This window comes from Natronincola peptidivorans, from assembly GCF_900111615.1.
Taxonomy (GTDB): Bacteria; Bacillota; Clostridia; order Peptostreptococcales; family Natronincolaceae; genus Natronincola_A; species Natronincola_A peptidivorans.
Genome location: NZ_FOHU01000005.1, coordinates 32963 through 90633 on the forward strand (window position 1 = coordinate 32963; position 57671 = coordinate 90633).

Sequence of the window (57671 nt, forward strand, 5' to 3'; positions counted from 1 at the left end):
TGGTGCTACTGGACCTCAGGGACCTGCCGGACCTGTTGGTGCTACTGGACCTCAAGGACCTGTTGGACCTACTGGTGCTACCGGACCTCAGGGATTGTCAGAGTATGCATATATCTATAATACTACTCCTCAAACCGTACTTGTAGAAGCTGATATCGTCTTTAGCGATAATGGTGTCATCACTGGAAACATTACCCACGTCCCAGGAACTGCTGCAATAATCCTAGGCAGTGCTGGTGATTATGCCGTATGGTTTTATGCCTCTGCTTTAGAACCCGCTCAGTTTACGTTGTTCCAGAATGGCGCTCCTGTACCTGGTGCCACCTATGGTACTGAAGCTGGCACTTCATCAAATCCAGGTTGGGTAATTATTAGTGCTCAAGCAGGTGATGTATTAACAGTGCGGAACCACACTACTGAAACGCCTGTTATTCTCCAAACATTTGCAGGTGGAGTTCAAGTTAATACTAATGCTTCTGTTTTAATCCAAAAAATAGATAGCTAAGTATAATCATAATTCCTCTAGGTATAACCCCAACAGCAGGGTAATGGAGAACCATTACCCTGCTGTATTTAATCTATAGCTAGTAATACTATAAGGCAAATATGGGGTTTTATTAACTAAAAGCTAGAATTCATTTTGTGGTTATTTATATATCCAATAAAAATTTTTGAGGTGGTCACATGATTACTATTAGTTTGTGTATGATTGTTAAGAATGAGGAGAATGTAATAGCTAGGTGTCTTGATTCAATTGAGAACTTTGTTGATGAAATAATTATAGTAGATACAGGTTCCACTGATACCACAAAAGAAATTGCTAAAGGTTATACTGATAAAATATTTGACTTTAAATGGATAAATGATTTTTCAGTTGCTAGAAATTATTCCTATTCAAAAGCTACAATGGATTATATTCTATGGTTGGATGCTGATGATGTTATCCTTGAAGAAGATAGAAGGAAGTTTAAAGAATTGAAGCAGACTTTGGATCCGACAGTAGACATTGTAATGATGAAGTATAATGTAGGCCTTGACCAATATAATAAGCCTACCTTGTCCTATTATAGAGAACGTCTGTCAAGAAGAATAAACAACTATAGATGGCATGAACCAGTGCATGAATATCTAGAGTTAAATGGAAAAATAGTAAATTCTGATATATGTATAACACATAAAAATGAAGGCACTTCTAGCTATGACAGGAATTTATCTATCTATGAACAAATCATTTCTCGAGGGAAAAAATTAAGTGTCAGGGGTCTCTATTATTATGCACGAGAATTATATTATCATCAAAGATATGATGATGCTATAGAATATTTTACTAAATTTCTAGATACAGAAATGGGATGGGTAGAGGATAATATATACGCCTGCTATCATCTATCAGTATGTTATGAATATAAAAATGATAGAACTAATATGCTTAATGCTCTATTAAGAAGCTTTAAATATGACAATCCAAGGGCAGAAATCTGTTGCCAGTTTGGTCAGTATTATATGGAAGCTTCCAATTATGAAAGTGCTATTGTATGGTATACGTTAGCCACACAGCTTAAGAAACCTACGGATAACTGGGGATTCATATTGCATGATTACTGGGGTTTTATACCAAGCATTCAGCTTTGTGTTTGCTACGCTAGAGTGGGAAACATGCAAAAAGCCATTGAATATAATGATAAAGCAGCTGAACTTAAACCAAATGACCCATATGTCGTCCATAATAGAAGATATTTTGAGGCTTGTTTAGCTATATAGCCTCTTAGGCCTTCATGGTAATCTTTATTGATATCTCGTCTCTATTTTATCCTTCGGTGTATTACTAAGACTCCTGTTTCCAAAAGCAGGAGTCTTAGTAATACACCCTCGAAGAAATTCGGCTACAATTCGATGGAATAAATTTTATTATCTATCTTGTTAAATATATATATCCCCCTCACCTACAATTTCCTACATCAGTATTGTTTCATTGATAAGAATACATCCCACCTCTTTCAACATTTGTTTATAATACTCTTTTGTGCTGAGAATTAATTACAAAAACTTGCTAATTCATTTACTCGAGGAATCATGCTTTTTCTTAAATCTATATGTTATAATATTATGGGAATATACAATATGTATTTTATTTGATAAACTATCAAAAATCAATTTCAATATTCTGTTGACCTATGGATGACTTTTTATAAAGGGCTGTATTAAATACTACTGTTGATTTTTAGCTAGATAATTACAAAACAGTCGTTGGAGACTTTGTTATTCTGAAGGATGTTGGTTTGTAAACTTCCTTTAAGGATACTAGAGAAAATATGCTATAGGAGGCAGAAAGAGTTACTATGAAAAGTTTTAATAAAAGAGAGCTTATCTTAAAGGGCAATATGAAAAAAACAATTTTACTCCTATCGGCTCCTATTATGTTTAACAATTTTGTACAAACAATCTATAATGTAGTAGATACCTACTGGGTTAGTAAGCTTGGGGCTAGTGAAGTAGCCGCCATGACTTTGATTTTCCCAGTGGTTTTTTTGATTATTTCATTAGGAATTGGTATGAATGTAGCAGGTACTGCTATGGTTTCTCAATATGTAGGAGGAAATCAATGGGAGGAAGCCAGTAAAATATCAGGGCAGCTTTTGTCTCTTTCCTTTATCATCTCAATTTTATTCAGCATTTTAGGCTTTGTTTCTGTTCCCTATGTAGTATCCTTTATGGGAGCAACAGGAGATGTTTTTACTCATAGTTATGATTATTTACGGGTAATCTACTGGGACATGCCTTTGGTCTTTATTTTTTTCGTATATACTGCTATAAAGCAAGGACAAGGAGATACCTTTACTCCTATGATTATTAACGTAGGAGGTGTACTGCTTAATATTGTATTAGATCCTATTTTTATTTTCACTCTAAACCTTGGCATACGTGGAGCCGCCTATGCAACTATATTATCTAGGGGTGTTTTTATCCTTTATGCTATCTATACACTTTTCAATAAAAAAAGCAATATTTACTTAAACAAAAATAGATTGGTGATAAAAAAAGATGCTTTACTAAAAATCATTAAAATTGGTCTTCCTGCTTCTGTAGGTCAATCAGTATCGGCCTTTGGGTTTATCATACTCAATATTTTCGTTATCTCCTATGGAGAAACTACACTTGCAGCTTTTGGTATTGGTAACAAGGTTACCTCCTTAGTAACTATGCCAGCATTAGGAATAGGTAGTGCTATTGCAACAATTATTGGTCAAAATATCGGAGCAAACCAAATGGATAGGGTGAAGGAAGCGCTTAAAACCAGTATATCTATGACCTGTGCTTTACTAATGGTTGGTGGATTTATTATGTTTTTGTCTTCCTATAACATCATGAGGTTCTTTATTCATGATCCAGAAGTAATCCTTCAAGGTGCTGCCTACTGTAGATTAATCTCGATTTCACTTCCTTTTCTAGGAATATTTCAAGTCTTGGTAGGAACTTTTCAAGGTTCTGGGCGAACAATATATGCTATGTTTATGGATATAGGAAGATTGTGGCTTCTTAGAATACCTATGATTGTCCTTTTTAAACATTATACTGATTGGGGTTCTAATAGTGTCTGGTATGCTATGATTCTAAGTAATATTTTCATATGTGGACTTGGTTACATCATGTATAGCAAAGGAAGCTGGCAAGGCAAAGCGATTCACCAAGAGGAAACTTGTATATAACCGAAACCCCTAATAAGGGAATGGTTGATATAATAACTGCAATTATTGTAATCATGATATCATATATAAAGCCAGCTATGATCCTTTTATCCTCAAAATAATGAAACGTTTGAAAAACACTTTGTACTGCTTCGTTCCAGGCTAGAGCTGCTACTAGGGCAACTGATGCAGTAAACATATTGTATGAGATGATTTCCAGTAAAATTAGAAACCATTTTAAATGTCTAATAAAAAAATTGCTATTTTAACGTCTGGTCTTCGTTATGAGTATTTGTATCGAGGTTATTCTATTCAATATTATCATTGGCATTCTTTGTATTTTGTTCAATCTGTTCTATTAGCATCTTATTTTCTTCTTCTAACTTATTTGTTGTTTTTATCAAAGTTCTTATCTTCATATTTGATTTTATTTGTCTGATAGTTCCTAGGAATAAAACCTAGGGGAACATGTATAACTCTTCGATTTTCATAAACGGACCTCCTAAACCACTGGTTCCAAGCTACTTCTTTTCTATTAACACAACTGCCTCCACATGGCTCGAGTTGATGGCATTGATGTCATAGGCTGATTTTATCCCCTTGCGTTTAAGGGAACATATCTACTACTTTTTTTGCACTATGAGTAGGCGGAAACATATCCACAGCCAATATCGCCAATAAAAAGATATCTTCCCGTATAAATGATATCTTTTATTTGAACCCATTAGTAAAATCTATCCCAAAAGGGATCATACTTAACGACCTTCATGTTTTTTATTTTTATACTGTCTAATTAAGTTTACTGCCATTAGAAAAGCAATATATATCGGAATCACAACTAACAATATTACATAAAAATCCCGTGTCGCAGTATATGATGAAGTTGTAAATCCTTTAATAATCAAATGACCTAATAGGTAGGATACCGGTAAAAAGAAAACTTTCATTGTAAAATTAAGCACTTTTTTATTACGATACAATATAAGCATAATTAATCCACAAGTTGTAGCAAATACTGTGGCAATAAGTGCGTAATAGGATAAGAATAGTCTTGGTAATGTAATAATCCCGCCGTCTGGATTTATATCTTTACCATACATCAATATATCTTCACTTCCATCCGTATGGTAATAATATACAGAAACAACATTTTCACCATTTGGATTTAAAATAGTATTATTTGTATTGGATTTTTTTATATTTCTATTCCATATGCTATTCCATGTAGTAATGTGATAGACATAACCAGTGTTTTCATCTGTCGGATATCTATTGATGTCATATCCATATACGGTATACTCAAATTGAGCGAGCACCGACCCATTTCCAATCTCATTTATTGTTACACTTCTTTCGCTATATGGAATATACTCTGGCGCGGTCAAGAAAGCAATTGTTATAACAAAAATCATAATTGAAAACATCATTGAGAATATTGCGGTCTGAATTTTCTTCTTGCGTAATGTTGATTTTATCTTTAGTAAAGGAGAGATATTCCTATCTACTGGCATTTCATTAAAAGTACGCATCTCATTAAGATAATTCTTGCATTCCTGACACTGCTCAATATGTTCTTCAACCATAATACATGAGTCATCACTAAGCATATTTTCTAAATATAGAGGCAACACATCTTTAATAACATTACAAGTGACTTTCATCAATAATCCCTCATTTCTTCTCTAATCTTATTTCTAGCTCTATGAAAAGTGACACAAGCCCAATTATCTGTTTTACCAAACAAACTGCCAATCTGCCTAAAACTCAACTCTCCAAAAACTCGTAGAGAAAACACTTCCTTATATGGCTCAGATAAGTTATGGAGAATTTCATGAATTTTCATCGACTCTTCAGATGAAAAGACCAATTTTTCTATATCAAAATCATCTTTTTTTTCAGGCACTGAGTCTAGATCTATCAAATTCTTATGTTTTCTTATATATGAGTAATATGAGTTTTTGGCTATTTGAAATAGCCACACCTTGATATCACAATTTCCTTTAAAGCTTTCAATGGACTTTATCGCTTTTATAAATGTTTCAGATGTCAAATCTTCTGCTATATGTTTATCTTTTGATAGACTATATATGAAGAAGTAAACAGCCTTAAAATAGTTATTATAAATCTCCTCAAGCTCTGTCACTTTTTCACCTCCTACCTATAAGACGCACGGGATTTAATAATCTTACAATAAATTATAAAAAAATCTCAAAGTTTAAGTAATCCTTGAGATTTAAAAATATATTTGGGATAAACACTTACATCTATTCTATCTCCACGGCCCTACGGATGTTATCTGTTCTGTCCACTCAACCCTACTTCACTTTTTGATTGAATTTCTATCACTCGATATGTTCCCCCAAACGTAAAAACATACTTTAGGTCGAGTAGACAAAATAGATGTACCCATTCAACCCCAGTATAATCAAGGGTTACACCCTTACAGAAGAAGAACTAGCAGCCTACTGTAGACGAAAAGGTATTTATATAGATGACGTTAAAACCTGGAGAAAACAATGTCTCAAAGCTAATACAAGTCTTTCAAAAGATCCTCAACAAATAAATGATGAGATTAAAGAAGAAAAGCTAAAAAACAAAAAACTTGAAAAAGAACTAAGGTTTAAAGAAAAAGCATTAGCAGAAACAGCTGCACTACTAGTATTAAGAAAAAAGGCAAACGCGATCTGGGGGGACCCCGAGGAAGACTGATCAGTGATTCAAATCGTGTAGAGCCAACGGTGCCAGATTAAAACTTGCATGTAAAGAACTTGATATCACCGACAGAACCTACCAAAGATGGACGAAAGAAGGTGCAGTAAAAAAGGATCAGAGACCACTCGTTAAAAGGCCTACACCTAAAAACAAATTATCACAGCAAGAACGCAGCAAAGTGCTAAAAACAGTAGCCACCCTGAATTTGCTGATTTAGTACCATCACAGATAGTTGCTAAGCTAGCTGAAGAAGGTATATACTTAGCGTCAGAATCAACCATGCATCGAATATTACAAAAAGAAAAAATGAACACCCATTTAAAATAACTATATTTTTCTTTGCAAAAGAGACAATGTAATCTACAATGTCATAAAGATCTTCATCACTATAACCTTTTATCAATATTCCTTTCATCCATTTATCTGCATGCCCAAACTTGTAATCCATAAAGTTCCATACCAAATCATCTTTCGACTCAAAGTATAGATAGAAGGTGCCTTTAGCTACCCCAGCACGTTGACCAATTTCACTTATTGTAACTTTGCTAACGTTTTTTTCCATGAAAAGCTGTTCAGCTGCTTGGATAATATGATTACGTGTTTCTTGACCTTTTTTTGTTTTCATAAAACTTCCTAATATGCGCAGAACAGTTTTTTTACAACCCTCAGTCAAATATGACCTATGTTCATAAATTAAGTATAACAACAACTTTTACTGATTGATATAGTCAAATTTATGGATTTGGTCAGTTTTATAATAATCTTTTTAAACAACGGAACGGCAAATTTCTTTGCTTCCTTTTATATATTTAAATCTAATTTTTTATTATCTTTTCTTTTAAAGGCTTCTATTTTTCCTTCAATTAGACTATATAGTACTGGAATGATCACTAAGGTTAATAGGGTAGCAATCATAAGTCCCCCCATGAAGGCCACTGCCATTGGCCTAAATAAGTCATTGCCAAAGAAGGCTAATGGAAATAATCCGAAGACTGTAGTGGTGGTACTTAAAATTACTGGCCTGAATCTTGTACTTACAGCTTTTCTACAAGCTTCTTCTATAGGCATTCCTGTCTTTCTTTGAGAATTTATATAGTCTATTAGTATTATGGCGTTATTAATAACTACTCCCATTAAGCTTACCATCCCTAATACACTAAATAGCGATAACGGCTGCCTTAATACTACTAGAGCCACTATAGAGCCTATAAGCGATAAAGGAATTGGAGCTAATATAATGCCTGGTTGAATTACAGAATTGAACTGGATCATAAGAATAATAAAGAGCAAAAATAATGCAAATGTTGCTGATATCCCCATATTTCCTAAATCACCCTCCAAATCAGCTTTTTCGCCCTCCGGTACAATGATAACATTAGACAAATCCATATCCTTAATCTTTTCTTCTAATATTGTTTGTACTTCTATTGCATTATATCCTTCAACTACGTCTCCTTGCACAGCTATGGTTCTTTGACCCTCATAACGATTGATTTGACCAATGACAGGTCCAAAGCTAATGTCCGCTACATCCTTCAACAATACCTGCTCGCCCTTAGCTGAGGACTTTATCTTCATATTTTCAAGTTCTTCTAGCCTTGATATATTTCCCTTTACCAGAATATCGTATTCTTTACCTTCTTTTCTAAATACAGAAGCACCTCTACCCATCAATGCCTTATTCACTTCATTTTGTATATCATATTTTGTTAGACCATAGGCTAAAGCCCTATTTCCATCTATCTTCATACTAAATTGATAATCTAATAGGGGTAAATCATCCCTTACATTGGTACCCCCTTCTATATCTATGAGAGCTTCTTTTATCTTTTCTTTTGCTTCAATGATTTCTTCTATAGCATTCCCTTTAATTCTAATTTGAATTGGGGCTCCTAGAAAACCTTCAATCTCCAGTTCTTTTACAATAACATCTGCCCCTACAATTCTTTCATCATATATTCCCTGGAGATGTCTTACTAGCTCTTCATTCGTCTTAAATACTCCTCCCTTTGATAAATTTACCCCCATTACAATCTGTGCAGAATTAGGAGCATTTGATTGAGGACTAGTGGATATATCAAACTTAGGAAGACCTCCACCTATAGAAGATGTATAGGTGGTGATTTCTGGCTGTTCCCGCAACACAGCTTCAATTTCCTTGACTAAATCATCTGTCTTATTTAGATTGCTAAGGTATTCTGTTTGTATATCAATATAGATCATATCCTTATCGGATTTTGGAAAAAGCTCTTGTGGTAAGGTACTGACTAAGGTTAATGATAGAATTAAAATAATAAAAGAAACAAGAAGAGTCCTAACCTTATACTTCATCCCTAAAAACAATAACCTTTCAAATATCCCTTTAATCTTGCTATCTTTTTTCCTATTACACTTACTTTTTCTGAAGAATAAATAAGCCATTAAGGGTGTTATAAAAATTGCAATTCCATAGGAGGCAATCAAAGATATAATAATCATCTGAGGTATACCTCCAAAGAAGGCTCCTGTCGTCACCGGTAAAAATAGTAAAGGTGAGAAGGCTGCAATGGTTGTAAGGGTGGAGGACAAGACAGGTATAGCAACCTCCTTTGTTCCTTCTACACAAGCAGTTAACTGATCTATATCCCCATCAATTTTATTTTGAATGGAATCACTAACCACAATAGCATTATCTACCAGCATTCCCAGTGCCATTATTAGGCCTGTTATGGTTATAAAGTGGACCTTAATCCCCAAAATACCCATAGTAATAAAGGCGATAAACATAGATAAGGGTATCGCAAAGGACACTGTTGTGGCATTTCTGATTCCCATCCCCAACATAACCACAAGAATAACAATAAATATTCCACCTATAAGGTTTTTGATAAAATTATTGACAGATTTTCCAACCTCATCTGGCTGATAGACGATCTCATTGATACTTATATCTTCTGGAAGCTCTCCTTTAAATTTGTCTATTACTTCCCTTACATCTTTTCCTGCTGTTACTATATTCACATCTTCCTTAAAAAATCCTACAAGTAATATTCCGTTTTCACCGTTGTTCCTTATTTTATAATTAGAGTCCTTTAAGCCCATGTAAACCTCAGCTACATCCTTAAGCCTTACGATTATATTATCTTCTCGTATATAAAGAACAGTACTTTCAATTTCTTCCAATGACTTGAAAAGGCCTTCTTGGTTAACGCTATACTTCATTGTGTCATCCTGTATACTTCCTGATGGTAACTGAATATTTTGCGCAGTCAACATGCTGGTAATCTGTCTGAGGGAAAGATTATATAGGTCTAATTTTTGTAGATTTACTTCTACCTTTACTTCTTTTTCTTGCTCTCCAATAATTACAAATCTATTAATTCCACCTAGGCCTATAAGATTATTTTTCAATCTTTCCCCATAGGCAACCAACTGTTCATAGCTGTAGTTATCACCGGATAGGCTAATCAATATCCCAGAAGTCTCATAAAAATCCGTATCAATACTTATATCAGATACCCCTGCTGGCAGATGATTTTTTTCATCCTCCATCGTCCTATATAGCTCATTCCAAGTCTGATCTAGCTCAGCTTGAGAAATGTTAGAATCTAAAGCAAGAATAATCGATGCTACACTGTTTAGTGAAGTAGACTGAGTGTAATCATAATTTCTTAATTCTGCAAGCTTTTCCTCAAGCTTTTCTGTTACTAAGACTTCTATCTCCTCTGCTGAAGCTCCAGGATAGATCACTGTTATAATGGCTGCTGGGACAGGAAAATCAGGGTATTCTTGCTTTGGAATAGTATGGTAGCTATAAAACCCAAATATGATAATCATAATCATTAAAAATATAGTAACTGTTTTATTTTTTATGGGTAATTTAATAATATTCTTAAACAATTGAATCCCCCTCTACTCTTTAATCTCTACTTTATCATTATTTTTCGCACTCCTCATACCTTCTACAATTACTTTATCTCCTGCATTAATTCCTTCCAGTACCTTTATTTCATTTCCAAAGACTTTACCTAAAAGAACTTCCTGCATTACAGCCCTTTCGTCTTGAACAATATATACAAAGTCAACTCCTTCATTCAATAGACTATTCATCGGAAGAAATATACCTTCACCTTCACCTAAGATAAAGTCAATATTTACTAAAGATCCTATAGGAATTGTATTTGGTTCTAGGTCTATTATTACCTCATAAAGACTACTTTGGCTTTTAGGAACAGAGGATACAGTTTCTACTATTCCCTTAACCTCATTATTTTGGTGTGCAACGATTACATCCATTCCTAGAGTTATTTTGCTAACATCTTCATTGCTAACGCCTACTGTTACTGTGGTTTCTTCTCCCTTTATAATAATAATTGGCATCCCTTGAGATATATAATCCCCCGCCTTAACCTGTATCTGCAAAATAACTCCATCTATATCGCTTCTAAGGATACTCTCTTCAAGTAGGCCTTGACTTTGTTGATAGGAAGCATAGGCAATATCCATTTGACTTTTCAATATTTGAAGTTCCTCATCCCTTGCTCCTTTTAATATTCGGTTATAGGCTTCCATCCTACTATTGAGCTGCTTTTCTTCTAAGTCTAACTTAAGCTTAATTTCTTGTAGCTGTTGGAGGGATACTGCCCCTCCCTCTAATAATTTTTGATATTTTTCATATAGCTCCCTAGTATTTTCTACATTTCTTTCCGCCATTTCTACACTAATTTTTGCTTGATTAATTTCCTCCTCTGTTGCCCCCTTCATAGCCATATTGTATTGAGTTTCTGCCATTTCATACTGGGCCTTAGCTACATCTACTGCCGTTCTTAAATCCTCTTCATTCAACCGAATCAATTTATCTCCCTTACTAATCTGCTGCCCTGATTTTACGTATATTTCTTCTATTTTTCCTCCTGTTTTAAAGGCAAATGCCCTTGTATTTTTAGCATCCACAATCCCCATATACTCGAGAGTTATGGCGTATTTACGAGTTTCTACCTCTACTATCCTCACATTTTTTCCTACTACCTCAATTTCTGTTTGAGTTTGGCAGCCTGTTAGTACTAATAATCCTAGAATTGTTAATGTAATTAATTTTTTCATGTTTTACCTCCTTATTTTATATACCGAGTAGTCGGTATGTTTTGTATCGAAAAAAAATGGAAATTTTTTTCCATTTTAAGACTTTACATTAAGGCTTTAATATATTATTTAATTTTTACTTTTCAACACTTCATAAAAGCTGTCCCAAAGAGTCATCCACTTATTTTTTGCACCTTCATAATCGTATCCTTTGGAGATAATCTGAATTGCTAATCCATCTCCAGAGATTATAAACATCTTAGCTACTTCTTCATCCTTCATGACCGAGGAGATTTCCCCATTAGCCCTTGCCGTGGAAACTACCGACTTCCAATTATTTAATTCAATTTCATAAATATCAGACATTTTTTGTTTAAAGTCAGGGAAAATTTTCACTGCTTCAAAGTAAAGTGAAAAATAATTCATCACCATATCTCTATCCTCTATAGAAATATGCTTAGGTAAAAAGCTATCTAAATAAGTATCTATATATTGTCTATAAAATTGCTGTAAAGAATCTTTGGTAAGATTATCATAATAGTCATCAACAAAAGATAATGCATTTTCTATTACTTCTAAGAATAAAACTTCTTTTGTTTTGAAGTAATGAAAAAAAGCACCCTGTGACACTCCTGTTTTTTCAACTATTTCTTTTATAGTAACTTCCTTAAAGCTTTTTTGCATAAAAAGCTTAGAAGCAATTTCTACAATACGATCCCTTGTATCAGTCATCATTGAGTACCTTCTTTCCTACATACCGCTCACTCGGTTTTTTTATAATATTACTATTTATTGGATAATTTGTCAAGAGCACCTTTGCTTTTTGTAAATTATTAAAATTCACCATAATACACCCCCACCAAAGCTCTGTTGCATGTTGCTGAAAAATTTTGCAAAATTTCTTTTCCTCTATTAATACAAATCCCCTAAACTTATCGTTTAAGGGAGCATGTATTACCTTTAAATTTTTTTAAAATACCTTCTAAACCACTGATTTTAACCTATTTCTTTTCTATCAAAGCGACAGTTTCTACATGCTGAGTATGAGGGAACATATCCATACACTGTACTTTCACTATCCTATAGCCTCTCTTTTCTAGCTCAACGAGATCCTGCACCATTGTTCTTGGGTTGCAAGATACATAGACGATTCTTTCTGTTTGGAAGCTGATGATATCCTTTAGGGCACCTGGATGAATACCCGCCCTTGGAGGGTCGATAATGATGATGTCTGGCTTCTCCTTTAGTTTTTTCACTTCTTCCTTAACATCTCCTGCTATAAAGCTGCAGTTATTTAGCTGATTACGCTTGGCGTTTTCTCTAGCAGCTTCTACAGCATCTTCTATGATTTCAATACCGATTACTTTTTTAGCATTGGAGGCTACAATTTGGCCTATTGTGCCTGTTCCACAGTATAGGTCAAATACAACTTGATTTTTTGCCTCTCCTACAAAATCTCTAACGATGGTATAGAGCTTTTCTGCCCCAGCAGAATTGGTTTGAAAGAAGGAAAAAGCAGATATTTTAAATTCTAGACCTAGCAGCTTTTCTACTAAGTAATCTCGTCCAAGTAAAATCTTTGTTTCATCACTTTGGACTACATCTGATAGACTATCATTAAATGTATGTAAAAACCCTACGATTTTTCCTCGAAGCTTTAGTTCTTTTATGTTTTCAACTAAGTCCATTAAATCCACCTGTTTCTGGGTTGTTGTCACTAGGTTGATGAGTATTTCCCCAGTAAACTGCGCTTTTCTAATGACTAAATGTCTCAGATATCCTTCATGCCTACGGGTATGATAAGGAGCTAAGTCTTTATCTTTAAAATAGTCTAGGATGGTTATCAGTAGTTTTCTAAAATCCTCATCCATGATGCGACAATCATCTACTGTCACAATATCATGATGTCTACCTCTTTTATGCATGCCCAGTGTTAAAGGACCTCCCTTTTCTTCATCTCCAAAGGAAAACTCCATTTTGTTTCTGTAATCAAAGGGCTGGGGACTACCTTGTATTTTTAGCCATTGATAATTCTTTAGACCAGCTTCCTGAAAGAGATTCTTTATTTGTTCTTCCTTGATCTGTAGCTGGTTTTCATAGGTAATAGCCTGTTGAAAGCAGCCTCCGCATTTTCCAAAATGCTGGCAGGTGGGTTGATTTTCTAATGGCGAGGCCTCTATGATTTCTGCGATTTGTGCTTCTGCTTCATTATTTTTTATTTTTTTCACAAAGGCTTTTACTTTTTGTCCTGGTAAGCCATGCTTTACAGTAACTTTTATATCGTCTACGTAACCATAAGCTTTACCGCCAAATTCACTGCCTTCTATAATTAATTCTATGGTTTCTCTTTTTTTCAAGCTTCTTCACTCCTAGAATGGTTATTGTCTTTATCTATAGCATCTATATATAGTTTGCTTCAGAAATTAAAATAATATAGTGACCTAAGGTAATAATCGGTCACTATATTATAGCTTATATTGTTTGTAGAATCAAAGAAATCTTATTTTTTTGCCTTTAGGATATAGGCAGGAGCTAAAAACTCTTTGGTCTTTTCAAATTCTTTTACAAGTTTTTCTGTGATTTCAACAAATCCATCATTTAATTGTTTGTTCTCCAAATCATTAGAGCCTTTTATTAATGTTTGTTTTCTTTTGTCTAAAAACTTTACTGCCATTTCAGCATTGATTTTTTCATTAAACTCTCTCCATTGGATATCCTTAAACCCAATGATACCTAGTCCTTCTTCTAGATCATTAGGATGTATTTCATTAAAAGCAGGCATAGCCTTTAAAACGCTAATACTCTTAATAATCCTCAATCTTTTGGACCAGTAGGTATAATCAGCACTATCTACAGACCAAATAGGCATTTCTTCTGTGATCAGTAGTTGTCCATCCTTCTTTAAGACACGATATAATTCCTTTATTGCCTTCATTACTCTTAAAGGAAATTGCTCTACAGAGGATAGTGTATAATTACATATTATTATATCAATGGAGTTAGAAGGAATAAAATACAAGTCGCTCAAGTCACCTTTTCTAAGGGTTAATTTTGCAAAATCATCTTTTATATCCTCTTCGATTTCATTAAAATGGCTGTCATCAATGTCTACAGATATTAGCTCTGTCCTCCAGTTGTTTTCTACTACTTTATTGGCAATAAGTCTAGTGGTGTTTCCCCAACTGGTGCCCCCTTCTAAAACAATTTTTCCATGAAGGTCGATGCCCTCCCAAAGAAATCTGTCAGCAGTGATAATTTTGTACATAAGATCCCTCCCTAAATTGTTTTACTTTTTAATATTTTTCATTGATATAATTTTCTATCAAGGATTTTCTTATTCCTTCTTTAAATACCCCTTCTTCCTTCAGTCTATCCAAAAGCCACTGACTTTTAGAGTGTAACACCACTTGCTCATAATCCTTAAAAATAATTTCAAATAAACTTTCCTTGAGATTGGTAGAAGTCACCTTTATGTAATAGGCTTCTACATCAAAAAAATCTAATAACTCTATAGCCTTCAATGTAGATTGATCCTTTTTATGATAATAATAATTTACCTTGTCAAGATACTCTTTATGCATTTCAGGGTGTTTATCGTATTTCTTTATTTCTTTCCCCTGCAAATAACAGTATTTTGCCATCATATTGTAGTATTGATAGTTAAAAATTGCTTTATTAAAATTATCTACCCTTTTAAAAGGCTTTATCTTCATTCTTTGAATATATCCGTAGCTTTCTTCAATATATTCTTTTTTCGTAATATCACCTTTTTTAAACTGCTGAATTAAACTTTGTCTTTGTTGAAAGAATTTATCAAAAATATTTTCTCCCGGTATGTATTTCATCTTTTACACCCTCTATTGTGTCAAAATAAATAGCATGCTGGTTATAAGGAAAGACTCCTATGGAGGGAGCCTTTATCTTTTCTTTAATTTAATTCTTTTGCTTATCATAGAGTATGACAGAAATAACATCATAATGCCTATAAAATACAGATTGGTTTCATAGTTTAAAGAGTAAAGGGTTACCAATGCAACAATACCTCCACACATGGTTATAGGTATTCCCATATAAAATCCTTCAAATTCCATAATGTTGTATCTGGCTAAGCGGTACGCTCCTGCTACTGCAAATAGTATCATAATTATAATTCCTATAACACCAAAATCTACTAAAAGGAAACTCCATATTAAAACTGCAGGTGCTACACCAAAAGAGATCAAATCACATAATGAATCTAGCTCTTTACCAAGCTCACTTTCAACGTCTAGTTTTCTTGCCAGTTGTCCATCAAATCTGTCCATAAGGGCCGCTAATAATATTAATAGTGCTGAAACAGCATACGATTCATTAATTATACTAACAATAGCTAGTATTCCTAGGGCTAAGTTGAAAAAAGTAAACATATTTGGTATATGCGCTTTTACTTTCACTTTATTTCACCTCTATTCCTTTCCAGTTCAAAGTTATCATACTATAACGTCTCAAAAATAACAAATTCTTTATATGTTTATTTTACTTCATTTTCATTAAAATTCATAGTCTTATTTATAAAATCATACTTAATCTAAGGTTTAAACTATTTTGAATGCTTTATTGAGACATATAATAAAAAAAACTGTTATTGCTACTCTTACCCCAAATTATGATTATCATTACATTATATGAATATAAATTGTATTATTTGCTAAATTTAATAATTATATAAATAATTATTCCAGCACTTCATTATCTTCATTGACGATGATTAGGGCATTATGATACAATTTATTTTATAATTATGTAATTATTTCCTTTTTTGCTTTATTATTGTTTAATGCTATAATTTTTATAATAAATAATATCAATTTAATAGGAGGAATACGATATGCCCTTAGTAACTAGCAAAGAACTGTTTCAAAAGGCCTATGAAGGTAAATTTGCAATAGGCGCCTTCAATGTGAACAATATGGAGATTATCCAAGGTATTGTTGATGCCGCAAAGGCAGAGGAAGCACCACTGATTTTACAGGTATCTGCCGGTGCCAGAAAATACGCAAATCCAACCTATTTGAAAAAGCTTGTTGAAGCAGCGGTTGAGGATTCTGGTTTACCAATTGTTTTACATCTAGACCATGGTGAAAGCTTTGAAATCTGTAAGCAATGTGTGGATGATGGATTTACCTCTGTCATGATTGATGCATCCCACCACCCCTTTGAAGAGAATATTGCTATCACAAAAAAAGTAGTAGAGTATGCCCATAGCAAAGGTGTTGTTGTTGAAGCCGAGCTAGGTAGATTAGCAGGTATTGAAGATGATGTTAATGTAAGCGAAAAGGATGCTGCTTTTACAGACCCTGAGCAAGCAGCTGAGTTTGTAGAAAAAACTGGAGTAGACTCCCTAGCTATCGCCATAGGTACCAGTCATGGAGCCTATAAATTTAAAGGTGAGCCTAACCTAGATTTTGAAAGACTCCAGAAAATAGCAAAGCTTCTTCCTGGCTTTCCTTTAGTACTTCATGGTGCTTCTACTGTATTGCCAGAGTTTGTGGAGCTTTGTAATAAATATGGCGGAGATATTCCTGGTGCTCAAGGAGTACCAGAAGCAATGCTTCGTAAAGCCGCCTCTTTAGGTGTCTCTAAGATCAATATAGATACCGATCTTCGCCTCGCTATGACAGCAGCTATCAGAAAAAGCTTTTCAGAAGTTCCAAATAACTTCGATCCAAGAAAATACCTAGGTGATGGAAGAACTGCTATCAAAGAGATGGTCCGTCACAAAATTGTAAACGTACTAGGATGCAATAAATTATTATAGAATAACAAAAGCGACTATTATTGAAGTGCCTCCCAAGTGTTAGATATAAAAACTAACATTTGGAGGCATACTTGATATTTAGTCGCTTCTTTTCATCTTTCTAACCTGATACCCTCTGCTATAGAATGAATGAGGGTGCTCAAGTGACACAAATCTTATTTATTTCATTTTTACTCCATATCTTATTAAAATTTCCTCCATGGATTTTTCTAATAACTCTATCATTTTATCGATATGATTCTCCGCCACAATTAATGGAGGTAACAAACGTATGGTTCTTTCATCTCTTTCCCTAATGATTAAACCATTACTTCGACAAAGCTTTGTTAGTTCAGAGGCTTTTTCAATAGCAAAATCAAAGGCAATCATTAATCCCCTACCTCGGATTTCTGTAATATATCCCTTCATTTTTAGGTTTTCTAGTCTCTGCTTAATAACTTCTCCCATTTTCATGGCGTTATCTGAAAGCCTCTTATCTACAACTTCTTTTACTACCGCCAGGCCCACTGCCATGGCTAATGGTTGCCCTACATAGGTTCCTCCTTGATCCCCTCGTTCAAAAATGTTCAATTCTTTTTTCGTTAACATAGTTGATAGAGGAAAGCCTCCACCTATACCTTTTGCTAGGGTCATTATGTCTGGTTCTATATTGTATTGCTCATATGCAAAGAGAGTCCCTGTGCGCCCGATGCCCGTTTGAACTTCATCAAAAATCAAGAGGGTGTTGGTTTCATCACATACTTTTCTCAGCTGTTGTATGTAGTCATAATCCATTTCACAAATACCCCCTTCGCCTAATATGGGCTCTAGCATTACAGCACAGGTTTCTTCATCAATAGCTGCCTTCATAGCCTGGATGTCATTCCTGGATACATGTGTAAAGCCCACTACCTTTGGTTCAAACTTTTCTTTCCAGCTCAATTTTCCTGTAGCCGACATCATGGCTAAGGTTCTCCCATGAAATCCCTTCTTTAGAGCTACTATTTTATAGGCACCGTTCTTATACTTTTGACCATACTTTCTAGCCAGTTTCAAGGCAGCTTCATTTGCCTCTGAACCTGAGGAACCAAAAAACGCCATATCAAAACAGGAGTGCTTAGCTAAATATTGAGCAAATTCTACCATAGGTTTATTGTAAAAGGAGGGACTGGCATTAACTAAAGTCTCTGATTGCTCTTTTAAAGCCTCCTGTATTACCTTTGGAGAATGTCCTAAGGAGGTCACTGCCCACCCCCCTAAAAAATCTAAATATATATTCTCTTCTGTGTCCCATAAATACATGCCTTCACCTTTTTCCATGATTATATCTGGAAATTCATTGATATCTAAAATATGTTCCTTTGCTGCTTTTAACATTTCTTTACTTCTCACTTTTACACCTCCAATAATATTTTCCAATGAAAATAGATTATTTCCACACTAATAAATCCAGTGTTTTACATATAAATTAGATACCCTTGTCTTCTTTTTTTCAATCATATTATGATGGCACAGCCATTTCATTCTCTGAGCATAAAAATAAAACAAACCAAAAGCTATTTAGCTTTTGGTTTGTTTTATTTTTAGTAGTTGAAAATCTAAGTAATCACAGGATACTAAATGATAGGTAGTCTCATTGTGGGGTCCCATTAACCCGGCACCATAGGCATCCTCTCCATGGAGATGACCATAGACGACAATTTCTACGTCATAAGCCTTGAATACCTCTGTAAATAAGGAAGGTTCCTTCTCATCATTTGTAGGTGGATAGTGCAGCATCCCTATATATTTTTTATAGCCAGCGGCTTTGGCTGCTTCTAAGGATAACCTTAAGCGGTGTATCTCCCTGTGATAAATCTTTTCATCCCTTTGAGAAAATTTGTTGCTATTTGGAGTAATCCAGCCTCTTGTACCACATATAGCATAATCCTCATAAACAAAATAATTATTTTGTATAAAATGCATATTGGAAAAGGTACTATTTAGTATAGAGATGGAACTCCACCAATAGTCATGGTTTCCTTTGATTAGAATTTTCTTGCCAGGCAATTTTTCTATCCATTGTAAGTCCGCCATTGCTTCTTGCATATTCATTCCCCACGAGATATCCCCTGGAATCAAAACTGTATCCTCAGCTCTTACAGTATCCCACCAGCTTTGTCTAATCTTTTCATGGTGATTTTCCCAGTGGGGTCCAAATATATCCATGGGCTTATCTACATAATTACTTAAATGTAGGTCGCCGATTGCATATAATGCCATATTTTCACCTATCTTTTTAAAAGCTTAACGTTATTATTCATAATCATCATGCTTTTCCATTAGTTTACTGATTTCTTTGTCTAGGGTTTTTAATTCCATTGTGTCGCCCTTTTCCCAAAGCTTATAAAATCTCTCTTGGTACCTATCGGCTTCTTCTACCTTTTCAGCTATGTATAGTGACTGTATACTTTGTAATATACTAGAAACGATATTGGATCGAACCTCAAAAACTTTTTGTGCCTGTCTAATCTCATGCCTAATCTCTGACATTTCTTGGTCAAGCTTGAAAGCGGCATCTGCTGCTTTTTTTAACCTGGCTTCTATATGATCAGGAATCAACTGTTTGTATTTATATTTTAAGGAATGCTCAATAATAGCCCAAAAGTTCATTGCTAATGTTCTAATCTGTATTTCTGCCAGTATGGTTTTGGGTCCCAATGCTGTATGAATTGGATATTTAATCACCATATGATAGCTTCTATACCCGCTATCTTTATAGTTATTAATATAGTCTTTTTCTAAAATAATTTCTAAATCTTCTCCATCTCTATCCCTTATATAATCCACCACAGTATAAATATCTTCAACAAATTGGCACATAATCCTTATCCCTGCTATATCCTCGATTTTATCAGCAATCTCATCAGGATTTACTTCTAGCTTACGTGCTTTTTCTAAAATACTAGATACCTTCTTGACTCTACCAGTTACAAATTCAATAGGCGAATATTCCCCGATAGTTCGAAGCTCATTTCTAATACTCTTAAATTTTACCTTTAGCTCTTCTACAGCATGTTCATAAGGAATCAGAAATCTTTTCCATTCTATGTTCTCCATAGTCTCACCCCATTACCTTCTTACAATGTCAGTTCCCAAGCTGAAGTTTAAATTTCCTTATCTATTATATCATTATTTCACAAATTTTGTAATTTATAATTATTATATTTCCCATCTATTGTAATTATAGTAGCAGCTTTAGCAATACAACAAGAAAAAAACTATTAACCCATAGTCGTTATTCTTCTTCAATTCTTTTCGAAAAATATAGTAAGCTACATTCATAATACTATTTCGTTAGCCTCCTTTACTATTTTACGAGGTAACAGCCTTAACAGATTTTGATGATTATTCATTTACATAAAGGGGTACTATATTTAATAGATAATTTCTATAGAAATGTCATCTATTTATAGAAATCTTGAATAATAAGATTCTTAAAGGAGGAAATAAAATGGCTGCTAAAAAAATAACTATTGAATATTGTACTGGGTGAGGTTACTTACCAAAGGCCTTGGATATGGTCGAAAAAATCTTAAGTGCATACAAAAACGAGGTAACTGCTCTAACACTAATCCCTTCTTCTGGAGGTGTGTTTGAAGTAACCTCAAATGACCAACTGATTTTTTCAAAGAAAGAGGAAGGTCGTTTCCCAGAGTTTAAAGAATTAACCCCTAAAATATAGCATGATTGCCTCTATATTTTAGGGGTTTTCCTTTACTTAAGGGGCTGTATCATATATTTATTTAAGAAATCAGGTAACTCTTCTTGATTGCCACTAAAAGTAAAAACAAAATTGACATTGTATTTCATTTCTAGTTTATCCAACCTAGCAAATAAATCTTTCAATTCTTCTAATGGTACTCCTGTGATTTTTTGCGCTCCATCAATATAGATAGTTTCTATATCATAATTTGATGCGATAACACCGCATATAAACCCATAAAATGATTCTATACCACTAATATGATACTCTTTAATCCCCATGAACCTAATTTTATAATCTATTTGAAACATGTGGCTATTATCTACATCTACAAAAACTAGATGCCCTTTAGCCTTTTTAATAGCTTCATTTGCATCATGAATCAAAGTCCTTGTTTTTCCACTTCCTTTTTCTCCAACAATTAACTTTATCATCTGAACATCTCCTTTACTTTAATCCTTTAATTCATCTCATCCACTATCCACTAATTTTATTCTCCTTTAAAATATTCTATAAATTCAGACATTTTCCTGCATATTTTTCATTTTTTCTTATGAAATTTTTACAAAAAAAGACCTTTGTCCTATTGGGAAAATTCATTTTGTTTTACAGCTTTTCCACCTAAATAATCTGCTTTTTTCCCTTGGTACCTATGATTTTTTTCCATTTCCTCATGTATTTCATCTCTAATCCTCCACCAGCTCATGTTCCAGTTTACAAAGATGCTATTTTCTTCAGGAGCTCTACCAATCAGGCGTTGTACGATAATGCTGGGATCTAAAAATTCTAAAAAGGTCATCACCCTATCTTTGTATTCCTCAACTGAAATCAACTGAAATTCTCCTCTTTTATACATTTCTCCCATGACGGTACCCTCCACCAGGTATAGTGCATGCAGCTTTACCTGGTGAATTTTTAAGGCAGAAATAATTTTAGCATTTTCTATTACGTCCTCTTTATGATCCCATGGCAAATTCAGTATCAAATGGGTGCATATTTCAAAGTCATATTTTTTTATCAGTAGTACAGCATCGATAAATTCTGCCAGGGTATGTCCTCTGTTTATTTTATTTAAGGTATGATAGTTTACAGTCTGTAAGCCCAGTTCTATAGAAATCGTAACATCATATTCTTCTTGTATTTTTTTCAACACTTGAAGATATTCTTCTCCAATGCAATCTGGTCTTGTGGAAATAGCAATTTCTACAACATTATCAATCAATGCCTCCTGTATGTACTTTTGAAAAGTTTCTAATGGTAGGTAAGTATTGGTAAAATTTTGGAAATAGGCAATGAATTTCTCTGCTTTATACTTTTTCTTTACTCCTATCATATTTTTTTCTAGCTGTTCTCTAACCCCTAGATGATTGGATAGGCTTTCAAATCCTGTCCCTACTTCAGCACAGAATGTACAACCACCCTCCCCTAATTTCCCATCTCTATTGGGACAGGTTACAGGAAGATTAATCGGCAGCTTATAGACTTTTTCTCCGTATTTATCCTTTAGATATTTAGCATAAGTATTATAAATTAAGATGTCCTTTGTCATGAAAACCTTCCTTTTTTCATTTATTGCAGCTAATTATAGCTGATGATTATATATTAAGTATATCATTTTCATGACTATTTTATCTACTATAGCCGTTTATCGCTATTTTTATGTCTATTTATAAATTTTAAAAAATTCAAAAAATATCTTGCATACTTTTTACTTTTCCCTTATAATGTTTATCATAATAAATTTAATAACCAATGGGCAAAGGCGCTCACATCAAAGGGAATTTACTGTTCTCTCTGAAGTGAGGGCTTTTTTTTGTTGGTAAAGGAGGTGAATTTGATGAGTGATTTAGTAAAAATCGAGATTATTACTAGACAGAAAAAATTTGAGGAGTTAAAGGAAGCATTAAATAGTATAGGGGTAGCAGGAATGACAGTAACACAGGTATTAGGTTGCGGCCTACAAAAAGGCAAAACTGAGATCTATCGAGGAGCATCCTACAGCATTGATCTATTGCCAAAGGTAAAAATAGACATGGTAGTTCCTGATAGTTCTACTGATGAAATCATTTCTATTACTAAAAAGGTTTGTGCTACAGGAACCATTGGAGATGGAAAGATTTTTGTTTCTCCTGTTGCAAAAGTTATTCGTATCCGTACTGGAGAGGAAGGTCCGGATGCATTATAAAATGTTTGGTACTTATTATTGGTTTATGAAGGAGGTTTTCTTATGGAAACACATGAATTTGTTACGGCAATTGATACGATTTGGGTTTTACTAGCAGCAGCTCTGGTATTTTTTATGCAAGCAGGGTTTGCTATGGTAGAAACAGGTTTTACTAGATCTAAAAACGCAGGAAATATTATTATGAAAAACCTAATGGACTTTTCTATTGGTTCTTTAACCTATTGGATCGTAGGATTCAGTATTATGTTTGGCATTTCCAGTAATGGCTTTATAGGCAATATGAATCTTTTGTCCACTGGAAGCTTTGAGCATCTAGGCTTAACAGTACCTAAAGAGGCTTTTTTAATTTTTCAAACTGTTTTCTGTGCTACTGCTGCCACCATCGTTTCAGGAGCAATGGCAGAAAGAACTAAGTTTAATGCTTATCTGATTTATAGCTTTTTTATTAGTTTAATTATCTATCCCGTTGTGGGTCATTGGACCTGGGGTGGAGGCTGGTTAGATGGATTAGGATTTATGGACTTTGCAGGCTCTACTGTTGTTCACTCTGTAGGTGGCTGGTCTGCTTTGATGGGAGCATGGATCATCGGTCCACGTATTGGAAAGTATACTAAGGATGGTAAGGCTATAGCTATCCCTGGACATAGTTTAACCTTAGGGGCTTTAGGCGTATTTATTCTTTGGTTAGGTTGGTTTGGTTTTAACCCTGGTTCTACCTTGTCAGGTATGGCTTCCAATGATATCGCTCATATTTTTGTTACAACGAATCTAGCCGCTGCTGCCGGGGCCTTCATCACCATGGTTATTACTTGGCTCCGTTATGGCAAACCTGATGTTAGTATGACTTTAAATGGTGCTTTAGCTGGATTAGTAGGCATTACTGCTGGAACAGACGTAGTAAGTGCTGTTGGCTCAGTAGCTATAGGATTGATTGCGGGGGTAACCGTGGTTTTTGGAATTGAATTTATTGATAGAGTGTTAAAGGTAGATGACCCTGTCGGAGCTATTGGAGTACATGGTATATGTGGTGCTGTTGGTACTGTTTCTGTAGGATTATTTGCAGTTGATGGCGGGTTATTCTATGGCGGTGGTTTACAGTTATTATTTGTTCAAGTCCTAGGGGTATTTGCAGTAGCATTATGGACACTTGCCACCTCCTTTATCGTATTCAAGACGATAGACAGTACTATTGGTCTTCGTGTGCCTGAGGAAGAGGAGGTTAAAGGATTGGATATAGAAGAGCATGGTATTGAAAGCTATGCAGATTTTCAAGTGAAGGGTATCTCCATGACAAACTAATCTTTAGTGATGGATACAAAACCCCCTTAAAGATACTTAGAATGATTATTCTAGGCTGTATACTTTAAGGGGGATTTTTTCTTTTTCTATTAATCTGTAGAAATAATTTTTAAATCAACATCCTCACTTATTTTTTTACTTAACTTTACAATAACATTGTTGTCAGCAGATTTTTCTTTGGACTCTCCCAATACAACTGTTTTAATATCATGTTTTTCACAAAAGTCTAAGATGCTCTTTACCACTTCTGAGGATCTTAATACTGTCATATGTGCCCCAACTTCTTTGGATATATCAAATAAATAATCTAGTGCTTCTCCTTCTTTCGAATTGCCTAGTATATTCCATCCCATAGGTGCAACATGTACCACAAAAATGTCGCCCCCCTGCTTTTCTTGTATTCTAACACCTGTCTTTATCAATCTTGCACAGGTTTTTTGTTGGGTTACACAGATCATTATATTCTGATTTTCTGCCATATCTGTACCCCTTTCTAATTTGTTCCTTTTTTCCTTTAAGGTTATTTGCAATTTTTTTTAGATACTTCACAACCTTTCCTATTATATTATACTATAAATAATATGTAAATGAATAAATCATAAATAATTGTTGGAAAAGAATCAAACTCCTTTTTCTCAAAAATCGTAACAAAAACCCTATATTTTACTGGATTACAGGGTTTTTGTTTTTATCATAGTATTATGTTACTAGCCTTCCCCTCAGTACAACAGGTCCACTTGGTGTAGCTGGTACAGGTTTGGGTTCAGCTGTAACAATTATTTCATCATAGCCTGCTAGTGTTCCAGTGGTTGTGCCATATCCCGCTAGTATTCCTGGTAACGTTGTATCCTTCAGTGTAACTCTAAAGTATTTTTCTGTATCTCTATCAACAACCCAAGCATAGTAACAATGCCATTGATCACCTAGTTCAGAAATTTTTGGTAAACCAAAGGTGGAAATCCATAAGGTAGGGTCTGGTACATTAACGAAGGCAGTAGCGCCTAAAACATTTTGTATTTGAGGTGTCAGCAATACTCTATAAATACCCGTGGGTAATGGAATATCTGGTACAGGTATGCAAATTCTTTGGCCCACCTCTAGGACATTTGGATCTGCTACTTGAGGATTGGCTGCAATAAGACGTTGTAGTGTCACCCCAAATCTTCTGGCAATATTAAACATGGTATCGCCTCGTTGTACAATATATATTGTACCGTCAGGACAGAAGACATCTGGTGGTGTTGGTGGTGTTATTTCTGCAGGTACACATATCCTTTGACCTACATAGATAACATTTGGATTTGTAATCTGTGGATTTACCTCTATCAGACCTGTAAGACTGATACCATATCGATTGGCTATCCGAAACATTGTATCCCCCGGTTGAATGGTATATATAGTTCCTCCTGGACAGGCAGGTGGCTCTGGCACTGGTACTGGTGGTACTTGCTGGTTCATCATTGGTGGCATATTGTTGGCTCCTCCATAATTATGATACATAATTATCCTCCTTTTATTTTCTCAATACCATTATATGCCAGCAGCTTTTTTTGGTTAAACTTTCATAATCACAAATCCCATAACAAAGTTGACTTCGTCAATTTGTTTTCGCTGGATGAAACAACTAAGCGATCAGCACAATTTAGCAAGCTAAATTGGCTGCCTGCTTATAAGGGGACTTAGTCCCCCTTCGACGCCTGCTATCGCAGCCTGAGCACCCCCTTTAAACCAGCGAGGGGAATCCCCTCTGCACTCCCCATGTCTAGGAAATTAAAAACCATAATTTCCTAGACATAAGAAAAAACAGGGTATATTTCCCTGTTTTCTTATTCATGAATAGATAGCTTATCTATTTCTATCTGTGGTATACTTAACCCTTTATCTATTGCCGTCTATCGTCGCAGGATCAACATGATTAGTGTGTATACTCCTGAAAGACCTATTAAAGTATAAATGATTCTACTTATCAATGATGACTGTCCTCGGAATATTTTTGCCACTAAGTCTAATTGAAATAATCCGACCAAGCCCCAATTTAAGGCGCCTATAATAATAAGTATTAAAGCTATCCAGGTTAACAAAATAGTCCCTCCTCTTTTAAAATATCCTGATTATATCGTTATTTCATATATATGAGGATAGACCTTTTGTTATGCCTTAAACTTGTATAAGTTATTGAAAGGACAAGGGGTTAATAGCCCTTGACAATATCTACTTGATTAAATAAGGATTCTTTTTCAATGTATCTTTTCATATTTTCATAGATAATCCTAAACCTTCTTTCATTCCTCATCTCAGAAATCCAAGAAGTGTGGGGTGTAACAAGGACACGATCCATTTCCCATAAAGGACTGTCTGCTGGTAATGGCTCCTTTTCAAATACATCTAAAGCTGCACCTAGTAAGTTACCTTCCTTTAAATGCTGAATAAGTGCATCTTCATCTATAATACTGCCTCTTGATACATTGATCAAAACAGCATCTTTTTTCATGGAATTTAATCTTTCTTTATTGATAAGATGATGGGTAGCGGAGGTGTATGGAATAGTTAATACCACCACATCACACTCTCCTAATACCTCATCCAGCTTATCAATAGCATAGCATTTATCAAAGTATTGTACCTTTGTGCCTTTGGTATTTACTCCAATAACATGGGCTTCAAAGCCTTGAAGTCTTTTGGCTGACTCTGTGGCTATGCTTCCAGTTCCAATAAACCCAATACGCTTTCTATATAGCTCTAGAAGATTTGTGTTCATTTTCCACTTCTTTTGTTGCTGTTGCTGATATAGCTTATAGGACTCTTTGTATATTTCTAAAATCTTCAAAAGAATCCACTCCCCCATAGGAATGCTGTATCCACCTTTATTATTGGTAACCAAGATCCCCTTCTCAACAGATACTTCCTTAGGTAGTTGGTCAATGCCAATACTGGACAGCTGAATCCATTTTAAATTTGGCATTTTGCTTATATCTAAGGTGTTAAATGGGTTGTAGCATACCAACACCTCTACATCTTCCATCTCTTGACTATATTCAATCGTTTTTTCGTCAACTATCATTACATCATAGCCTAGATTTTTAATGGACTCCATCTTTTCTTTACCATAATCGTATGTAAATAACGCTTTCATTTAAACCACTCCTTGAGAATTTTTCTAATCCAACTTTTATATACTACCTCTTATATTACCTTAATTTATATCATAATTCTATGGTGTCATCCTATCACTTAAATCTATACCCATAAATCATAAATATAATTTAGTATTTGTATTTCTTAGGTTTTTCTGTAAAATAATATATATAACCCACTATAAAACTAAGGAGCCTTCAACATGCTTTATAGAGTAAAACAATTTTTTCAAGGTTTAACTGCTAAGATTTATGATAAAGATATTGCCTTTATCAAAGAGTATTTATCTCCTCAAGAACAAGAGCTTTTCTTCCAATTGCGGAAAAGTGAGCAAAGACATAGTTTAAATGTTGCTTATGGCTGTTACTCAGAAGCTCCTGAAAATACCTCCCTGATTAAAGCCGCCCTATTACATGATATTGGAAAAATAGGCAGTAACTTGACTTTAATCAATAAATCCTTTGTGGTGATTGCTAAAAACCTTAATCTTAAAGAAAACATGACTCCAGCTTTTTTAAATAAAGCTCTGTACTATAAAAATCATCATGGAGAGCTGGGTTATGAGATGCTTTTAAAGCTAGGTCTAGAGGAAAAAATCTTGTTGTTGGTAAAAAACCATCATAATACTGATTTCCATACTATGGAGGAAATGAAGATACTACAGTATTATGATGATTACTATTAAAAAAGCATCTTCTTGAATGGGGGTAGGGGATTTTATCCCCTACAACCCCTTTCTTAGATGAAGCTCTTTACTTTACAAAAAAGAGAGAATCTTTATTATTGTAAGATTCTCTCTTTGCATTTACTTTTCAATCGTGTCTTTTTTTAGAATACTCTTTAGTACTGCACCTTGATTACGTTCCTCTACTTTTTGTATGGACCATTCATTCTCAAAAAGAACCACAGGTTTTTCTTCTTTATCTTCAACAATCAAGCTGTCCATGGTTAAACTAAATCGATCAAAATCAAAGCCCTCTTGTTCTATCCAACGGATAAATTTATAGGATAGTGTCTGCATTTTAATTTCTACTCCGTATTCTCTTTCTAGACGATATTGCAATACTTCAAATTGAAGGACTCCAACTACACCTACGATCAATTCCTCCACACCTACATGAGGTCTTTTAAATACTTGAATAGCACCTTCTTCAGATAATTGCTCAATCCCTTTTAGAAATTGTTTCCTCTTCATAGAGTCTTTTGCATAAACCTTAGCGAAATGCTCTGGTGCAAAGACTGGAATACCTTCATACTGAATCTTAGAATTATCTTGGCATAAGGTATCACCGATGTTAAATATCCCTGGATCATGGACCCCAATAATATCTCCAGGATACGCTTCCTCTACTACAACTCTATCCTGTGCTAAAAACTGCTGTGGCTGTGCTAGTTTAATGCTTTTATTTATACGGACATGATTTACAGCCATTCCTTTTTGGAATTTACCGGAGCAGATACGAATAAAGGCAATTCTATCTCGGTGGGCTGGATTCATATTTGCCTGAATCTTAAATACAAATCCTGTGAAATTATCACTTTCAGGATCGACCTCACCATATTGACTATTTCTAGGGGTTGGTGGAGTTGTCATTTCTAAAAATGCTTCTAGAAAAGGTCTCACACCAAAGTTTGTCATAGCACTTCCAAAAAAAACTGGTGTCAGTTCACCTTTTAATACTTTATTTAGGTCAAAATTATCTCCTGCTACATCTAGGAGCTCTATTTCCTCCATCAACTGCTGATGTTTATTGGTTCCTAATAAATCTTGAAAAACATCATCATTCACATCACCGATTACTGATTCTACAATTGTTTGTCCATGCTTTCCTTCACTAAAAACTTCTATCTGAGATTTTGAACGATTATAGACACCTTTAAAATCACCATCTGTACCAATAGGCCAATTCATCGGATAAGAACGTATCCCCAGGACATTTTCTATTTCCTCCATCAGTTCAAAGGGGTCTTTCCCAGCTCTGTCTAGCTTATTGATAAAGGTAAAAATCGGTATACCTCTCATCTTGCAAACCTGAAATAGCTTTTTTGTTTGAGCTTCCACCCCTTTAGCACAGTCAATTACCATAACAGCACTATCAGCTGCAACTAGGGTTCTATAGGTATCTTCACTAAAATCTTGATGTCCAGGGGTATCCAATATATTGATACAATAACCATTATAGTCAAACTGTAGTACACTGGAGGTAACAGAAATACCTCTTTGCTTCTCGATTTCCATCCAATCAGAGACAGCGTGTTTTTGTGCTCTTCGGGATTTTACAGAGCCGGCTAGACGAATAGCCCCTCCATATAAAAGCAATTTTTCTGTTAAGGTTGTTTTCCCTGCATCGGGATGGGATATGATGGCAAAGGTTCTTCTATTTCTCACTTGCTGTAAAAACTGCTCCTGCATTTTTTTTCCTCTTTCTATATATAAAATATTTTTGATAGCATAATACAATTGATTTTATCTTTTTGTAAAGCATCTGTCAATCAACAACAAAAAGCAGATTATCTCTACACTTTTGCTACACCAGTTTCTATTGCAGCCTTCCCTACTGCTGCCGCCACCTTTTCTACAACTCTTTGATCAAAGGCATCTGGAATAACATATTCCGGCTTTAGCTCTTTTTCTTCAATAATGCTGGCAATTGCATAAGCAGCTGCAAGCTTCATCTCTTCGTTTATATCCTTTGCTCTGACATCCAATGCACCTCTAAATATTCCTGGGAAGGCAAGTACATTATTCACTTGATTTGGAAAATCTGAACGTCCTGAGCCCACCACTTTGGCCCCCGCTTTTATGGCTAAATCCGGCATGATCTCAGGTATTGGATTTGCCATAGCAAAAATAATAGCATCCTCCTTCATACTTCTAACCATTTCTTCTGACACAGCATTGGCAGCTGATACTCCTATAAATACGTCTGCCTCCACCATAGCCGCCTTTAAATCACCTTTTCTATTGTCTTTATTGGTTTTTCCAGCCATTTCTTCTTTGCTATCATTATTGTTGGGTGATCCTGAATAAATTATCCCACTTCTATCACATAACAGGATATCCTTTGGGTTCATGTTTAATAACATATCTGTGATGGCTACACCAGCTGCTCCAGCACCATTAACAACTATGGTGGTATCCTCAATTTTTTTATTTGCTACCTTTAAAGCATTTATCAATCCAGCTATAACTACAATTGCTGTCCCGTGTTGGTCATCATGAAATACCGGTATATCTAATTCTTCCTTCAGTCTTTTTTCAATCTCAAAGCATCTAGGGGCTCCTATATCCTCTAGGTTAATACCGCCAAAGGTGGGGGCTATCATTTTCACTGTCTTGATGATTTCTTCTACATCTTTGGTATTCAAGCAAATTGGAAAAGCATCCACATTAGCAAATTCTTTAAATAAGATTGCTTTCCCTTCCATTACCGGCATCGCCGCTTCAGGTCCTATATCGCCTAAACCCAGTACTGCTGACCCGTCTGTAACAACTGCTACTAAATTGCCTTTAGAAGTATACTTATAAACATTTTCCTTATCTTCATGGATTTTTTTACAGGGTTCAGCAACACCTGGTGTATAGGCTATGCTTAGATCCTCTCGATTTTTCACTGGAGCTTTGGATATTACTTCAACTTTTCCTTTTTTTTCTTCATGGAGTATTAAGCTTTTTTCTGAAAAGTTCATTTCATCATCACCCTTATCTATAGATTTCAGTAATTATATTTTTATATAATATCACAAATCTTGTTTTTTAACACAAAATTTGTCTAAATAGGTTTAATTTCTTATATGTATGAAAAACCTATTCTATATTATACGAAATTCTTTCTTCTTCTAAAATATCAGACTAGTTTTACTATCCTAAGGCATGTAGTTCTTGCATTTAATGGGTTATTATGTAATCATAGTTTTATAGATGATTCGGCAAATATAATACCCTCATAATGTGTATCTATAGTGGGGATTTTATTCTATAACTTAAGGGAGGTAAACCACCATGGGATTAAGGTTTAGGAAAAGTGTAAATCTTGGGAAAGGTATACGATTAAATATTAGTAAAAGTGGGTTAGGAGTTAGCAGTGGTGTTAAAGGTCTGAGGATGGGTGTAGGACCCCGAGGAATCCGTACCACAGCTTCTATACCCGGTACAGGCATTTCTTATGTTAAAGAAAAATCTTTAAAACAAAGTAAATCTAGTAAAGAAAAGCGTCGTCTTGAGGTTACCAGTAAGGATCTTTATAGTCCTTATATGCCACAGGAGGTTCCTCATACATTAAGAAGCAAACAATATCATCTTCAGTCTTTATTAGGGTTAATAGGCATCGGTTTTATATTTGCAAGCTTTAAAAGCTTGTCCTTTCTCATTATTGGTCTGCTATGTATCTATGGTAAGGGAGCATGGAGAAAAAAAACAGATTTTGCCGCTAAAAACTATCAAGATGCCGTTAACTATTTTAAGACAAAAAAATATGAAGCTTGTATAGAGGCTATTGACCATGTTTTATCTCATCCTAATGCATCTCAGGATCTAAGCTTAACAAAAGCAGAATGCTGTTTAGAACTGGGTAAGCTAGAGAAGGCCTATACTATTTATAAGGATTTTTTTCACAGATTAGATACCAATAGCCTTTCTTCTTTATACTACTGGCCTCCTAAGGCTACCACCATAGCCATGGCAGTAGAGAAAGGGGATTATGACTTTGCTTTAAAACTTTTGGAGACTTTGCCTGAGGAGATAGAGGAGCACATCAACTTTCCATTATGGAAAAATTATTATAAGGGACTTTGCTTTATAGGAAAGCATCAATATGAAATTGCAGTGGAAGCCTTTAAAAATGCTATAGGAAGAAAAAGAAGAATGGAAGAACCTTATATCGATTGTCACTATTATCTTGGCGTTGCCTATGCTAAGCTAGGTAAAATGTCTTTGGCTCAGCAAAGATTTCAGAGGGTATATAGTGCCAATACATCCTATAAAGATATTGCTGCTATCATTACTGCTCTTGAGGCTGGCGATAGCATAGAAAAATTATTGTAAAGGAAGGATAGCAAATATAAAGCGCTTATGGATGTCTCAGCTTGTAGACAAACCCTACCATTTTTAAAACTATGTAAATCCGCTCAGGACCAGGGCAGGAATGAGCTTAAAGATAATCAGGAGTTTTCAAAACTCGCTTCGCTCAAACAGTTGAAAACTCTTATCTGATTATCTTACGCTCTTTTATTTTAACTTCGCTAATCATTTACTTAAGTTTGAAAAATCGGGTTTGTAAGTAAGCTTCATGCTTTGTCTTCAGTCTGAAATAGACAGCATTGATGGCTGTCTATTTATGATTCAAGCACTTATCTTCCTTTTACTATATTACTATAAAGTGCCCATCTTATTCTAAATTCTTTGTATTTATACCTGCTATCATCTATGACCGCTTTATTGCATGGAATTTTAACTCATAGTATTTATCTTGTTTTACAAAATAGTTGGTTCCCCATACCCCCAGTAAAATCATTAGAGCGCCAACCCCATGAAACCAATAGAAGGGTTCATTTCTAAAAATCACTCCAGCTATAATAGAAATTATTGTTACTAGATTTGCTAATACTGACGATTTAGTGGCTTCAATCTTTGATAACATATAATTCATCATAAAGAATGCAGTAACAGAGGATAATCCTCCTAAATATACAACAGAAATGATGGCCTTTGTATTTCTCAAAGGAACAAAGTAATCAACTAAGTTACCCTGATAGATATGCTGTGCAACTGCTATGCTAGTAAAGGTAAGAAACCCTATCCACATCATTACATAGGTAATCTCTACTGGATTAAAATATAAAGAAGATTTTCTTGATAGTATATTAAAGGCGGCGGCGGCAAAAACTGCTCCCAATAACACAAACATCCCCGCAAAGCTTTCTCCTAAATCAATATTTCCTGTCATAAAGATGATAAATATTACCCCCAGAACAGAGAAGAGCACAAAAAATGTTTGCATTTTTGTTGGTCTTTCCTGCAAAAAAATCGCTGCAAGAATTGTCGTTACGATAGGTATTACTGCAATCATCATACCGGCTTCCGAAGCTGAAGTCATATTGACGCCTAGGGTTTCACATACAAAATATAAAACTGGTTGAAATAAAGACAAAAACAACAACACATGCAGTCTTTTTCCTGCAAAATTTATTTTTATTATCCCTAATATCTGCAATGCCACTAATAGTATTACAGCAAAGGCAAACCTAAAGCTTAATAAATGAAAAGGAGCAAAAATATCTAATGCCTCTTTGGTAAATAAAAAAGAAAAACCAAAAATTATTGCTACAGCTATCCCTGCTAATATTGGTAGATATCGATTTTCATGTTCCAATTATTGTCACGTCCTTATTTTGAATTTATAGATTGTTTACAATAGTTTTTGCCCATTCCTCTGCTTTCTCAGCATTTTTTTCTTTATTCTTCTTCAAAGGATCTAGGAATTCTATTTTACCAATGACTTCATTGCTTTGTAACACTGCTTCCATATTATCAAATGTTTTTCCATTTTGTCCACCATTACAGCTAAATAATGCTACCTTTTTCTTCGTTATTTTTACAGCATCAAAAAAGGTGTTTAAAGGTGGCGCAAAGGTCCATGCCCAGACGGGGCTTCCAATAAATATCACATCATAGTCTAAAGGGTCTACGTCTAATGGACATAGCTCCGGCCTCTTTTTCATAACAACCTGACTTCCACCCCAAACATATTTCATAAAACCTTTAGAGGCTATTTCTTGTTTTGGTTTAAGCTCTAAAATATCAGCATCAATACTTCTAGCTATGGCTTCTGCAATAAATCTTGTATTCCCTTCAAAGGAATAATAGATGACTAGTTTTTTTAAGTCTATGGGTTTATTTGACATTGCTTTGCTCCTCTCTTCTCATGCAGTTTTGGGACAAATAGGTGATTGATTATCTGCATATTATCTTTTCATCTTTTAAACTAATAGCAAAAATAGTAATGCTTTTCCTTGTCTTGTTTTATCCTTTATAGTCATTATAATTCGATTATTATTGTTGGATACCTGCTTAAAAATACTCATTGAATATTTTTTCCCTCCCTATATTTTGACATTATTTTCTACAAGACTACTTTATTGTAGTTGGGAGGATTTGTTAGCCTCTTGTAACCCAGAAAAAGAAGGACTACTGAACAAGTCCTTGAAAAATCTTTAGCATGTAGGCTCACTGCCTGTAAGCCAGCCTTTTATAATGGCATAAGCTCATCCCACCCCTGCTTTTACCTCTATTGCTTCAACAGGACAGTTTTTAGAACAGGCTCCACATTCTATACAATTATCTTTCTTCTCTAAGACAACTCCGTTTATGGTCATGGCAAAAACCTCATGGGGGCAAACATCTAGACACATGCCACAGCCAATACATTTATTTTTATCAAACTTTATATTTGCAACATCTTTTATATATTGTAAAGACATCTTTATCCCTCCTCACCATCATATAAACACATCTATGATTAATAATAATAGACCTACAATAGAGGTCACTGCCATAGCAGAAACCGTCCGTACAGTTTCTCTTAATACACCTGATAAGGATGTATAGGTGGAAGAACCAGTAAAGTTTAAACCTAAAAATGTGGTGATTGAAGTCAATAATAGCATATGTCCAGTTAATACCATGGCATTATTACCATATAGGAAAATACTGTTGTTGGCTATAACAATACCACTCCAAATCAACCCCAATATCAAAGCCTTCATAGAAAACATCCTAAAGGGCAATATAGGCAGCATGGCTGCTAATCCTATTGTCCCCATCAAAATAGCACCTAAGTAGGGTAAAGTATTCATAAGGCTAAAAAACAGTAGCTCCACCGGTGTAGTATATTCACCAGAAAACAGCTGTAAAAGCATAAAGAATGTAAAGATAATGGGGCAGTATTTTAGACCATATACTGTTTCTAAGACTGACACCGTCAATCTTTCTTTTAAATGAAAGGTTACCTTTCTCATTTCTTCTGTTGCTTCATTGTTGGCTAAAAAATCTTTAATGCTTTCTGCTCTAATAGGACCATAGATTACTTTAAAGCCTGAATGCTTATAAATCTCATGGGCCACTACCCCTGATGCACCTAGCTGTGGAAGAATAATTCTTTTATGATTGACTAATTCCTCCAATTTATTTTTCTTTATCCTGAAAATAATCTCTTCCGTAGAAAAGGTACCCTTTCCAGCAGCACACCATATATTAACGCCTTTTGTATCAATAACCATCATCCACACATCTAGATCTGTCAATTCTTTTCTCAACGCATCTACCGTAAGCTTATAATTCCCTGTCACCAAAACAGGCGAATCACCCGTTGGTTTTCCCACTGCATACATCCCTATAGGAACCTTATAATTATTTCTGTTGATGCCTGCTCGAACACCTATCCCCCCCAAGGTATCCTTCATGGTTATTTGGGATTTAATAACTGGTATCTCCCCTACTGAAGAGGTGATTACGCCATCTAATGCATGCTGTATTCTTTTATTGCTAATCACTTCTTCTTTCTCATTCATTTTATTCTTAAGCTTTACTTCTAGACTAGAAGTACTATTGGATACCGGGGTTCAACAAGAATTTTTCTGTACTTCTTCTATATTCATAGGACTTTGCTCCCTTCTTAATCAAGTTCTATAAAAATTTTTATTTGCATTATATTCTATATCATTTTAACAGTATTCTTTTACTAAAGATACCCTAAATAAAAGCCTTTATACCATATTTTGATATAAAGGCTTTAAAAAGCTATTGGTAATTAGTATATGCTTAATAGATAGGGGGTGTGATAATGGTAATACCTCTTATGATTTCATCTGTGGGATTATAAAATCTATGACCAATATTTTCTTTGATATATACACTATCCCCCGACTCTAAGCAGTATTTCTTTTCCTCTAGGAAGATTTCCAGTTGTCCTTCAATAACAAAAATACATTCGTCTGCTTCGTGTGTAATATTTTCGTCGCTTGTCCATGATTTTGGTTCAAGTGTAAAGAATATGATTTCCATTTTAGGCTTTATTTTTGTATCCGACACCATAGGAGTGACAAACTCATAGATAATACTGCTTTCCGGCAAAGCTAATTTTTTTCTCTCAGATGCCCTCACCACCACAGGATCCACTGAATCATCTTGCAAAAAAGTGAACAGTGGTACGCCTAAGGCAACAGCAATCTTTCTTAAGGATGATAAGGACGGTTCAATAATGTTTCTCTCAACTTGTGATATATAACTTGCAGTAACATCTATCTCTGAAGCAAGTTCATTTAGTGTCATCCCTTTTTTATGTCTTATCTCTCGAATTCTTTTCCCCAACAAATTTATCATTCCTTCCCTCTAGGATTAATATCATCCTGACTATTACAATTAATTAATATATACTTCAATTATACTTATTTTAGCATTTATAGACATGAATCACAAGCTAGGGTCTAAAAATTTTTGTACCTTTCTATAAAATAAAAAAACAACCTTCCTCTACAGTAAAGGCTGTATCAGTCAGTTGCTTTAAATCTACTTTATACGATTTTGGGCTCTGGGTACTCCTCACCAAAAGTATCAACTGTAACTTCTTTCATTCTTTGAACTTCTAAAGGCTTATCTTGATTGTCTCTCTTGACTGCTACAATTTTTTCTGCTACTTCTACACCTTCTATTAATTTGCCAAATGCAGCATATTCTCCATCAAGATGAGGAGATTTAGCTACCATGATAAAAAACTGAGAACCTGCTGAGTTAGGATGCATAGATCTAGCCATAGAAAGCACACCCTTTTCATGCTTTAAATCGTTTTTAAAACTATTGGATGAAAACTCACCTTTGATGGAATAACCAGGTCCACCGATCCCCTTTCCCTCAGGATCTCCACCCTGGATCATAAAACCAGGAATCACTCGGTGAAAAATCACCCCATTATAAAATCCTTTTTTGATTAAGGAAACAAAATTATTTACCGTATTAGGAGCGATATCAGGATAAAGCTCTGCCTTCATTACACTTCCATCTTCCATGGTAATAGTAACAATTGGATTTTCCATCTACATCTTCCTCTCTTCTGTGATTATGGGTATATTTACCTCTTTATCCATATTACTATAGTATTTATAATAATACTAGTTTTTCATTCTACAATTTTAAAATAATTGACTATATCTAACAAACTCTACTTCCTCGCTTTGAAATCTTATCAGCAATCCCGGTAGAGGTATAGGCCTCTGGTTTTAAACAGCATCTAAATCCTGATCCTACTACCCATCCTGCTATTTCCTTGATTAAATGCTTTGTCTCTCCATTATTTCCGATATCTACATGCACCTCTAGAGAAGCATGAATACTATTATTATTAAGAAATTCCATTACCTTTGTTGCTAGCTCGATGCTATCTTGGGTTTCCCTAAATATCTTCTGTCTTATATTTCTAATCCTCTTTAGTTTTTTGATGTCATAGAAAAAGATACCGCCTTTTCCTTTGCGAACCAAAGCAATTACTGAAACCATTTTTGTATAATTATCCATATTTTGCGAATCTGTACCAACAGAAATAACATAATCTACTTCTAAATCCTTGCTGGTGTACTCTTTAATTATTTCACAAACCCCATCAAAGCTTAACTCTCCATAGGTAATGCTTTTCATTGTAACACCTCCAAGTTATTTCTGCATCTTATTTATTATATTCGATACTTTTATTTTATGTCATTCTTCCATTATTATTTAAAATCCTTTCTATTTTCCGTTAAATCTTTTTTATGCTTGTTTCTATCAATCTTAACAATTTCTTAATAGTTTCTTTAGCTTTCTTTGTAGTTTATTCATTGTATTATAATAAGCAGCTGTTATAATAATAAATATACAAAATTAAATATTCAACCAACCTGCCAACAGATTGATATATGTATAGGTTTATTGTCAATATTCATGCGATAATTACCAATATTCTTTATGTTATGTTAACCTTATTAACCTTTAAAGAATAAAACCTAACCATATTTATACAGGCAGGTTTTTTTTATTTACCCTTCAATTCCAGCCATCTTTATTAGATATAAAGCATTTCTTGTGGTGGAAACTCCAGGCCTTAGTTTATAGTCAAAATATATTTTATTATCCTTATAATATTCCTGGAAGTGATAGTTTCTTATTTTTCCATTGCTTTCTTTTTCTATTTCCCCCAGCTCAAGATCATGAGTGGATACCATCCCCATGCTGTCAAGACCATAAAGTTTATTTATCAATCGCTTAGCTCCAATATGCCTATCCTGTGAGTTGGTTCCTTTAAAAACTTCATCCAGCAGGAAAAAAACCTGACCTTCTCCTTCTGCAGCTTTTACAATTTCTTTGATTCGCAGCAGCTCTGCATAAAAGGAAGATATGCTTTTTTCTAAATTATCACTAATCCGCATGCAAGTAAATATTTTCATAAAGGAACATTGGAAATAACTGGCACAAACAGGTGCTCCGGAGTAGGCTAATACAAGATTTATACCAGCTGTTCTCAATAAGGTGCTTTTCCCTGACATGTTAGAGCCGGTGATTAATAATATCCTTGATGGCTCCATAATAGTCACATCGTTGTCTACCTGGTTATTTGTCAGCAAAGGATGCCCAAGGTTTTTTGTTTCAAAAACTGAAGGCTTCTCTGTAAACTTTGGCATTGTCCAGTGAGGATAATCAAAGCTTATACTGGCTAAGCTAGATAATGCCTCCATTTCTCCTAGGACTTCTAACCATTTTTCGATCAATCCTCCTGACTGTTCCTTCCATCTTTCTAATGCCACCATACATTGATAATCCCATAGGGTAATAATATTGATTGGTAAGAATACAAAATTACTTCTATTGGAAATGCTGTCTACTAAAGTTTCTAGTTTGTTTATCTGATGAAAGGCCTTAGTCCCTTCTTGATTAACTAAGGATTTCTGTAGATCCTTTATATATTTACTATCATAACTGGTTGTTTCAAAGTGTATTAACATTTTTCCATAGGTTTTAATATTGTTTTTGTATTGAAATACAGTATTGAGTATATGGTTTCTTTTCTTTACCTTGATAAGTAATAAGCAGATATGGATAATGATTGCTAAAATAGGAATGATTTTTGAAATCCTATGAGCACCAAAAGCTAAGAAAATAGATAATATTGTCGCTATGGGCAGCAGCTTTATCCCGAATCCTACCCACTTTTTCCTATAAAAAGGGTATTGATGTGTAGCCCAATTTAGTAGTGTAGCTTCATTTAGTTTTTTATCATTTATCCTCATAGCTTCCATCTGAAATTTTTGTCTCCACCATAGCTTTCTACTTAACTCTTTTATTGTCTCCTGTCTTTTATATAATATAGTACTGCTATGGCAAGGCTTAGTAAGGAATTCATTAAGCTTTTTTCTGCCATGATAAGTTTCAGCAGTATTTGTCCATTGGAATAAAGAGCCTTTCCCAAAAATGTCAAGATCTTGAGAGAATTGGTGGCTTTCATCTCGAAATTCTTCTCCTGTATCTTTAAATTTTGTCCATTTTCCGTGTAACCGATCCATGGCGGTTTCATTAATTCTTCTGAGGAGCTGTATACAATGGTTGAAGTTTTTTACTCTATTATATACTGCCACTAGATAAACAAATATTCCTATGAAGATAATCATACTGCTCCAAAATAGATAGTACAAATTCATCCTATTAGAAATACCTGCTACGATAATACCGGTGATGGCTGTTATTAGTCTCCAATTACCGATGTTGTTTATGGATTTCTCCAGTTCTTTCCATTTTTTATCATAATACTTCCATCGTTTTTCATAGATATGCTTTTGCTTTTTCAGAATTATCAACTCCTCTTGCTTATATCATAGCCTAAATATAAATAAAAAAGAAGACTAGGAATATTTTGCGTCTATTCATAGTCTCTCTTTCTCAATTTTATCTTTCCCTATTTAATGTATATACTTTCATTATAAAATCTAGAAAAAAGAAAAACAAGAAGATCCTATTCTTCAAACATCAGTTGATAAACTTCCATAGTTCTTAAAGGGTTTAATTCTTCATCTTGCTTCATATATTCAACTAAATCAGGGTCTAATTCTGTAGCAGCAATCAGGTCCCTCATGGCCTTTTCGTATAAATTCATCAAGGCATATAAACAGGCTCTATTGTAGTACAGTACTGCTACTTCTTTATTAAAGCCAATTGCTTTACTAAGAGCATCTACGCCTTTCTGGAATTCTTCCTTTTCTTTATAAATGATTGCTAGATTGAAATAGCTATATGGAAAATGAGGATTTTTTTCAATGGAATCCAAATAATAATTAATGGCCTCTTCACTCTTACCCATCTTTTTTAGTACTACCCCCATATTAAAGAGTGCTTTATAATGCTCAGGGTCCATTTCTAAGCCTTTTTGAGTCATTTCAAGTGATAGTTGATTTTCATTGATTTCTTCATAGATAGATCCTAGATTAATATGGGCCCAAAAATCTTCTGGATCTAATTCTATCACCTTTTTATAATACTGTGCAGCTACCTTCTTTTGTCCTATTTCATCATAGGCATTTGCTAAGAAAAAATACGCTCTATCATAGTAAGGGTCAATTTCTATAGCTTTTTTATAATATTTAATTGCCTTCATATATTTCTTTTCATTGTCATAGGCTATAGCCAAGCTATAATAGCCCCTAGCCTCCTGAGGATCGATATGTAACACTTCTTGGTACTTTTCCTTTGCGGCATCATACTCCCCTAACTCATCATAGATCAATCCCATATCTAATAAAAGATCTATATCTTCATTTCCGCCCTTACATCCATAAGCTTTTTGAAAAAAGTGCAGGGCCTTATCCAATTGATTTTCTTCTTTAAACTTATTTCCTATAATCTTATAGTTATCTAACATGTACTGATTATCCTTCATAACAGCTATCCCTTCCTATATACTTACCTAGTTTTCTTTTTGTCATTAGTATTTCTTAATTACTTATATTCTAATAAAGTTTTCAAATTAGTTATTTTATATACCTCACATTTATTATAACTACGCTTTTGCTGTTCTTCAACAAATTTTGATAAATATTTGCTTTTTCTGAAAAATAGGAAAATGCACCTACTGATTTGCAGATGCATTCATAGAAAATTTTTAAAAAAATGTATTTTACAGCTTAGTTACCAATTAGGCTCAACACCAGCTTGTTTTCCCTCTCTTAGCCCTCTGCCTACAATAACTGTTATGATTGGAAAGATGTAGCAAAGTACCGCATAGGGGATATAGCTTATGGCTGAAACACCAGTAATCATACTGATAATTAATGCATTGATATTCCAAGGGATTATTGGTGCTATGATGGTACCTGTGTCTGAAATGGTTCTAGCTAATACCTTATTATCTAAACCCAGCTGGTGATATTTTTCTTTGAATAGCTTTCCTGGAATGATAACTCCTGCCGCTTGATCACAGGTGACAATTGTCAATACGCTACTAATAATACCCGTCTTGAAAATTAATTGTCCTTTTGTTTTTGTACTAGAAATGGTTTTATTGATAACAAGATGAATCAATCCAGATTTTTCTAATATACTGCTTAGGCCAATGGCACCAGCAACAATTAATACTACCTCCAACATGGAGACCATCCCCCCACTATGAAGAATACTATTTAACTCTGCTGAAGCAGTGTTTCCTTTGTATCCAAAAACAATAGCATAGGCTAAGTCTAAAATAGACATTTTTTGTAATCCAAAACTTATAAATATTCCACTTACTAAACCTAAGGTTATTGTTGACAGCATCTTTATACCTACAATAGATAGGCATAAAACACCGATCGGTAGTAATAATAATAATGGCGAGATATAAAATTCTTGTAATATGGTGGCTTTGTATAATTCTAAGCTATCTATGTCAGCAGTGATGGAATATCTGCCGCCGATAAAATAATAAATCCCTGCCGTTAGAAAATATACTGGCATCAAGGTCTTCATCATGGTTCTTAAAGTGTCCCTATAGGTGGTTTCCATAGTGGATAGAGTAAGATTTAATAGTCCAGATATGGGAGAAATTTTGTCTGCCAGATAAGCGCCAGAAATAATCACTCCTAATAATACACCTTCCGGTATGCCAAATCCCCTGCCCATGCCTAATATAGCTATGCCAATGGTACTTATGGTACCTACAGCTGTGCCTATAAAAATTGCCATCACTGAGGTAAACAAAAAAGCAGAAAATAAAAAGTTCATCCCTTCCATATATTGAAACCCATAATAAATCATGGCAGGTACAGTTCCTGAGGACATCCAAATGGAAATAGTGGCCCCTATAAGCAGAATCAGTACATAGATTGATTTGCATTCCTTTATACCCTCTAACATCATATCTTTTAAGGCATACAAAGAAAAACCTCTTTTAGTCAACACCGCTATAGTCATTAGAATACTTCCTATAAACCCCCATACTAAAGAGACTTTAAAGAAAATACAACTTCCTATGAATAGTAGACTCGTTATACCTATATAGTATGCATCTTTTTTTGTTCCTGTACTTTTTTTCATCCAGCACCTCACGATTGTTGCTTCATCATTTGCGCATAAAAATATATCCTCTACTATTCATTAAAACATAACCAATTTGACTCCGTCAATTTGTTTTCGCTGGATGACACAACTAATAAAAGGATTCAATATTTATTTTTTCATCAATTCTATGCCCTTCTCTGTGAAGCTAATGATGCCTTCCTTCAACAGCCTTCCTGTTGCTCGTTTAAAAGCACGTTTGCTCATGTTTAATTCATCTTTTATCTTACTGGGATCACTGTTATCATTTAGAGCCAATGCTCCATTATTCACTTTCAATTTATTTACTATAACCTCTGCATCTTTATCCATTTGCTTATAGGCTTTTTCTCTTAAGCTTAAATCTAGTTTTCCATCCTCTTTCACCTTTGTTACTCTAGCCTCTATTTCGTCTCCTGCATCATATCCACCATATAGCTCCTGCTGCGGGATCAATCCATGATATTGATAATCAACGGCGACAAATCCTCCTAGCTCTTTATGAATTTGATAGATGATTCCGTGAACCTTATCCTCTTCTTTATAGGGAGATTCACTGCTGAGAAGCTTATAAATCTCCATGGTTGCACAGAGTCTATTGCTTTTATCTATGTACATACCTACTAAATAGTCTTCACCCTGTTGGACTCTTTTGGTTTGCTCTTTAAACGGTAGCAATAAATCCCTTTCTAATCCCCAATCTAAAAAAGCACCAATCTTTGTAACTTCTACTACCCTCAGAAGGGCGATCCTTCCTAGGGTAATCTTTGGTTTTCTTGTCGTGGCAACCATTTCATCCTGTGAATCTCTATAAACAAAGACCTCAATTTCATCTCCTACTTTGGCTTCCTCCGGTAGCTCTTTGCTAGACAATAGGATGCTTTCTCTATTGTTATCCTGCTGTGCTGCAAGGAATCCTCCATCTGAGGTGATTTTTACTATCTCTAGCTTCTGTATTATCCCTAATTCTATCACTTTGTCACCTTCTCTTCTCGTAATATCCTTCTTAAGTGGAGCTCTTGTTTTTTACATCAAAAGGCAAAATTTCCATCTTTAAATATGAGTATTTCCTTTCCTTCTGCAGTGATACCTATTATTTCAAGATCTGGTGTACCTATCATGAAGTCTTCATGTACTAAAGAATCATTGACACCTAATTTATCTAATTCCTCTTTGCTTTTGTTCTCTCCATCCTTTATACATACTGGATATGCTTTACCTAAGGCTAAATGACTAGATGCATTTTCATCAAAAAGCGTATTATAAAACAGTATATTAGCATTGGAGATAGGCGAGTTATAGGGTACTAGAGCAACTTCCCCGAGATAATGGGCCCCTTCATCTGTTTCCATGATCCCCTTCAAGGTGTCATAGCCTTTCTTGGCAGTAAAACCTACTATTTTTCCATCTTTAAAGGTAAAGGTAAAATCTTCAATCAAGTTTCCGTTATAATTAAAAGGCTTTGTGCTGACAACAGTTCCATTTACGCCATTTTTACTGGGGGCAGTAAATACCTCCTCTGTTGGCATATTAGCAATAAACTCTACGCCCTCAGGGGTATACTCAGAGCCTCCAATCCATAGATGTTCTTCAGATAGTTGTATTTTTAAATCTGTTCCCTGCGAATTTTTAAAGTGTAAAAGCTTGAACCTATTCGTATTTAAAAATTCTGTTCGTTTTTTAAGATTATCTTTATGCTGCTGCCAAGCATCAACAGGGTCCTCAGTATTTACTCTTACAGCCTCAAGTATAGCTGTCCATAGTTTTTGAACCGCCTCTTCTTCAGATAGATGAGAAAATACTTTTTTAGCCCAAGCTTTGGTTGGAATAGATGCTACACACCAAGTGTTTTTGTTTTCCATGAGTCTTTCTCTATATTCCTTTAAAGCGGTACTGGCGGTTTTCTGTGCTTTAGCTATCCTTGTGGCTGCTACATCCTTCATAAGCTCAGGATCTGAGGCAGAGATACTTAGGAAAGCCGCTCCTTCTGATGCGTAGGAAATATACATTTCCTTTTGCCAATTTGGAAATTCTTCAAAAACTTCTTCTGGAGCGTGTAGGTATTTTATTTTAGAGGTTAACTCATCCTTCCAATTTATTACTACATCCCTTGCACCCTCCTCATAGGCAATTCTTGCTATAATCCTAGTAAAATCAGCGGCTTCTATAGGAGAATGAATCATCAGGGTTTGATTCTTTTGGATGTTTATTCCTGTTTTCACCAGTAACCTAGCATATTTCTCTAATAGCATAGTATTCATCTTAAAACTCCTTTCCTTCTTACTTATTGTATATCATAGCATTTCTAATTTACCCTTATTATTGCTATTTTACACTTGGATTTATCCAAAGCTTTGATTATAAAAGCTATCGTATGTAAAACAAATCAATAGCATGGTCTTCATTATATATTAGACATATTTTTAATAAATCCTTTACTCTAAATCCAATTACACAAAAAGAACAAGGACCTAGGAGATCCTAAGTCCTTAATTATCCTATTCAGAAACATCAAATCATTTACTCTTGTTTAAGCCTTTGGGTGGATGCTTCATCAGCAGCAGCTGCTTCACATCCTCCAGCACTACCCCTTCCTTCACCTCAATCATCAGCCAAAGGGTTCCATTAAAGGGCTTAGCAGATCTTATTACCTCCAAAACCTCCGACTGAAATTCCTCTGCCATGGCTTCAATGATTGGTACCATCTCTAGTAAAACCACCAACAGTACAACAAAGCCTTCCTTTTCTGGGTATAGAGTACAAAGAGATTTGTTTGATTTTTTATATTTTATATTCCACCCAGGTTTCCCAGAGCATTTGCTATAGGCTATCTTAGGTGAAGTGTTGTAAGATTGTTGTATAAAAGTGTTAAAATCCTCCCATAGAAGCCTTTGGGGTTCATTGATATAAACAACTATCTCTTCATAGGTTGGTGTATATAAACCATCTAAAACTAAATCTCTTGTATTCATTATCCCACTCCTTACAGCTTATTTTAATGGAAACACAATCTTTGTTAAAAGCTCACTTTCTGGTACATCCATCGGTGAATTATAGTAAAACTCATAGGCTGCTCCTGTTGCTGTATGTCCATTGTCTTTCATCCACTGCATCATAGCATTGTATGTAGGTTCCATTTCCTTGTAAGGCCCTTTATACATACAGGATACCTGTTTTCCCCCTGGAATTTCACTGGCCTTAATCTCCCCTTTTCCCTCCAATGGCTTTGAGACGGGGAATCCCATTTCTACATCCAGATCCTGCATATCCATGTTGTAGTATGCAGCGAAAGCCACCCCTAATGGCTCTTCTCCTATTTCCTTTAGATACTGTAGAATCACTCCGTAGGCTTTACCTATCTCCTCTGATAGATTATCAACAGTAGTTCTTGTGCGAATAGACAGCACTGGTTGTATTGCTTCCTCAGTTAACTCAATTTTGTAATTCATTATAGTTACCTCCTTTGTTTTTCTAGATTATACCATTCTAAACATGACAACAGTTGGTCATGTTTCTAGAAATATTTTTTATAAACTTCTCCAGCTATTTTTCCCAGGTTGGATCGAATATGAGGAGGATTTATTACCTCTACCATCGTGCCAAAGCTTAGAAGAAATCCATAAAGTCCTTTGTTTTCTGGAAGTAACGTTTTTACCATTAGGCTGCCATCCTGACTTTTTATGGCATCCCCTTGAAACCAATCACCTACAATGTCCTCCACTTCTTTTTGAAAAATCAATTCTACCTCAATCATGTTATTGGACTGCTTCCAGTCATCCTCCCAGTAAAGCTGCTGAGGTTTTGCCTCTTTAGGTTGAAAGATTGTATCTAAAACAGATAATTCTTGTATCCTAATTAGCTTAAAATAACGAAAGTCCTCCCTCATGGAACACCATCCATATAAGTACCACTTCTGTCCCTTTAGCACCAATGAGTAAGGTTCAATTTTCCGTTCTGTTTTTTCTCCTTCTGCGTCTTTATAAATCAACTGAATCTCCTTATGGGTGTTTATCGCCTTCTTTATAGCTGCAATTTTCTCTTTAAAGGCTTCATTGCCTCCCCATGGAGATAAATCAATGATTAACTGATTTGCCTTGTTTTGAAGCTTTTCTAGCTGTGATGGCTCCATAGTATTTTCAAGCTTTCCAATAACAATCTCCTGTCTGCTATGAGGTATACTGCCTGCAACACCCTTTAATGTGGTAATAATTTCAGCCATATCCTCAGAGGTGAGAAGGCTTCTGTCTAGTCGATATCCTTCTGCAATGCCAATACCACCATTTACTCCTTGATAGGTTACAATAGGTATCCCTGCTAGATCTATTGCATCAATATCACGAAGGATCGTTCTAACAGAAACATCAAACATTTCTGCCAATTCTTTGGCTTGCACTCGTTCTTTTCTAAGTAGAACCACTAAAATCGATAATAATCTATCCAGCTTCAAATTCTTCACACCCTATTCTAAGTTTACAACCATATTATACCATAAAAACACCTGTCATAGATTTTAGACAGGTGTTGATTAATTTTCCATTATTAGAGGAAATTTAGTTTTTTATAAAAATAACATAAATAAGATGAATATTGCAATACTCATTACTGTACTTAAAACAACCGTGTTATTGGCTAATTCTTCATTTTCCTTAGAGCTATAACTGCCAACAAATATTGATAAAGATAGAGGCGGAGGTAAAATCAAAAATGTAAAATAGGCATAATTAAACATTTCACTTGATGGCATAATCCTATCAATGATCAAATATTTGGTAGCGTATCCTATTGTCAGGATAATCATCATACGAATTATATAAAATTTTATGCTTTGCTTCATATATCTTTTATTGAATCTCAAACCAAATCCTATAATGATTAGCATTAAGGGAGTTGCTAAATCAGCTAAGTACTGTACAGTGACATAAAAACCGTTTGGGATTGCATTACCTTGAATCCAATCCCCCAAATCAGCAATATTAAAGAACATTCCCAAGGCAATACTGATCATTAATGGTGAGAATAAAATATCCTTTGCCATACCCACAGAAAATTTCTCGTTTTTAAATCGCATGCGCATCGCTGGATAAAACAATATCCATATGAAAAACTCATGCCCCACTCCTATGATAGACAGCATCCCTAAATTCTCAATCCCAAAAACAGTTGTAAACAAAGGGATCCCTAGAAACCCAAAGGAAAACCCTGATGTGATAAAGGGCATTAATGGATGATGAAATTGTTGATAATTATTTAAAGCTAATCCTATTAAAAAGAAAATAATTAGTACAAGAAAGATTATTATAAACACTAGGAAATATTCCGCCATTAAATCCATGTTGAAAAATGCAATGAATAAAACAGCTGATAGTGCAATATTGATTACTACATTTTTTATTTCATCAATAGTCTTCTGATGAAAAAATTCCTTGTAACGAAGGTATTGGCCTAGTGAAATCAATAAGATAATTGGTATTATTCTCGCGATGATGTCCGTCATAATTATTATTTCTTCCTTTGCTTTATCATTATAGTCATATCTCCATATTATACTCCCGACATAATCTATTGTCAAATATTTCAACAGGCAAATAGTAGCCATCTACTTTTTATGCTATTATAGAATCAGTCTAATGCCAGCATACTTAAGTTCTGCCCTATACACTTTTTTGCCTCTATAGAATAGGCATAGGAATTCTTGCTGCATAAATTACAGCAACAAGGCTGACAGCACTATACATAGTAGAAAACATTACTGTTTGGGAAGAGAAATCAGGGTAGTTTGCATACTCAACAGCAATAAGTGCTATGTATATAACTGTAGGTACTACTGTTGAAATCATAAGGACCTGAGCCACAACGCCTGTTATACCAAATAGTTAGATCATCTCTTTAACTATTCCTTTCCAATTACCTGTATTAACCCTATAATATATTTCTGAATTAGTCATTTATATCATTGTAATAGCACCATATAAATAGGAATAATAAATGCACTGGCAATAGTAGTAAGGGTGATCATCACAGTGGCATATTCATAGTCGCCTTCATAGGCCTTCGCCACAATTGCTGCCTGCGCTAAAATGGGCATCGCCGCCTGGATGATAAAAACCTTCAGCATCAAGGATGGAATTGGAAAATAGATGGATAGTCCATATACTATCAAAGGTGAAATCAAAAATCTACCAAGAAATAATAGAATGCCATCAGTGCTAAGGACTATTTTACTAAAATCTACAGAATGAAAGGTCATCCCAATAAAGAGCAGAGATAAAGGTGTTGTTAGATTTCCTAGGTATCTGCTTGTATCTATTAAAAAGATGGGTAATCTAATTTCCAGAATTACAAGAACTATCCCAATAACAAATCCGATAATAGGAGGAGATAAAAGAGATTTAGCTGTAGCTATTGAAAAAATATTTTCTTTCACCTTTCCCCCATCGCCACTGATTTTCATAACCCCAATAGTCCAGAAAAATAATGTATTAGCAACATAATATAATAATGCATATGGAATACTATCTTCTCCAAACAATGCAATATTAACCGGTATTCCTATGAAAACAGTATTTGCAGCAGTAAACATAGTTTGAAATATTCCTCTTTTGTTTTTCTCTACAAAAAAATAGGAGAGTAAAATACTAATCATAAAACAGATTCCTATGGATAAAAATGGAATTATTAGCGCTGTAGTAGAGTTTAAAAACATCCCCTTTGTAAAGGAGGTTGTAAAGTTATAAATCATTAATGCTGGTAAAGAGACAGTTACAACTAATCTCGAGAAAATTTTTGATGTGTTATGATCAAACCAGCCTTTTTTTGTTAAGAAATATCCTACCAATATTAATGTAATGATACTTAGCATGCTTTGTACTGCGTTTAAAATAACCATAATCTAATACCTCCAATATAATCATTCCTCGCTTTGATCCGTTGCTGCACGGCTTCAGCCTTTGTGACAGAATACAACTAAATATCTTAAATATATATCAAGGGATCATCATAGCAAAGGCTTTGGCTAATTTTCAACATAGCCAAAGCCTCCTTATTATTACAAGAGTAATTCAATCTGTATTTACTCCTAATGAGAATTCTTGTTTTAAATGGTAAATGCCACATTCCATTTTTCTGCTAAAGCTTTTAAATCTTCATATACTACGCTAGATACTGGGATGCCTTCTTCTCGTCGTTTCATACTTTTTCTATGCTCAATTTCTCCAGGCATAAATATTTCTTCCACACCCTTTGCTTTTGGCGAAGTTTTTATTTCTTGGATCATTTGGTCTATTCGCGACTTAAATGATTCCACTTCAATATACTTTGAGATATCTAGAATTGCAAAACAATGTCCTACATTTTGTGGATTTTCAAAATCATTCCACATGTTATTTAAATGAGGTCCAAACATAGCTCCCGATAAAATACCGCTTAATATGTCAACAAGTAATGCTATGCCATAACCCTTCGGTCCACCAAAAGGTAATACCGTTCCTTCTAGTGCTTCTTTGGGGTCAGTGGTAACTACACCTTCTTTATTAATAGCCCAACCTTCAGGAATACTTTCATTTGTTTTTGCAGCCATAATAATTTTTCCTTGTGCCACAACACTGGTTGCCATATCCATGATAATTGGCAGCTGGTCACCTGCAGGTATCGCTACTGAAAATGGATTCGTTCCTAAATAAGCCTTTATTCCACCCCAAGGAGCCATAGTAGAAGGGGCATTCGTGGCAGCAAATGCTATCATATTTTCTTTTAATGCCTGTCTAGTGAAGTATGCTGCAGTTCCAAAATGATTTGAATGACTAACAGTAATAAAGGCAAATCCACTTTCTTTTGCTTTTTTTATTCCCATCTCCATCACCTTAACACCAGCAACGATCCCCATACTATTGCAGGCATTTAATGCCAATCCACCTGGAAACTCTTTTTCCACTTCAACCCTACACTTATTTGTCACTACTTTTTCTTCAATTCTCTTCATGTAGATAGGCATCCTGCTTACTCCATGGGATTCTACACCACTAAGGTCAGCATCCACAAGACTGTCTGCAACTAAAAAAGCTTCGTCTGCCGGCATTCCCTGAGCTTCATATAGCTTTTGACACAGGTCTCTAAGAGGTTCCCATTGGATGATCTTCATATTATTACTCAATGATTTCACATCCCTTCGCTTTTAGACTTTCATCTACCCAACTTCTGTCTATTGTTCCATTCTCTATTTCTTCAAATACTTTTACTTCATTTTGATTATGCTTTGTTCCTTTAGCCACAAGGTCTTCTGCATCTTCAGGTCTTATAACCACTACACCATCAGAATCTCCCACAATGATATCCCCAGGCAAAACCGCTTGCCCGCCACAGCTTACAGGAACATTGATTTCTCCTGGGCCATTCTTATATGGACCCTTTGGATTTGATCCTCGTGCATATACTGCAAAATCAAGATCTTTTAGTGCATCAACATCCCTTATACAACCATCAATTAGGAAGCCAGCTATACCCTTTTTCATTGCCAGTCTCATCATAATTTCGCCACATAATGCATGATTCATGTTGCTTTCTCCATCCACTACAATAATATCTCCTGGTTCTGCCATGTCAATAGCTTTATGAAACATTAGGTTGTCTCCTAAAGGTGCACGAACTGTCAATGCAGTACCTAGCAGCTTTGCTTCATTATAGGGCTTGATGTATGAATCTACACAAGTAATTCTTCCCATGTTATCTGCAATATTGGCAACTGGAATATCTGCAAAGGCCTCCACTAACTCTCTTGAAGGACGATTAATTTTTGTATAAATTCTAAATCCTACATTACTCATGTTTTATTCCCCTTTATTGTAAATTTTTATCCTTCTCCATCTATTGTTTATAGAGCTACCTATTATTTTTCTATTTTCTTTACGCATGCTAATTTTTAGCAGTATTATTTTTTTGAATTTTTTTCTGAGCATAATTCATCATTAATGGTGCAAATAATGCTAAAATAGTTAATACAATCAATACGATACTTATAGGACGCCCAAAGAAATAAGTCATTAGATTTCCTTTAGCCATAACCACAGATTGTTTAAAACTGCTTTCAGCTAATGGCCCTAAGATCATAGCTAGAACAACAGGTGCAGGATGAAAACCAGTTTTCCTCATAAAATATCCTATAACTCCAAATGTAGCCATTACATAGATATCCATTACACTATTATTGATTGCATAGGATCCTACTATTGAAAGTACTACAATAAGCGCTGATAGTATGCCGATTGGTATAGTTGATACCTTAACTATATGTTTAGCTATCAAAAGTCCTGTAATTCCCATTAATATATTCGCTATTAAAAATCCAAATATTACTGCATAGGTAATACCTGCATAATCAGAAAATAATGCATGTCCTGGGACAAGTCCCTGAATCAGCAATCCACCTAGTAATACAGCTGCTGCTGCACTCCCTGGTATACCTAAAGTCAATAAAGGTATTAGCGTTCCGCCAGTTACTGCATTGTTTGCGCTTTCTGACGCCGCAATTCCTTCAATACTACCCTTTCCAAACTTTTCTGGTTCCTTAGAAAATCTTTTTGCCTCGTTATAGCTTACCCATGAGCCTATGTCTCCACCAGCTCCCGGCAGTATTCCCACCAATACTCCTATAGCAGAAGATCTTATCATTGTTGGTACAATACTTTTAAATTCCTTCCAAGATGGCAGCACTGTTCCTTCAAGTGAATTAACATCAATAATTTTTTCTTCTTTTTTACCCTTTAACTTTGCAATTTTTTCTGATTGAATTAGTACTTGAGATATAGAAAACAGTCCAATCATGGCTGGTACCAGTGCAATACCTGACTCTAATGTCATAAACCCATAGGTGAATCTTGGATATCCATACATCAAATCCATACCAATCAAACCAATCAGTAATCCAAAGGCACCTGATGCAAGTCCTTTTACAAGAGAGTCTCCGGCTAAGCTTCCAATAATTGTTAATCCGAATATAGCTATGAGAAAATATTCCGGAGCATTGAACCTTAAAGATACTAAAGATAATGGCGGTGCAAGGAATAATAAAGCCAAAGCACTTATGGTTCCTCCTATCATGGAAGAAATAGTTGATATCCCAATAGCCTTTAACCCTTTCCCTTGTTTAGTTAAAGCGTATCCATCCAAAGCAGTTGCTGCTGAAGCAGGTGTTCCTGGAGTATGAAGTAGAATTGCTGAAATAGATCCTCCAAAAACTGCTGAGGTGTAAATTGCACTTAACATTACCAAACCTGCCACAGGTTCCATCCCAAAGGTTACAGGGATCAATAAAGCAATAGCCATAGTTGCACTTAATCCTGGTAAAGCTCCTATAAACATACCACCTATTGTTCCTACCAAAAGCGCCATAATTGTTTGTACTGTAAAAAACATTTGTACTATTTCAAAACCTACCACTAAGTATCACCCTTTCTATTAAAGAATCCTTCTAAAAAAACAGACCTTTTGGTAAACGTACATTTAATTGGAGAACAAACAAAAGATATATAAATAGATTAATACCTAGTGTATTAAGAATCATTATCTTCCACGACCTAACTTTAAATGTCCACATAAAGGACACCATAAATAAAGTAGTAGCAGCAAAGAATCCAAACAAGCTAATAACAACCACATATCCTGCAATCACCAAGAAAGTTAATAACGGCATTTTTATCTCTGTAAAGGTTAAATTTTCTTCTTTTTCTTTGGAAGAATCAGCATACTTATCATTAAGCACTTTTGTTTTTTTTATGCCTAAGAATAGAACATATAGGCTGAAAAATGCGAATAACGATAAAATGATTTTGGGAAATTGAGCAGGTCCTTCCGGCATAGTATAAACTTCTCTAAACATGGCAATTGAAAGAAGGAGCATGATTGTTCCAATATAGATATCATGATGAATAATACGTTTCATTTCTTCCCTCCTTAAAATAGTATACTTTCGGGAAGTCACACAGACTTATTTATACCTTGGTGATTCCCGAAAGTATGCTGGGTACTAAAATCTTACTTGTAAATTATTTATACGATGAAATTCTTTACTTTTTACCAGCCTAGCAAATCACTTATGTGTTTAATATTTTCTTCTACTTGTTTCACTTGATTATAATATTCATCGCCATATACTGCATTTACTTGTAATCCCATTTCTGCCATTCTTCTAATATGATCTTCATCTTCCATTGCTTTCGCAAAAGCATCAGTGATCTTTTCTAGTATAGCAGGATCCATATCCTTTGGAGCTGCAATACCTCGAGCAGAATAACCATAGATTTCACCATAGCCTGCTTCTTCAAGAGTTGGTACATCAGGTATGAAGTCCACACGTTCAGGTGCTAAAACTGCTAGGATTCTAATATCACCACTATTATGACCAGCAGTAGCCTCTCCAACATTTGATATTAATACATCTACATGACCACCTAAAACAGCTGCATAAATCTCATTTCCACCACCCATTTGTACAGTAGTAAAGTTTGTACCTAACTCATTGTTTAAGGTTAGTATCGCTATATGGTTGTCAGTACCAATACCAGTTGAAGTTGCTGTCAGCTCAGTTTCTTGAGCTAGCTTTATTACATCATCAATGTTCTCAAATCGGTTATCATCAGCTTTTACTGCAATTACATTATAGTCTGTAACATGATTAGAAATTAAATCAAAATCATCTATTGTATTTCTACGATTATTATTTGGGTTAAGGTAACCTGTAATAATAGCTGGGGTGTTGATGTATCCTAAGGTATATCCATCAGGATTTTCATTTACTAGATCTGCCCAACCTACCCAACCTCCTGCTCCTGGTTTGTTGATTACATTGATAGGAACACCCAATTCTTTTTCTACATATGGTAATAGAATGCGTGCACCTACATCTGTTCCTCCACCTGCTCCAAAGGATACAATAACATCAATAGGTTTTGTTGGAAAATCGTTCCCTGCTGTATTACCTTCTCCGCCTTCATTTTGACCTGCAGGAGCATCGCTTGTGCTAGAACACCCTACAGCAAATGCAGATATTGCTAGCATTAGTACTAATAACACTGTTATGAACTTTAAACTCTTTTTCATTATTATTTCCCCCTCATTTTTATTTTGTTTTGCTCTTTCATAAGCTACTTTACACTACCATTTTTTATATTTTTAGCAACAGTTCTCTCATTAATGGAGAATTCTGTTGTAAAATTACTATGTTAATTTTACTTTTACTTGATCTATAGTCCTTTAATGTCAGATGGTACTTTTATTTTTATAACCATAAAATCCGCTACATTAGTTCACAACATTAACAGGATTACTCTCCAAGAACCTTTTTAAGTTCTCTACTGCAATTTCCATTAAACGTCCTCTTGATTCCTTTGGTGCCCATGATATATGAGGGGTAATTATACAATTTTTAGCCTTCAATAATGGGTTGTCACCTTTAATTGGCTCAGATGACACTACATCTACTGCGGCACCAGCTATTTTGCCATTGTTTAAGGCTTCCGCTAAATCTTCTTCTACGATCAGAGGCCCCCTAGAAGTGTTTATGATCATGACATCATCCTTCATTTGCTCAATAGTATTTTTGTTTATTATGCCCTGGGTGCTTTCAAATAAAGGGCAATGTAGACTGATCACATCTGATTCAGCTAATAATTCTTCCAAGTCTGCATATTTTAAGGTGCTGCTTTCCAACCTTTTATTTGGGTAGCTATCGTAAGCTAAAACTTTCATTCCAAAGGCCTGTGCAATTTTGCCCACCTCTTGACCAATTCTACCAAAACCGATAATACCTATCGTTTTCTCTGCTAATTCTATTAAAGGATAGTTCCAAAAGCACCAGTCAGGATTATTTGTCCACGCTCCTTTTTTAACCTCTTCACTATGATGACCTACATGATGACACATCTCTAATAATAGAGCAAAAGTCATTTGCGACACTGCTGTTGTTCCATAGGTAGGTATATTGGTCACTGCAATTCCTTTTTCTTTTGCTGCCGCTACGTCCACTACATTGTATCCAGTTGCTAAAACGCCAATATACTTCAGGTTAGGCATTTGATCCATAGCCTCTTTCGTCAATGGGGTCTTGTTGGTAAAAACAATTTCTGCATCTCCTACCCTTTTCACCACTAGGTCTTGTCCACCTAAATCATAGGAGGTACGGTCATATACAGTTAAATCTCCAAATTTCTCTAACTCTTCCCAGCTTAGATCGCCAGGATTTAATGTGTATCCATCAAGTACTACAATTTTCAAAACAAATTCCTCCGTTTCTTTTAATTTTCATTTTTTGATTAAACATTGGAAGCTATCTGGTTTCTAAGTTTTAGTATTCTCATAACATTTTCTGCAGTATCCTCTATCAAGGTGGGAGCATTTTGTACCGCCTCCCTCAAAGGCATAGGTTTGTTAATAATATCCATGATGGCATCAACTCCATATGCATATACATCCGAAGCCCCTTCACCTACACTCCCCACAATAGCAATTACTGGAATATCGTATTTTACTGCTCTTTTTGCTACACCTACTGGAACTTTCCCATATACTGTTTGACTATCAATTTGTCCTTCGCCTGTGATTACTAAATCTGCATCAGCTAAATGTCCTTCAATATTCGTTAGATCTAAAATCTTTTCTATGCCTGAACAAAGAGACGCATTACAAAACGCCATCAATCCAGCACCTAATCCGCCAGCTGCTCCAGCTCCTGGTATATCTAGGATATCTTTCCCTATCTTTTCTTTGATTACCTTAGCATAGTATCCTAGGTTGGCATCCAACAGCTTTACTATTTCTGGAGTAGCCCCCTTCTGTGGCCCATAGACATGAGCTGCTCCATTTGGCCCACATAAGGGATTGCTTACATCTGACATAATAACAATATCTGTTTCACCTAAACTGCTGTTGATATTGGATAGATCAATGTCATAGATATTAATAAGATTTTCACCACCATAGCCAATCTCTTTACCTTCTTGATCTTTAAAAGAAACACCTAGAGCTTGAGCCATACCTACACCGCCATCATTAGTAGCACTTCCTCCAATACCAATGAATATTTTTCTGCATCCTTTCTCCATTGCAGCCTTGATCATTTCTCCTGTTCCATAGGTGGTAGTAACCATTGGATTACGTTCTTCTTCCTTAAGTAAAGGTAAACCTGAAGCAGCAGCCATTTCTATTACAGCTATATTGCCTTCTAAAATACCGTATTTAGTTTTTATTTTTTTACCAAGGGGACCTACTACCTCCACCTCTTCATACTTGCCGCCAGTACCTATTACTAGTGTATCCACAGTACCTTCTCCACCATCAGCAACTGGAATTTTTACTATCTCTGCATCTTGATCAATTTTTCTAATACCCCTCTCTATTGCTTCAGCAACTTCCAGGGATGAGCAACTACCTTTAAAAGAATCCGAAGCTATAACAACTTTCATTTTAATCCCTCTTTCAACATCAACTTTTCCTTTTAATTT

The 57671-nt window shown here is 34.9% G+C and carries 56 protein-coding genes and 1 pseudogene; 10 read left to right on the forward strand and 47 right to left on the reverse strand.

What is annotated here, in order from left to right; all coding sequences use genetic code 11:
* The 3 genes and pseudogenes from BMX10_RS07385 to BMX10_RS07395 all read left to right on the forward strand — a co-directional run.
* Window positions 1-505, forward strand: a pseudogene (locus tag BMX10_RS07385) (collagen-like protein); the annotation flags it as partial.
* Between the two features lie 179 nt (window positions 506-684).
* Window positions 685-1761, forward strand: coding sequence for a tetratricopeptide repeat-containing glycosyltransferase family 2 protein (locus BMX10_RS07390; RefSeq protein WP_090441720.1), 1077 nt, complete (start codon window positions 685-687; stop codon window positions 1759-1761).
* Between the two features lie 578 nt (window positions 1762-2339).
* A complete protein-coding gene (locus BMX10_RS07395) occupies window positions 2340-3707 on the forward strand; it encodes an MATE family efflux transporter (protein ID WP_244272662.1) in 1368 nt (455 codons plus the stop codon).
* Here the strand turns inward: BMX10_RS07395 and BMX10_RS18580 are convergent.
* The 3 genes from BMX10_RS18580 to BMX10_RS07405 all read right to left on the reverse strand — a co-directional run bounded on the left by BMX10_RS18580 (window position 3646) and on the right by BMX10_RS07405 (window position 5829).
* On the reverse strand, window positions 3646-3885 hold the full coding sequence (locus BMX10_RS18580; RefSeq protein ID WP_408633584.1) for a DUF5654 family protein: 240 nt from the start codon (window positions 3883-3885) through the stop codon (window positions 3646-3648). The two genes, BMX10_RS07395 and BMX10_RS18580, sit on opposite strands and share 62 nt — an antisense overlap.
* Window positions 3886-4441: 556 nt before the next feature.
* Entirely contained in the window at window positions 4442-5347 is a 906-nt protein-coding gene (locus BMX10_RS07400) for a zf-HC2 domain-containing protein (RefSeq protein WP_090441723.1), read from the reverse strand.
* Window positions 5347-5829 (reverse strand): RNA polymerase sigma factor, encoded by a 483-nt coding sequence (locus tag BMX10_RS07405; protein ID WP_090441726.1) that lies wholly within the window; start codon window positions 5827-5829, stop codon window positions 5347-5349. The genes BMX10_RS07400 and BMX10_RS07405 overlap by 1 nt, the downstream gene beginning before the upstream one ends.
* Before the next feature lie 257 nt (window positions 5830-6086).
* Between BMX10_RS07405 and BMX10_RS07410 the strand changes: the two genes are divergently transcribed.
* The gene (locus BMX10_RS07410; protein WP_208976130.1) at window positions 6087-6395 is read left to right on the forward strand and encodes a hypothetical protein; all 309 of its coding nucleotides are present in this window, start codon (window positions 6087-6089) and stop codon (window positions 6393-6395) included.
* A gap of 238 nt (window positions 6396-6633) precedes the next feature.
* Here the strand turns inward: BMX10_RS07410 and BMX10_RS07415 are convergent, their stop codons facing one another.
* The 8 genes from BMX10_RS07415 to pssA all read right to left on the reverse strand — a co-directional run bounded on the left by BMX10_RS07415 (window position 6634) and on the right by pssA (window position 15892).
* Window positions 6634-7023: a TetR/AcrR family transcriptional regulator gene (locus tag BMX10_RS07415; RefSeq protein WP_090441729.1), complete on the reverse strand. Its 390-nt coding sequence runs from the start codon at window positions 7021-7023 to the stop codon at window positions 6634-6636.
* Window positions 7024-7199: 176 nt separating this feature from the next.
* A complete protein-coding gene (locus BMX10_RS07420; protein WP_090441732.1) occupies window positions 7200-10277 on the reverse strand; it encodes an efflux RND transporter permease subunit in 3078 nt (1025 codons plus the stop codon).
* A 12-nt stretch (window positions 10278-10289) separates the two neighbouring features.
* The gene (locus BMX10_RS07425) at window positions 10290-11480 is read right to left on the reverse strand and encodes an efflux RND transporter periplasmic adaptor subunit (protein WP_090441735.1); all 1191 of its coding nucleotides are present in this window, start codon (window positions 11478-11480) and stop codon (window positions 10290-10292) included.
* Between the two features lie 108 nt (window positions 11481-11588).
* Entirely contained in the window at window positions 11589-12194 is a 606-nt protein-coding gene (locus BMX10_RS07430; RefSeq protein WP_090441738.1) for a TetR/AcrR family transcriptional regulator, read from the reverse strand.
* 266 nt (window positions 12195-12460) lie between these two features.
* A complete protein-coding gene (rlmD, locus tag BMX10_RS07435) occupies window positions 12461-13816 on the reverse strand; it encodes a 23S rRNA (uracil(1939)-C(5))-methyltransferase RlmD (protein WP_090441741.1) in 1356 nt (451 codons plus the stop codon).
* 143 nt (window positions 13817-13959) lie between these two features.
* Window positions 13960-14724 (reverse strand): class I SAM-dependent methyltransferase, encoded by a 765-nt coding sequence (locus BMX10_RS07440; protein ID WP_090441744.1) that lies wholly within the window; start codon window positions 14722-14724, stop codon window positions 13960-13962.
* A gap of 28 nt (window positions 14725-14752) precedes the next feature.
* Window positions 14753-15304: a DUF6648 family protein gene (locus BMX10_RS07445; RefSeq protein WP_090441748.1), complete on the reverse strand. Its 552-nt coding sequence runs from the start codon at window positions 15302-15304 to the stop codon at window positions 14753-14755.
* Window positions 15305-15376: 72 nt separating this feature from the next.
* Entirely contained in the window at window positions 15377-15892 is a 516-nt protein-coding gene (gene pssA, locus BMX10_RS07450) for a CDP-diacylglycerol--serine O-phosphatidyltransferase (RefSeq protein ID WP_244272663.1), read from the reverse strand.
* A gap of 434 nt (window positions 15893-16326) precedes the next feature.
* Here pssA and fba point away from each other — a divergent pair, with 434 nt between their 5' ends.
* On the forward strand, window positions 16327-17256 hold the full coding sequence (gene fba / locus BMX10_RS07455) for a class II fructose-1,6-bisphosphate aldolase (RefSeq protein WP_090441751.1): 930 nt from the start codon (window positions 16327-16329) through the stop codon (window positions 17254-17256).
* A 159-nt stretch (window positions 17257-17415) separates the two neighbouring features.
* On the opposite strand, the gene BMX10_RS07460 is transcribed toward fba, so the two are convergent.
* The 3 genes from BMX10_RS07460 to BMX10_RS07470 all read right to left on the reverse strand — a co-directional run bounded on the left by BMX10_RS07460 (window position 17416) and on the right by BMX10_RS07470 (window position 20334).
* Window positions 17416-18627: an aspartate aminotransferase family protein gene (locus BMX10_RS07460; protein ID WP_244272664.1), complete on the reverse strand. Its 1212-nt coding sequence runs from the start codon at window positions 18625-18627 to the stop codon at window positions 17416-17418.
* Between the two features lie 168 nt (window positions 18628-18795).
* Window positions 18796-19497, reverse strand: a complete 702-nt coding sequence (locus BMX10_RS07465) for a metallophosphoesterase (protein ID WP_090441754.1) — start codon at window positions 19495-19497, stop codon at window positions 18796-18798.
* Window positions 19498-19530: 33 nt separating this feature from the next.
* Window positions 19531-20334: a GTP diphosphokinase gene (locus BMX10_RS07470; RefSeq protein ID WP_090441757.1), complete on the reverse strand. Its 804-nt coding sequence runs from the start codon at window positions 20332-20334 to the stop codon at window positions 19531-19533.
* 394 nt (window positions 20335-20728) lie between these two features.
* Here BMX10_RS07470 and BMX10_RS07475 point away from each other — a divergent pair, with 394 nt between their 5' ends.
* Window positions 20729-20959, forward strand: a complete 231-nt coding sequence (locus BMX10_RS07475; protein ID WP_090441760.1) for an Rdx family protein — start codon at window positions 20729-20731, stop codon at window positions 20957-20959.
* A 32-nt stretch (window positions 20960-20991) separates the two neighbouring features.
* Here BMX10_RS07475 and BMX10_RS07480 read toward each other — a convergent pair whose 3' ends face one another.
* Together BMX10_RS07480 and BMX10_RS07485 are read right to left on the reverse strand one after the other, a co-directional pair.
* Complete coding sequence (locus BMX10_RS07480) at window positions 20992-21414, reverse strand: P-loop NTPase family protein (RefSeq protein WP_090441763.1); 423 nt, start codon at window positions 21412-21414, stop codon at window positions 20992-20994.
* A gap of 149 nt (window positions 21415-21563) precedes the next feature.
* The gene (locus BMX10_RS07485; protein ID WP_090441766.1) at window positions 21564-22529 is read right to left on the reverse strand and encodes a tRNA modification radical SAM protein MnmL/YtqA; all 966 of its coding nucleotides are present in this window, start codon (window positions 22527-22529) and stop codon (window positions 21564-21566) included.
* A gap of 288 nt (window positions 22530-22817) precedes the next feature.
* Here BMX10_RS07485 and BMX10_RS07490 point away from each other — a divergent pair, with 288 nt between their 5' ends.
* Both BMX10_RS07490 and BMX10_RS07495 read left to right on the forward strand, forming a co-directional pair.
* A complete protein-coding gene (locus BMX10_RS07490) occupies window positions 22818-23165 on the forward strand; it encodes a P-II family nitrogen regulator (RefSeq protein ID WP_090441768.1) in 348 nt (115 codons plus the stop codon).
* A gap of 42 nt (window positions 23166-23207) precedes the next feature.
* Window positions 23208-24464, forward strand: a complete 1257-nt coding sequence (locus tag BMX10_RS07495) for an ammonium transporter (protein WP_090441771.1) — start codon at window positions 23208-23210, stop codon at window positions 24462-24464.
* Window positions 24465-24553: 89 nt separating this feature from the next.
* On the opposite strand, the gene BMX10_RS07500 is transcribed toward BMX10_RS07495, so the two are convergent.
* The 4 genes from BMX10_RS07500 to BMX10_RS07515 form a co-directional block, all read right to left on the reverse strand.
* Window positions 24554-24943, reverse strand: coding sequence for an adenine nucleotide alpha hydrolase family protein (locus tag BMX10_RS07500; protein WP_090441774.1), 390 nt, complete (start codon window positions 24941-24943; stop codon window positions 24554-24556).
* 220 nt (window positions 24944-25163) lie between these two features.
* Entirely contained in the window at window positions 25164-25964 is an 801-nt protein-coding gene (locus BMX10_RS07505; protein ID WP_090441777.1) for a LysM peptidoglycan-binding domain-containing protein, read from the reverse strand.
* 392 nt (window positions 25965-26356) lie between these two features.
* Window positions 26357-26545, reverse strand: coding sequence for a DUF378 domain-containing protein (locus BMX10_RS07510; RefSeq protein ID WP_090441780.1), 189 nt, complete (start codon window positions 26543-26545; stop codon window positions 26357-26359).
* Between the two features lie 110 nt (window positions 26546-26655).
* A complete protein-coding gene (locus BMX10_RS07515) occupies window positions 26656-27597 on the reverse strand; it encodes a phosphoglycerate dehydrogenase (protein WP_090441783.1) in 942 nt (313 codons plus the stop codon).
* Window positions 27598-27801: 204 nt separating this feature from the next.
* Between BMX10_RS07515 and BMX10_RS07520 the strand changes: the two genes are divergently transcribed.
* The gene (locus BMX10_RS07520) at window positions 27802-28284 is read left to right on the forward strand and encodes an HD domain-containing protein (RefSeq protein WP_090441786.1); all 483 of its coding nucleotides are present in this window, start codon (window positions 27802-27804) and stop codon (window positions 28282-28284) included.
* A 120-nt stretch (window positions 28285-28404) separates the two neighbouring features.
* Here BMX10_RS07520 and BMX10_RS07525 read toward each other — a convergent pair whose 3' ends face one another.
* Together BMX10_RS07525 and BMX10_RS07530 are read right to left on the reverse strand one after the other, a co-directional pair.
* On the reverse strand, window positions 28405-30012 hold the full coding sequence (locus BMX10_RS07525) for a peptide chain release factor 3 (protein ID WP_090441789.1): 1608 nt from the start codon (window positions 30010-30012) through the stop codon (window positions 28405-28407).
* Window positions 30013-30116: 104 nt separating this feature from the next.
* Window positions 30117-31289, reverse strand: coding sequence for an NAD(P)-dependent malic enzyme (locus tag BMX10_RS07530; protein WP_090441792.1), 1173 nt, complete (start codon window positions 31287-31289; stop codon window positions 30117-30119).
* 313 nt (window positions 31290-31602) lie between these two features.
* Here BMX10_RS07530 and BMX10_RS07535 point away from each other — a divergent pair, with 313 nt between their 5' ends.
* On the forward strand, window positions 31603-32643 hold the full coding sequence (locus BMX10_RS07535; protein WP_090441795.1) for a DUF4236 domain-containing protein: 1041 nt from the start codon (window positions 31603-31605) through the stop codon (window positions 32641-32643).
* Between the two features lie 379 nt (window positions 32644-33022).
* Here BMX10_RS07535 and BMX10_RS07540 read toward each other — a convergent pair whose 3' ends face one another.
* From BMX10_RS07540 to BMX10_RS07655, 25 genes are all read right to left on the reverse strand, one after another.
* Window positions 33023-33970: a DMT family transporter gene (locus BMX10_RS07540; protein WP_090441798.1), complete on the reverse strand. Its 948-nt coding sequence runs from the start codon at window positions 33968-33970 to the stop codon at window positions 33023-33025.
* A gap of 25 nt (window positions 33971-33995) precedes the next feature.
* Window positions 33996-34502: a flavodoxin family protein gene (locus BMX10_RS07545; RefSeq protein WP_090441801.1), complete on the reverse strand. Its 507-nt coding sequence runs from the start codon at window positions 34500-34502 to the stop codon at window positions 33996-33998.
* 360 nt (window positions 34503-34862) lie between these two features.
* Window positions 34863-35078 carry a 4Fe-4S dicluster domain-containing protein gene (locus tag BMX10_RS07550; RefSeq protein WP_090441804.1) on the reverse strand — a complete coding sequence of 72 codons (216 nt, stop codon included), beginning with the start codon at window positions 35076-35078 and terminating at the stop codon, window positions 34863-34865.
* Between the two features lie 18 nt (window positions 35079-35096).
* The gene (gene hgcA, locus BMX10_RS07555) at window positions 35097-36254 is read right to left on the reverse strand and encodes a mercury methylation corrinoid protein HgcA (protein ID WP_252989030.1); all 1158 of its coding nucleotides are present in this window, start codon (window positions 36252-36254) and stop codon (window positions 35097-35099) included.
* Between the two features lie 163 nt (window positions 36255-36417).
* A complete protein-coding gene (locus BMX10_RS07560) occupies window positions 36418-36978 on the reverse strand; it encodes a helix-turn-helix domain-containing protein (protein ID WP_090441810.1) in 561 nt (186 codons plus the stop codon).
* 191 nt (window positions 36979-37169) lie between these two features.
* A complete protein-coding gene (locus tag BMX10_RS07565; RefSeq protein WP_090441813.1) occupies window positions 37170-37688 on the reverse strand; it encodes a peptidylprolyl isomerase in 519 nt (172 codons plus the stop codon).
* Window positions 37689-37803: 115 nt separating this feature from the next.
* On the reverse strand, window positions 37804-38286 hold the full coding sequence (locus BMX10_RS07570) for a ribonuclease H-like YkuK family protein (RefSeq protein WP_090441816.1): 483 nt from the start codon (window positions 38284-38286) through the stop codon (window positions 37804-37806).
* Between the two features lie 377 nt (window positions 38287-38663).
* Window positions 38664-40475 (reverse strand): MutS family DNA mismatch repair protein, encoded by a 1812-nt coding sequence (locus BMX10_RS07575; protein ID WP_090441819.1) that lies wholly within the window; start codon window positions 40473-40475, stop codon window positions 38664-38666.
* Window positions 40476-40630: 155 nt separating this feature from the next.
* Complete coding sequence (locus BMX10_RS07580) at window positions 40631-41551, reverse strand: tetratricopeptide repeat protein (RefSeq protein WP_090441821.1); 921 nt, start codon at window positions 41549-41551, stop codon at window positions 40631-40633.
* 248 nt (window positions 41552-41799) lie between these two features.
* Window positions 41800-43182, reverse strand: a complete 1383-nt coding sequence (locus BMX10_RS07585; RefSeq protein ID WP_090441824.1) for a Na+/H+ antiporter NhaC family protein — start codon at window positions 43180-43182, stop codon at window positions 41800-41802.
* A 132-nt stretch (window positions 43183-43314) separates the two neighbouring features.
* Window positions 43315-44157, reverse strand: a complete 843-nt coding sequence (locus BMX10_RS07590; RefSeq protein WP_090441828.1) for a CvfB family protein — start codon at window positions 44155-44157, stop codon at window positions 43315-43317.
* A gap of 56 nt (window positions 44158-44213) precedes the next feature.
* Window positions 44214-45443: an aminopeptidase gene (locus BMX10_RS07595; RefSeq protein ID WP_090441831.1), complete on the reverse strand. Its 1230-nt coding sequence runs from the start codon at window positions 45441-45443 to the stop codon at window positions 44214-44216.
* Between the two features lie 255 nt (window positions 45444-45698).
* Entirely contained in the window at window positions 45699-46154 is a 456-nt protein-coding gene (locus BMX10_RS07600; protein ID WP_090441833.1) for a DUF3788 domain-containing protein, read from the reverse strand.
* Window positions 46155-46172: 18 nt separating this feature from the next.
* Window positions 46173-46631, reverse strand: coding sequence for a GyrI-like domain-containing protein (locus BMX10_RS07605; protein WP_090441836.1), 459 nt, complete (start codon window positions 46629-46631; stop codon window positions 46173-46175).
* Window positions 46632-46696: 65 nt separating this feature from the next.
* Entirely contained in the window at window positions 46697-47629 is a 933-nt protein-coding gene (locus BMX10_RS07610) for a helix-turn-helix transcriptional regulator (protein WP_090441839.1), read from the reverse strand.
* A gap of 111 nt (window positions 47630-47740) precedes the next feature.
* On the reverse strand, window positions 47741-48676 hold the full coding sequence (locus BMX10_RS07615; protein ID WP_090441842.1) for an AEC family transporter: 936 nt from the start codon (window positions 48674-48676) through the stop codon (window positions 47741-47743).
* A gap of 175 nt (window positions 48677-48851) precedes the next feature.
* On the reverse strand, window positions 48852-49019 hold the full coding sequence (locus BMX10_RS17985) for a hypothetical protein (RefSeq protein ID WP_170834732.1): 168 nt from the start codon (window positions 49017-49019) through the stop codon (window positions 48852-48854).
* Between the two features lie 113 nt (window positions 49020-49132).
* On the reverse strand, window positions 49133-50068 hold the full coding sequence (locus BMX10_RS07620) for an AEC family transporter (protein ID WP_090441844.1): 936 nt from the start codon (window positions 50066-50068) through the stop codon (window positions 49133-49135).
* 207 nt (window positions 50069-50275) lie between these two features.
* The gene (locus BMX10_RS07625) at window positions 50276-51331 is read right to left on the reverse strand and encodes an Ldh family oxidoreductase (protein WP_090441848.1); all 1056 of its coding nucleotides are present in this window, start codon (window positions 51329-51331) and stop codon (window positions 50276-50278) included.
* The gene (locus BMX10_RS07630) at window positions 51324-52001 is read right to left on the reverse strand and encodes an RraA family protein (RefSeq protein ID WP_090441851.1); all 678 of its coding nucleotides are present in this window, start codon (window positions 51999-52001) and stop codon (window positions 51324-51326) included. Before BMX10_RS07630 ends, BMX10_RS07625 begins: the two co-directional genes overlap by 8 nt.
* Before the next feature lie 88 nt (window positions 52002-52089).
* Window positions 52090-53613, reverse strand: a complete 1524-nt coding sequence (locus BMX10_RS07635) for a tripartite tricarboxylate transporter permease (protein WP_244272666.1) — start codon at window positions 53611-53613, stop codon at window positions 52090-52092.
* 31 nt (window positions 53614-53644) lie between these two features.
* A complete protein-coding gene (locus tag BMX10_RS07640) occupies window positions 53645-54115 on the reverse strand; it encodes a tripartite tricarboxylate transporter TctB family protein (RefSeq protein WP_090441854.1) in 471 nt (156 codons plus the stop codon).
* Between the two features lie 131 nt (window positions 54116-54246).
* Window positions 54247-55272 (reverse strand): tripartite tricarboxylate transporter substrate binding protein, encoded by a 1026-nt coding sequence (locus tag BMX10_RS07645; RefSeq protein WP_090441857.1) that lies wholly within the window; start codon window positions 55270-55272, stop codon window positions 54247-54249.
* Between the two features lie 201 nt (window positions 55273-55473).
* A complete protein-coding gene (locus BMX10_RS07650) occupies window positions 55474-56445 on the reverse strand; it encodes a D-2-hydroxyacid dehydrogenase (protein ID WP_090441860.1) in 972 nt (323 codons plus the stop codon).
* A gap of 38 nt (window positions 56446-56483) precedes the next feature.
* Window positions 56484-57632, reverse strand: coding sequence for a glycerate kinase family protein (locus tag BMX10_RS07655; RefSeq protein ID WP_090441863.1), 1149 nt, complete (start codon window positions 57630-57632; stop codon window positions 56484-56486).
* Between the last annotated feature and the right edge of the window lie 39 nt (window positions 57633-57671).

Coding starts and splice junctions, on each gene's coding strand:
- BMX10_RS07550 (WP_090441804.1), bottom strand. CDS start 35,078: ATGTCTTTACAATATATAAAAGATGTTGCAAATATAAAGTTTGATAAA.
- BMX10_RS07655 (WP_090441863.1), bottom strand. CDS start 57,632: ATGAAAGTTGTTATAGCTTCGGATTCTTTTAAAGGTAGTTGCTCATCC.
- BMX10_RS07490 (WP_090441768.1), top strand. CDS start 22,818: ATGAGTGATTTAGTAAAAATCGAGATTATTACTAGACAGAAAAAATTT.
- BMX10_RS07390 (WP_090441720.1), top strand. CDS start 685: ATGATTACTATTAGTTTGTGTATGATTGTTAAGAATGAGGAGAATGTA.
- BMX10_RS07535 (WP_090441795.1), top strand. CDS start 31,603: ATGGGATTAAGGTTTAGGAAAAGTGTAAATCTTGGGAAAGGTATACGA.
- BMX10_RS07445 (WP_090441748.1), bottom strand. CDS start 15,304: ATGAAATACATACCGGGAGAAAATATTTTTGATAAATTCTTTCAACAA.
- BMX10_RS07480 (WP_090441763.1), bottom strand. CDS start 21,414: ATGATAAAGTTAATTGTTGGAGAAAAAGGAAGTGGAAAAACAAGGACT.
- BMX10_RS07545 (WP_090441801.1), bottom strand. CDS start 34,502: ATGTCAAATAAACCCATAGACTTAAAAAAACTAGTCATCTATTATTCC.
- BMX10_RS07415 (WP_090441729.1), bottom strand. CDS start 7,023: ATGAAAACAAAAAAAGGTCAAGAAACACGTAATCATATTATCCAAGCA.
- BMX10_RS07620 (WP_090441844.1), bottom strand. CDS start 50,068: ATGGTTATTTTAAACGCAGTACAAAGCATGCTAAGTATCATTACATTA.
- BMX10_RS07410 (WP_208976130.1), top strand. CDS start 6,087: ATGTACCCATTCAACCCCAGTATAATCAAGGGTTACACCCTTACAGAA.
- BMX10_RS07525 (WP_090441789.1), bottom strand. CDS start 30,012: ATGCAGGAGCAGTTTTTACAGCAAGTGAGAAATAGAAGAACCTTTGCC.
- BMX10_RS07560 (WP_090441810.1), bottom strand. CDS start 36,978: ATGATAAATTTGTTGGGGAAAAGAATTCGAGAGATAAGACATAAAAAA.
- BMX10_RS07570 (WP_090441816.1), bottom strand. CDS start 38,286: ATGAAAAGCATTACCTATGGAGAGTTAAGCTTTGATGGGGTTTGTGAA.
- BMX10_RS07585 (WP_090441824.1), bottom strand. CDS start 43,182: ATGAAAAAAAGTACAGGAACAAAAAAAGATGCATACTATATAGGTATA.
- BMX10_RS07515 (WP_090441783.1), bottom strand. CDS start 27,597: ATGAAAGCGTTATTTACATACGATTATGGTAAAGAAAAGATGGAGTCC.
- BMX10_RS18580 (WP_408633584.1), bottom strand. CDS start 3,885: ATGTTTACTGCATCAGTTGCCCTAGTAGCAGCTCTAGCCTGGAACGAA.
- BMX10_RS07470 (WP_090441757.1), bottom strand. CDS start 20,334: ATGGAGAACATAGAATGGAAAAGATTTCTGATTCCTTATGAACATGCT.
- BMX10_RS07495 (WP_090441771.1), top strand. CDS start 23,208: ATGGAAACACATGAATTTGTTACGGCAATTGATACGATTTGGGTTTTA.
- BMX10_RS07500 (WP_090441774.1), bottom strand. CDS start 24,943: ATGGCAGAAAATCAGAATATAATGATCTGTGTAACCCAACAAAAAACC.
- BMX10_RS07520 (WP_090441786.1), top strand. CDS start 27,802: ATGCTTTATAGAGTAAAACAATTTTTTCAAGGTTTAACTGCTAAGATT.
- BMX10_RS07440 (WP_090441744.1), bottom strand. CDS start 14,724: ATGTACAAAATTATCACTGCTGACAGATTTCTTTGGGAGGGCATCGAC.
- BMX10_RS07400 (WP_090441723.1), bottom strand. CDS start 5,347: ATGAAAGTCACTTGTAATGTTATTAAAGATGTGTTGCCTCTATATTTA.
- BMX10_RS07645 (WP_090441857.1), bottom strand. CDS start 55,272: ATGAAAAAGAGTTTAAAGTTCATAACAGTGTTATTAGTACTAATGCTA.
- BMX10_RS07565 (WP_090441813.1), bottom strand. CDS start 37,688: ATGGAAAATCCAATTGTTACTATTACCATGGAAGATGGAAGTGTAATG.
- BMX10_RS07630 (WP_090441851.1), bottom strand. CDS start 52,001: ATGAGTAATGTAGGATTTAGAATTTATACAAAAATTAATCGTCCTTCA.
- fba (WP_090441751.1), top strand. CDS start 16,327: ATGCCCTTAGTAACTAGCAAAGAACTGTTTCAAAAGGCCTATGAAGGT.
- BMX10_RS07615 (WP_090441842.1), bottom strand. CDS start 48,676: ATGACGGACATCATCGCGAGAATAATACCAATTATCTTATTGATTTCA.
- BMX10_RS07530 (WP_090441792.1), bottom strand. CDS start 31,289: ATGAACTTTTCAGAAAAAAGCTTAATACTCCATGAAGAAAAAAAAGGA.
- BMX10_RS07600 (WP_090441833.1), bottom strand. CDS start 46,154: ATGAATACAAGAGATTTAGTTTTAGATGGTTTATATACACCAACCTAT.
- BMX10_RS07505 (WP_090441777.1), bottom strand. CDS start 25,964: ATGTATCATAATTATGGAGGAGCCAACAATATGCCACCAATGATGAAC.
- BMX10_RS07485 (WP_090441766.1), bottom strand. CDS start 22,529: ATGACAAAGGACATCTTAATTTATAATACTTATGCTAAATATCTAAAG.
- BMX10_RS07605 (WP_090441836.1), bottom strand. CDS start 46,631: ATGAATTACAAAATTGAGTTAACTGAGGAAGCAATACAACCAGTGCTG.
- BMX10_RS07425 (WP_090441735.1), bottom strand. CDS start 11,480: ATGAAAAAATTAATTACATTAACAATTCTAGGATTATTAGTACTAACA.
- BMX10_RS07430 (WP_090441738.1), bottom strand. CDS start 12,194: ATGATGACTGATACAAGGGATCGTATTGTAGAAATTGCTTCTAAGCTT.
- BMX10_RS07640 (WP_090441854.1), bottom strand. CDS start 54,115: ATGAAACGTATTATTCATCATGATATCTATATTGGAACAATCATGCTC.
- BMX10_RS07580 (WP_090441821.1), bottom strand. CDS start 41,551: ATGAAGGATAATCAGTACATGTTAGATAACTATAAGATTATAGGAAAT.
- BMX10_RS07465 (WP_090441754.1), bottom strand. CDS start 19,497: ATGGCATTATATGCAATCGGCGACCTACATTTAAGTAATTATGTAGAT.
- BMX10_RS07395 (WP_244272662.1), top strand. CDS start 2,340: ATGAAAAGTTTTAATAAAAGAGAGCTTATCTTAAAGGGCAATATGAAA.
- BMX10_RS17985 (WP_170834732.1), bottom strand. CDS start 49,019: ATGATTTCAACAGTAGTACCTACAGTTATATACATAGCACTTATTGCT.
- BMX10_RS07595 (WP_090441831.1), bottom strand. CDS start 45,443: ATGAATACTATGCTATTAGAGAAATATGCTAGGTTACTGGTGAAAACA.